Origin of the sequence: Geomicrobium sediminis (genome assembly GCF_016908595.1) — a bacterium.
Taxonomy (GTDB): Bacteria; Bacillota; Bacilli; order Bacillales; family Marinococcaceae; genus Geomicrobium_A; species Geomicrobium_A sediminis.
Window position 1 is genome coordinate 1 of record NZ_JAFBEC010000012.1, and the last position, 57,671, is coordinate 57,671.

The following is a 57,671-nucleotide window of genomic DNA, read 5'->3' on the forward strand; positions in this document are numbered from 1 at the left end:
ATGAGGTGCAAGCACCTCGGGTCCGCTCGACTTGCATGTATTAGGCATGCCGCCAGCGTTCGTCCTGAGCCAGGATCAAACTCTCCATTGAAAGTAATTCCTTTTTCGTTAGCACGGGGGTGCCAACGAGGCTCGTACTTCTATAGTATAGAAGCGCTAGCTTTTATTGCTTTAATTCGCTTATCTTTCATTCAGTTTTCAAAGGGCAATTGTTTTGCTTAGTTTGTGTTGCTGTCGTTGTGACAGCGACTTTTCTATCTTACCACCGTTAGATCGTTGTGTCAACAACTTTTTAATTCTTTTTTCGGTGAGTTTCGCGCTAATCTCTTGAGCGCAAGAACTAATATACCATATTCTATTAACTAGAGTCAATACTTAATTTACTAGTTTTTTAGATGGTGGGCCTGAGTGGACTCGAACCACCGACCTCACGCTTATCAGGCGTGCGCTCTAACCAGCTGAGCTACAGGCCCATCTGTTAGATGGAGCGGGTGATGGGAATCGAACCCACATCATCAGCTTGGAAGGCTGAGGTTTTACCACTAAACTACACCCGCATATAAAGTTAAGGTCTTTAAATGGTCGGGAAGACAGGATTTGAACCTGCGACCCCTTGGTCCCAAACCAAGTGCTCTGCCAAGCTGAGCTACTTCCCGTAAAGATTGAACGGTTATAAGTAAGTCAATCAAAGGAAAAATGGCGCGCCCGAGAAGAGTCGAACTCCTAACCTCCTGATCCGTAGTCAGACGCTCTATCCAATTGAGCTACGGGCGCATGTTATGTTATGTCGTTTGTTGCTGTCGTGCTGTTGTCCGTTTCGACAAGAATTAATATAGCATAGGATTTGGACTAAGTGCAACCCCCTTTTCTAAATTCGATTCATTTTTTATTATAGATCGATTTTGGTTTTCTACTTTCTTCTTATTATATATAAGCTCTCTTACAATTAAAGGTTAACAAAGAGATGCCGTTCAAGGTTGAGTGTATGAACTCAACCTTGAACGGCTTCTTCTACCATGTGAACGAAAGCTTCGTGCAAACGATAATCTAAAGTTAATTCTGGGTGAAACGAGCAAGCAAGGTAATTACCTTCACGAACAGCGACAATCGTGTCGTCATATTCACTGAGCACGGTTACGTGATGTCCCACTTCTTGAACGAGTGGCGCGCGAATAAAAATGGCTTCTACATCGACAGCTACATCTTTGATTTCCACTATAGCTTCGAAACTTTCCTTCTGCCGTCCAAAGGCATTCCGTTCTACTGTCATATCTATGAAACCAAGATGGGGTTGTTCGTCATTTGATAATCGCTTTGCCATAAGAATCATTCCAGCACACGTCCCAAACACTGGTTTACCACTTTCACCAAATGCTTGAAGAGGTTGAAGAAATTCATATTGATCAATGAGCTTTCTCATTGTTGTTGATTCCCCACCAGGAATAATCAACCCATCAATGTCTTGCAATTGTTCTGGCCATTTAATTCGCACGGCATTACTTCCACTCTTTTCAAGAAAACGAACATGTTCTTCAACCGCACCTTGTAAAGCTAGAACACCTATTGTAACCATTACCAACCACGATCCTGCATACGTTCAGCTGGAGCTATGTTTGAGATTTCTATTCCTTTCATTGCTGTACCGAGATCTTTAGATAGCTCTGCAATTAATTTGTAGTCAGTATAATGTGTTGTTGCTTCAACGATTGCTCGTGCAAACTTCTCAGGGTTATCAGATTTAAAAATTCCTGATCCGACGAATACACCGTCTGCACCAAGTTGCATCATGAGTGCCGCATCCGCAGGAGTAGCCACACCACCAGCAGCAAAGTTAACGACTGGGAATTCACCCGTTTCTTTAATCGTAAGTAAAAGTTCGTACGGTGCACCGATATTTTTTGCTTCGGTCATTAGCTCATCCGTAGACATGTGCATCACTTGCTTGATTTGAGCTTGCATTTTTCGCATGTGTCGAACTGCCTCAACGATATTACCCGTTCCTGGCTCACCTTTTGTTCGGATCATTGAAGCTCCTTCTCCAATTCTTCTTGCTGCTTCGCCTAAGTCACGTGCCCCACATACAAATGGTACAGTAAACTCCCGTTTATTTAGATGATAAACTTCGTCAGCTGGTGTTAATACTTCACTTTCATCAATATAATCGACACCCATCGCTTCAAGGACGCGGGCTTCTACGATATGTCCAATCCTTGCCTTTGCCATTACTGGAATCGATACAGCATTTAAAACATCCTCGGTAATTGTTGGGTCTGCCATTCTAGCTACGCCACCTGCAGCACGAATATCTGACGGCACTCGCTCTAAAGCCATAACCGCTACAGCTCCAGCTTCTTCAGCAATTTTCGCTTGCTCCGCATTGATAACATCCATAATGACGCCACCTTTTTGCATTTGCGCCATCCCTTGCTTTACACGATCTGTCCCTAATTTCTTCTCCATTTTTCCACTCCTTTGTTGAACTGTTATGACTTTTTCATTAGTATAAGTAACATCTGATATGATTAAAAGTGTCAGTTTCTACTCTTTTGATGGTGTCAGAGTGTAGATGGAAGGAGTTTATTATGGAAATCTTATGGTGCTCGTTAGATCGTGGAAGTGAAACACCGCTATATGAACAACTGTACTCACATATAAAAAAGGAAATTGTCAGTGGCGCGCTTATGTATGGAACAAAACTGCCTTCAAAACGAAAGCTTTCTGATTACCTAAAGATAAGTCAAAATACTGTAGAAAGTACGTACGAACAGCTCGTAGCTGAAGGGTATGTTGAAGTTGTCGCAAGAAAAGGCTTCTTCGTACAAGCATACGAAAACCTCGAATATGTTGACATTGAGAAAGATGTTGGTTCCATAGAACCGCTCATTGATGAGAAGATTCGCTATGACTTTCACCCAACACGCATTGATCCTTATCATTTTCCAATTGACCGTTGGCGAAAACATATGAAGGATACGTTAGACCATGATCACCTTCATCTTTTTCTGCTCGGTCATCATCAAGGGGAACTAGCCTTTAGAGAAGAGATTGCTCACTACTTGCGTCACTCAAGAGGCGTCACTTGTGAACCTTCACAAATTGTCGTCGGTGCAGGGATTGAAGTGCTCATGCAACAACTCTTTCAATTAATCGGGCGTTCAAAAACATACGGTGTTGAAGATCCTGGCTATCAATTAATGCGTAACCTGCTAACGAATAGTGCCAATCAGTACGTACCGCTTACTGTTGATGAAGAAGGAATCGTCGTTGATTCAATACTTGACTCATCAATTGATGTTATTTGTACAACACCCTCACATCATTTTCCGTATGGAACGGTGCTGTCCATCAATCGAAGAAAGCGGCTGCTTCAATGGGCAAACGAAAAACGAGACCGCTATATTTTAGAAGACGACTACGATAGTGAATTTCGATATAGTGGGAAAACGATTCCGTCCTTACAAAGCATGGATCATTTCGGTAAAGTCATTTATCTCGGCACGTTTAGCAAATCTTTAATTCCTTCTGCTCGAATCAGTTATATGGTATTACCGAATGACCTTCTAAAGCATTACAAAGAAGTGTTTTCGTTTTATCATTCTACGGTTTCTCGCATTGACCAGGTTGTCCTCACAGAGTTCATGAAACAAGGGGACTTTGCTAAACATTTAAATCGTATGCGAAAAATTTATCGTCGTAAATTAGACATTGTCTTGCAAGAACTAAAACCTTATGAAGATAACCTAGCCATTATAGGAGAACGGTCTGGTCTACATGTCGTACTCATCATTATGAATGGAATGACAGAAACCGAACTCGTTGAAGCCGCTCTATCTCATCAACTTCTCGTCTATCCACTATCGAGATACACCGTTAGCTCTGAACCGTCTAATCCTCCACGGATTGTACTCGGATTTGCGGGTATACCAGAAGATGAGTTAAAAGAAGCCTTACAAACACTTTTACTCGCATGGAACTACGAATATAAAAAAGAAGCTGATTCGTTATAATCAGCTTCTTTTAATAAATAATCTCTTCTCTCATATGTGTCTCACTTAGAAAAGCTGGATCAGGGTCAAAATAATCAGGGTTGTATTGAAAGTGAAATTCATCTTCTTGGATAAACCCTGCTCCCCACGTTGGATCCATTTCAAGCCATTCGCCATCAACAGACACATCAACCCAAGCGTGACGTTCACCCGTTGAGGTGACTCCCGCCACATAATTGGCTTCCATATCCAATGCACGTAAAAGAGCAATCGTTAAAAACGCATAATCTTGGCAAACCCCTTGTCTCGTTTCTAATGTCTTTACTGCACTATCATCCATTTCAAATGCGTTATTCTCTAATTTATCTACGTCGTAAGCGATCGTCGTTGCAACATAATCATAAATTGCTTTTGCGCGATCACGTTCGTTTTCAATTCCGTCAGTCAATTGATTTGCTAAAGAAATAATGACCGGATCATCCGACTCAATACCAACCGAAGGCAAAAGACTTCTTAAATCTTCTGCACCTTCTACATTATGAGTAAACAACGATGCCCCATAGAACACGAAATAATTTTCCCCTTCTTCGTATGGATCGGGGACACTTACAGTTACGTCATATTCCCCTTCCCCAAACCGAAAGTAGATCATTCCTTTAAATTGATAGTCTTCTACAGGCACATAATAATGCGCTTCAACCCCAGATTCATGTTCAGTCGTCACGATCATATGGCTAATGTCTTCACTACCTGGGATTGTGGAGTCAATGGTACCTTCTATCTCGTACTCTTGTCCTTCATAGTATAAAAGATCCGTCACTGCTGGAGCTTCAAGTGTTACCCCTCGCTCATAATATTGATCAAAATGGTCGATTGAGATTAACGACTCATCTGTTGTGCGATTCACCATAAACGAGGCTGCCTCATAATAGAGATCATCATCACCTGTGTTGAGCAACACTGTAATTTTATGCTCCCCTTCTCCGAATTGCAGAGGAACTTCTTCTTCGAAGGATTGGTTGTTAATAGGTACTAGAAACTCTTCTTGATCTTGTTCGTACGTAACATGAATTAAAAGTAGCTCATCATCACGTTCATTATTCACCGTTCCTTGAACAACGACACTCCGATCTGCTTCTAGAAACCCATCCAAAGGGGCAGCAAAGCTTAAATCATTCTCCAAACCTAGTGGGGTGTATTCAATCTCGCGTTGACGTTCATCATTTACATTAAGTACAGTCATCGATGCCCCTTCATAAAATTGACCTTCCTCACCTACTTGATCACTCGGCGCGTAAATATCGATTTCATATTCATCTGCTCCATAATGGAATTTCACGTCATACTCAAAATTGCCACTCTCATCAAACGTTGCATAATAATTAAACACATCATCTTTATTCGCTAATGATGTCAATTGAATCCAAACATAGTCTTCAGCAAGCTGTTCGTGTCGTGATACGTTACCTTCAATCGTTAATGTCCCTTCTGTAGCAAAGGATGAATACTTCGGACTTTGAAATGTAAGACCAACTTCATCTCCAAACCTTGTCATTGAAAGAGATGATACATCAATTCCATGAGCTTCACTCAATTTTTGAACATCATCGACGCCTCGTTCTTCTATTTGTTCTGAGTTTCCCTGTGATTCATCTACCGTCGAATCACAACTACTCAATAAACCGATGATTCCGACTACAGCTACTAGTCTTCGAAAGTGTTTCCACATCGCAGCCACCCGTTACGCAACACTTACAAACCTAATACGTCATTCATGACCCGCTTCCTTGTTATAGGCTTTATAAGGTAATTACATTTACGGTAACAGGTTCCCCCCTTGCTTTATGAAGTTTGTGAGATTCACTACGCTATAAGTACTATCTTTACAAAAAGTTAATAAAGAAAGTTTCGCGATTTCATTGTTCTATTCCTTCTATTCCTGTATGCTACGTAACGTTAATAAAATACTCACGTAAAGTAGGTGAACCCTCTGAACCAACTCAAGAATCTACTACAAATTTTTCTTATTTCTACACGACTTGGACTTACTTCATTCGGAGGTCCAATCGCACACCTCGGTTACTTTCATGAAGAATATGTAAAACGGAAGAAATGGTTAGATGAGAAAAGCTATGCTGATCTCGTTGCGCTCTGTCAGTTCTTACCCGGACCTGCCAGCAGCCAAGTTGGTATAGGCATTGGTGTGATAAAAGGAGGCGTTATCGGCGGTTTCCTTTCATTCCTCGGATTTACAATGCCTTCTGTCTTGTTGCTCATTCTCTTCGCTCAGTTTGCAAGTACGTTCGGATTAACCGATGCTGGCTTTATTGATGGTCTAAAGCTTGTTGCTGTTGCTGTTGTCGCACACGCCATCCTCGGCATGGCGAAAAATTTAACGCCTGATTTATCTAGACAAACGATTGCACTTGTTGCCCTCATGATTACGGTTTTAATTCCCCATGCACTCGCACAAGTAGTCGTCATTGCCCTTGCTGCAATCGTTGGGTTTGTCATGTTTCGTGATCCAGCAGAACAGACGAAAACGACAAGCTTTCCGTTAAGCAAACGATTTGGTGTTGCTTGCTTAACGTTGTTCGCTGTATTGCTTGTCAGTCTCCCACTTCTTGCACAAGCAAGTAGCTCAATGTGGTTAGATCTATTTGATCGCTTTTACCGGGCAGGCGCACTCGTCTTCGGCGGTGGTCACGTCGTCTTACCATTGCTCGAGCGCGAATTTGTACCGACTGGATTAATTTCTGCTGATGAATTTCTAGCAGGATACGGTGCTGCTCAAGCCGTTCCTGGGCCGTTGTTCACGTTTGCTGCATACATCGGCACCGTTATCGCCGGAAGTCTTGGTGGTTTATTTGCCACGGTCGCCATCTTTTTACCAGCGTTTTTACTGATCTTCGGCGTGTTACCATTTTGGCAAAGCGTCCGTCATCATGAGAAATTACGTGGTGCTTTTCTAGGTGTTAACGCAGCGGTCGTCGGTATTTTAATTTCGGCATTCTTCCATCCGATCTGGGTAACAAGTGTGCAAAATGGATTTGATTTTGCCATTGCTGCACTTCTTTTCTTTATGCTCATGTATTGGAAACGCCCACCTTGGGTAATCGTTCTTACAGGAATCGTTTTAGGAACACTCTTTTATTCATAATCAATCGATTCGTCATTTCGTACTCCGGAGTGGCGTTTTTTTCGTTTCGTAACATGAATCGCAACAAGTCCTACAGTGAAAAATAAAACAGAACCCACAAGCCCTACAAGTCGAATACCAATGGCATGCGCCATAACCCCGAAGATAACGGTGAACAAGATAATGGCTAGCGCTTCTAAAAAGCCAAATAAACTCATAAACCTTCCCATCAATGATGTAGGAACTGCATTTTGATAAAACGTTAAATAGCCAGTATTGAGGAAGGTCACAAAGAAACCGATAAGTGTAACACCAATGATTGCTACTACTTGATCTGTAGCGACATACAACGTCACGTAAGCCACCGCTGTCATGACGGTGCCATAACCAATTAACGTCTCTACCTTCAAGGATTTCGCAAAGCGAACATTGATTAGCGACCCGACAATGATTCCGATCCCAAAGAAGCTAAGTAGAAATCCATATTCAGCATCGCTGAGCATTAATTCTAGTTTAGCGAATGACGCTTCAAGAGAATCAATGGCAGTCATGAACACCGTTACAAAAACAAATAACCCATAGACGTAGAAAACATAAACGGAACGTTTGCAATAAGAGACAACCGTTTTGATGTCTGCTTGAATTTGTTCAAACCGGCGCGTTGATTTTGCACGTTCGATGGGTGCATCCACAACGGGTAGCAACAATAGAAACGCTGCCGAAAGCAACAACGCAACTCCATTCAAATAAATGGCCATATACGGGGAACCGACATAGAAAAGAATACCTGCAATCGCTGGGCCTAACATCGTCCCAGAAGAGTGAATAAATCCTCGTAGCGCATTAAACCGTTGGCGATTTTCTTTTGGAATTAACTTCGTAATGTATACAGCTGAAGCTGGTGCTGAAATCGCGTTTGCCAAGTTAATCAGTAGAACAAAGAAGTAAATATATACAACCGAAGGCAACAGTGGGATGATGATAATAAGCACAGCCCGAATCACATCAAGGACAATCATCAACCTTCGAGTATTCGCGCGATCAATGAGACTGCCCGACCAAGTATTTGTAAGAAGGGCAGCGATTGGCGCAATGATATACAGCAAGCCGACAGCGAGCGGCGATCCGGTTTCTTGCAGCACAATTAAATTCAGTGCAATTAAATATACCCAGCCACCAATATTTGAAACCCCTAAACTTAGTAATAACAACATCGCATATTTCCACATGTAAACCGGCACCTTTCTTCATGATGTCATGAAACGAAAAAACTCACCCCCAAGATTGTCATCTTGGGGGCGAGTCGAATCGCGGTGCCACCCCAGTTTGTCGATGTATTGCTACAAAGACCTCTTCAAGTACGGCTACATAAATTAACGTAGCGATACCCTATCTCTATAACGGGAGATCCCGTTGCATTATCATCCGAAGAATCCAATGCCCAGCTCCGAGACTTGCTTCAACATGTTCACGATGCCTCCTTCTCAGCTCCCAGAGGTCTCTGTCCATCAATTCCATGCTTACTCTTCTCTTCAACGCCTTTACTAAAATTTCTTATTAGTGTAACGCTAACCCCTTATAGAGTAAAGGTATTTTTCTAAAAATTTAAAATGAATAGGGCATGAATCGCAGCTTTAATGAAAAACTACTTCAATAGGAAATGTTCCTCTCGAAAAGATAGTATATGAGGTTTTTATTAATTTCACCTTCGATCAAGGACAGTATCTCTTCATACATTATTTCGATACTACACATGGAAGTAGTAATCCCATCTTTTAAACACATCTGCTCATAAACATCCACCACCAAGACCAGATCCTAAAGAAAAGAAAACCTTGGTTACAGAACCAAGGCTTCTTCACTACTTTATAATTACACTTTATCGCTTTTTAACTTGCTTCATTCATTCGATCTCGTAATGTGCTTGCTGTACCTGACAATAATACTGCTGAAGAAGCGACTTGTTGCATCGTTGCACTTAACTGCTCAATGATTGCAGCTACGCTTTGGACACCGTCATTTGATTGCTCTGCAATTGATGACAGGTTCCGCATATGATTCGTGACTTCATTCATATTCGTTGTCACTTCGCTGATTGCTGCATTGACATCTTGAACGATATCATCCACTTCCACAACGTTATCTTGAACACTTTGGAACACCGTCGTCAATTGCTGGTTCATGTTCATTCCTTTATCAACAGACTGGATGCCGCTTTCAATCACTTCTACAACGTGACGACTTTCTGCACCGATCTCTTCGATAAGCGTTGCAATCTGCTCAGTTGCGCCATTCGTTTGATCAGCTAACTTTCTGACCTCATCTGCAACAATTGAAAACCCTTTGCCGTGCTCACCAGCTCTTGCCGCTTCAATTGCCGCATTCAATGAAAGTAAATTCGTCTGTTCCGAGATTCCACGAATGAGATTTAGAATTTCTGTGATCTGATCCGTTTTTACACCAAGCTTTTGAACGACTTCACTTGAACGTCGTACCCCATCACCAATAACACTCATTTGCTCCGTAATATCTTCTACAGCTTGTCTGCCATCATCTGTTTTAGAAATGGCATGCTTAGAAGCATCGACGACAAATTTTGTGCTTTCAGTGACTTCTTGCAAGCTAAATAACATCCCGTCGGTATAGCCATTGACTTCTCGAATCGAACCTAATTGTTCTTCATTGCCAGCAGAGATTTGTTGCATCGTTGCTGAAATCTCTTCGATCCCTTGGCTTGTCTCACTCGTCGAGATTTCTAATTGTGCTGCAACCTCTGACGTTTGCACCGCTTGATCTTTCGATTCGTTTGCATGTGCTTGATTCTTTTCATAAAGCTGTGATAGCAGCTTATCGATCGGATGGTCGCTGTCTTTTCTAAAGCTAGACATCAACGCTGAACCTTTTAGCACCTCTTCCATTTGATGAAAGGGCATAAAGAAACGTTTAGCTAGTAGATGCGCAACACCCGTTACGACCACGATACTCACTACAATACCGATCCAAAACCACGGGCTTGCGATTTGAATTCTCGGACTTGCGATTGCTGTAATTGATATAATTAACACAGGAACCATTACGGCTACAACAGAAACGAGCGTAACAGTCTTCACAAGCATCTGGTATGTTGTCTTCGTGTTAGACATTCCGTCCACCCCTACTCGTTACTTTAATTTGCGGAACCGATAAACGCTAACGCTTGTTCCTTGTTTGTAAACGCACGAACGTGCTCGTACGTTCCTGCCGTTCTTGATAATCGATTTAATTGCATTTTTAACGTTGCTCCTGGAGCAATCGTTGCTGTCTTTTCGATATTTTGAGCGACCCAAGCCATGAGCTCTCCCCATACTTCATTTACTTCTGGCTTTGCCACTTGATTAATTTCACTATTGTCGTTAAGGAAGAAACGGACCGTTGGCTTCATGAGTTCACTTTTAACATAGTCTGCTTGTTCTTTTGCTTCTTCAACCGTAGTTGCCATTTCTAAGTATTTAAAATGCAAAACGTTACCTTCAATTTTCAATTCTATGTTTTTCATTATTTGTTCTCCTCTTCGTAAGTTTCATAGGCTTCTTTAAAAATAAACAACGCATTAATACATTTTGGAAACCCTGCATAAGCCGTACAATGGTTAATCAGTTCAAGAATCTCTTCTTTCGTCACACCAATTCGAAGTGCCGCCCGAAAATGATACGATAAACCCGTTCCAGGATCACCTTGTGTAATCAAGGAAGACAACGTAATTAACGAACGTTGCTTTAACGTTAATGCATCACTTGCATACACATCACCGTAGCCAAACTCTACTGCAAGGCGCGCAAGGCGTGGAGAGAATTCTTCCGCTGCTTTCATAGATTGAATGCCACGTTCTCCTGCTAGTTCCTCAATTTGCTTCCATCCTGCTTCGTTTTTATCCATGTTGATTCAACCCTTTCATTTGATCACGTAGTTGAGTTGGAGGTACTTCATCTTGACGTACCATTAATTCAATAACCGTTGGGGTTGATGCTTCTGTTAGCGCCGCTTTCGTCGCTTGTGCAACATCATCCTCCGTGTAACAACGATGCCCATGACAACCTAACGAGATTGCAAAATCTGCAATGTTCATGTCCTTTTTAAACGTTGATCCGACAGAACGCCCAATTAAATTTTTCATTCCTTTATCAACCATGTCGTGCATTCCATTATTAAAAACAAAGAAGAGAATTGGTAAATCCTCACTCGCGGCCGTAGATAGCTCGGTGCCATGCATCATTAGGCAACCATCTCCAGTGAACACTGCCATCGGTTTATTCCGGTTTGCCGCTTTTGCGCCAATCGCAAGTCCGATAGCATGACCCATCGCACCAAATACGTCATCAAAGTAAAACGTCCCAGGTTGTTTAATCTCAAAGTGCTTAATTGCATAAAACGTATGGCTGCCATCATCTCCATAAATGACCGTTTCGTAAGGGAGCACTTTTCGAATGGCCTCAATCGCTCTACCTGCCGCAAGACGTTCGGTATGCTCAGGAAGCTCTGGAACATCTAGTTCATAGGATGGGAGGTCTCGATCAATCTCAGCTGAAGGTTGACGTTTGAGTAATTCCTTTAGATTTCTCTTTGCATCACCTTGTACGAATAACGTTTTTGCAGATAATGACTTTCCGACAAAGGTAGGCTCAAGATCAAATTGAATGACGGTCTTTGGTTCATTATCAGCTCGAAATCCTGCTGTGGACATGTCACTAAGTTTAGAACCGATTACGACAAGCACATCGATTCCTTCGTTAACGTATTGCAATGACACTTCAGAACCACCGAGGCCAAAGCTTCCAAGTGAATACGGATGATTGCTCTTAAATGTCCCTTTTCCACCTGGCGTCGTCATGACCGGAATTTTACATAAAGTAGCGAACGCTTCGAGTTCCTCGTAAGCCCGGGAGATGTGAACACCTTTCCCTGCTAAGATAGCTGGACGTTTTGCGTTTTCTAATTTGGACATCACTTCTGTTAAATTACTAGAGATCAAAGTGTCCTGTACGACAGCATCTGACACATCTAAATACTCACTTTCTTCTAGCAATATATCCATTGGTATCGATAAGTGAACAGGCCCCTTTGCGCCCGTTAACGCTTGTTCAATCGCATGATGCAAGTACCGTTTTAACGTCTGTTTATTTTCTACTTTTGCGCTAAACTTCGTCACTGGACGAAATAGATTTACAAGGTCAGCGCCGAAGCTGCTAGAGTCTTGGCATAAAGCTCTACCTGATTCTTCTAGCGGTGGGTGCCCTGTTAGAAATAATACTGGCGCATTAAACGCTTGAGCTTGGCCAGCAGCGGTAATGAGGTTAGTCCCTCCAGGACCAGACGTCCCAATTGCCACTCCTATCGTTTCATTTTCTAGCGCATAGCCTGTAGCCATATATCCTGCACCAGTCTCGTGTTTCGCTAGAATGAATTCTACTTGATGATCATCCATCGCAAAGATGAGTGGTGAGATTGGTTTACCTGGAACACCAAATGCTTGATGACATCCTAAATCTTTTACAAATTTCGCTATAACTTCTGATACTTTAGGCATGGTTGCCCTCCATTTTATTTATACTAAATGCTATTGTCTGTCTCTTATACTGCTTATACTACTTCTATATCGGTCAAATTACGACAAGTTAAAGTACCTAAGTTTTAGATTTTCGAATTATTCGTGACGAATCCATATGGAATGTTGCATAGCTTGTACAGAATGTAAGAACGACTCAATTCGTTTAATTTTTATGAACATTTTTCGCTATAAATTACAAATACACGCATCGTCTACAACAAAAAGTAGACTTCCTCCTCTCTGAAAGTCTACTTTTTTATGCACGTTTTAATCGCTGAACCGTCCCTAAGAGAACCATCGCAAAAATTACAATTGAGATGACCCAATAATACGCCATCATTGTATTCCCAGTTTCTACAGCGAGATAAATGCTCACAGGTAAAGTTTGCGTAACCCCGACAATGCTGCCTGCAAACATCATCGTAGCACCGAACTCCCCTAGTGCACGTGCGAACCCTAACATGTAGCCTGTCACAACGGATCGCCACGCAATCGGTAGCGTTACGTGCCAGAATACTTGCCACTCTGACGCACCCATTTGCCGAGCTGCCGACTCAAGTTCATCATCAACACTTTCAAACCCATTCACGAGCATCTGGAAGATGAGCGGGAACGAAACAACGGCTGCTGCAATCACTGCCGCACTATATGTAAATACAATCGGTTGATTAAATAATGCTTCATACCATTCACCGACCCAACTATTTCTGCCAAAGACGACGAGTAAACCAAACCCAATAACGGTCGGAGGCAACACGAGCGGCAACATTAGTACCGTTTCTACGAAGAGCTTCCCTTTAAATTGCCTCTTTTTTAAAAACCAAGCAAAAAACAACGCGAGTAAAAATGCAAGAATACTTGCGACAATTACGACACGAAGAGAGACAGTGATCGGTGTCCAAAACGTTTCAAACATTACTTCACACCTTGAAATCCATAGTCCTCAAAAACCGCAATTGCTTCATCAGATTGTAACCACTCAAAAAAATCTTGTGTCGCCTCTTCATCAGTAAGTTGTGCGACTGGATAGACAATTGGTGAGTGTGATCCCTCTGGTGCATGATCAATAATAATAACATCTTCAGAAGTTAGTGCATCGGTATGATACACAAATCCTGCATCAGCGTTGCCTGTTTCAACGTACGTGAGTACCTGTCTAACGTCGGAACCATATACTGCGTTTGGCTCAACTGCTGGCCATAACGCTTCATTCTCTAACGCTTCCATCGTATATTGACCTGCTGGAACTGTATTCGGCTGTCCGATTGCGATATTTTGAAGCTCCACATCAGCTAAGCTACTCCAGTCATCCAACTGAGCTTCAACACCCGGTGTCGAAATGAGTGTTAACTGGTTCTCTACTAACCGAACCGATGCATGTATTTCAACCTCATCTGCTAGTAGCTCAACATCGCCCAAGGATGCCGATAGAAATACGTCTGCAGGTGCCCCTTGAACGATCTGTTGCCGAAGTTGACCAGAAGAACCATAATTAACGACAAATTCAACATCGTGGTTTTCTTTATATAAATCTTGTAAATCATTAACCGCATCTGTCATGCTCGCTGCTACCATCATAAAGATCTCAGGGGTTTCCTCGTCTACGTCAGATGCCTCTTCGCAGCCAGCAAGCAAAAGTATTGCGCTCACGAAACCTAATTTCCATCTCATAGCTGCCCTCCAACATCTTGATGTCTTTCTTTATCTAAATAAAGGGGGACAGTCCCCCGTTCAGGTAATGTATTAACGTGCCGGGGGACTGTCCCCCGGCAGAGTAACACTTTAATGTCCTGGGGAACTGTCCCTCGATTGCTTCTCCATTTCTTGAGTAATCTGCTCTAAATAGTCCGCTTCTTCTTGTGTAAACGTATTTGGAAAACGAAACTCCATTTCTAGAGGATTGTTATCGAAATGCTTTTGCATATCCTCTAATTGCTTGCTAAAAGCTTCAAGATCTTCAACATTTTCCGTAAAAAGATGCGTAAGCTTCGTAACCACTGCAAATGCCTCTGAGGAGTTCGGTGGTATGTTATTTTTGATTAATCGCTTCACCTCTGTTGAAATGTCTAACATCTCTTTGTCCCAACGCTCCCAATCTGACGACGGAACATCAATGAAACTTTCTGCAATCTCCTCAGAGAGGTTTTCTTTTGCCCATTGCAATTGATCATCCATATGCTCTTCTTGAAATAGAATGGAAGACAGTAACGTCCATGTAATTGGATGTCCACTCTCAGTAATTGTTTGCGTTCGCTTAACTGCTGAAATGGCTTGATCGACTTCCTTACGCTTATTTTCTAGCAATTGCAGCTGTAACGTTAATGAGTCTTTGAAATCATCCAACGTATCTTTTTCACTCGTTAATAAACCTTTAATGTCTTGAAGCGAATACCCGATAAACTTTAACGATTGAATCTGTTGCAATTTTGAGAGCTCTTCTAATCCATAAAGACGGTGGCCCGCTTCATTGTAATTACTTGGCGTCAGAATTCCAACTTCATCGTAGAACCTCAATGTACGAACTGAAACATTCGCTCGTCTTCCAAACTCACTAATTGTTAACTTCATGCAACGATCACCCTTTCTATTCGTTACATTCAGCATAGCCGTTCACGTAACGTGAGGCGCAAGTAAAATTTCCAAAACGTCACTGTTGGGGTCTGTCCCCAACACCAGTAACGCATTAACGCACCGGGGGTCTGTCCCCGGTGAGGGCCCGTTTGCAGTCGGATTGTATCGTTTCGATGAGTTCCTTGACTGTTGGAATGTCTTGAATAAGTCCAACGCCTTGTCCTGCCCAACCAAATCCGTGTTCATGGTCGCCTTGTTCGATTAACTTCAAATTCGATGCACCACTTATGTACGGTTGGAGTGCATTAAAATCAACACCTTCATCTTCAAGTTCTTTGATTCGGTCCGTCGCTTTCGTCCACAATGCCCTCGCTGGTCTTTCAATCGTTCGTTTAATCACAATAGTATCCGCTTCGGTCGCTTTAAGAATTGCTTCCTTATAAGCTGAATGGGCGATACATTCTTGTGTCGCAATAAAACGTGTGCCCATCTCAATTCCATCTGCCCCTAGCGCAAGAGCCGCAGCATACCCTCTCCCATCAACAATTCCTCCACTTGCGAGTACTGGAATCGATACTGAATCAACGACGCGGGGAACAAGCACAAACGTACCAACATCATCTCGCCCTAAATGCCCTCCCCCTTCTTGCCCGACGACTATAATTGCATCTGCTCCAAGCTGTTCTGCTTTTTGTGCTTGTCTGACCGCTGCGACGAGAACGAGTTTTTTGATGTTCGTATCCTTCACACGTTCAAATACGGGAGCAGGATTACCGGCAGTTACTGAAATTGCGGGTACCTCTTCTTCAATAACAACGTCAAGTAGCTCGTCAACAGATCCTCTTCCTAAAGAAAAATTAATCGCAAACGGCTTCTTCGTAAGTTGTTTAATTTTCTTAATTTCTGCCCTTAATGATTCAGGGTCTCCAAGTGACGTAGCTGTAATTTGACCAAGACCACCAGCATTCGACACTGAAGCTGCTAGTTCTGCATACGCCAAATACGCAAGCCCACCTTGTACAATCGGTACTTCTACACCAAAACGTTCACAGAAACGATTCATAGAAACAACCCCCAGCACAGAATAATCAGATTATATCATTGATTATACGCCTTCCGACACTCATAAAAAAGAAAAGAACGACACAAGTAAGGTTTACCTCTACTCGCATCGTTCTTTCAGTTATACTCTTGCCGCTTCAACAAACTTAGCCGCATGATCGCGAAGACCTTGCCAATCTTGCTGCTCAATCAAAGATTTCTTTAAAAGAGAGCCGCCAGCTCCTGCGGCAACAGCTCCAGCTTTAATGAACGACGCAATGTTCGTTTCATCAATGCCGCCTGTAGGCATCATCGGGATATGGCTAAGTGGTCCTTGAAGACCTTTAATGAATGCAGGTCCTAATGAATCTGCTGGGAATACTTTGACGATATCCGCACCGTACAGATACGCTTGTTGGGCTTCAGTTGGTGTAAATACACCAGGGATTACAATCACTTGATGCTTATTTGCAACCTTAATCGTTTCTTCATCAAGAATTGGTGCAAAAATAAATTCTGCCCCTGCTTCAATGGCCTCTTCAGCATGCTCCCCATTAAGAACCGTACCAGCACCTACAATCGCACGATCACCGACAACTGCTTTGCATTTTTGAATGGCTTCATAAGCGCGATCAGAATCAACGGTGACTTCAAGTCCTGTAACTCCGCCTTCAACGAGCGCTAAAGCAATGTCTTCAATGTTTTCAAATGGGAGTTTACGCATCACGGCTACTACGCCAGACTCAAGTAATTTATCAATATTCTTCATGTTCTCTCCTCCTAGCGTAATACGTCACTGTTTGTATTATTTAAAAATGCCTCAACTTCTAAACGTGTAGGAAGACCTTCAATATCTCCAGGTGAACTGACAACAAGCGCACCTACGGCAGCCCCTAAATCTACTGCATCACGCAAAGACTTGCCTTCTAATAATCCTACAATTACGCCTGACGCAAACCCATCGCCGGCTCCAATTGGATCTACGATTTGATTGACTGTATGGCTTTTTACGTAACCGGAACTTCCGCCTTGTTCGGCATAGTACGAATGTGATGCGCCGCTTTTAATGACGATTCGTTTTGCACCGTCTATAAATGCGAGCTTTGCAATTTCATCATCCTGGTCAGTGCCATACATCCACTCTGCCTCATCCGCTCCAGGCAAAAATAAGTCGCTTAAACCAGCGAGTTCTCGCATTCTGATTCTTGCTCGCTCTTCTCCATATTGCTCCATAATTTTAAAACGCAAATTCGGATCAAAAGAAACGTACAATCCTAATTTTTTTGCATAGGAAATTGCCGTTGTAAGAACGTCATCGCACTCAGGACTAATAAGCGGTGTGATGCCAGTAATGTGCAATACTTTCGCATCACTAAACAGTTGTTCTTCTACCTGTTCGCTGTTCATGAGACTGGCGGCAGAACCTGCTCTGTAATAATGAACGGAACTTTCATTTGGTCGTCGGAACTCTTTAATGAATAGTCCAGTCGGTGCATCGGCGGTCGTTTGTACATAACTTGTATCTACGCCTTCACCACGAATCGCTTGGAGTAAATACTGACCAAGTTCATCATCACCGACTTGACTCATCCAACGAGACGAGTAACCTAATCTCTGAATTCCAATCGCAACATTGGATTCAGCACCTCCATGGCGTTTCGTAAACGTATGTGTATATCGAAGAGGGCCTTGTGATGACGCTTCAAAAACGACCATCGTCTCTCCAATGGTTATAACATCCATTGTAGCCTCCTAGCCTTTTCTATTCTTTCTATCTTTAAAGAACTTCACAAGTAATGGTGTAAATAAGGACAAAATTGCTAAAGCAATTAATGTCGCAGCAATTGGTCTGGTAGCAAAGATCATTAAGCTACCTTCTGACATCGTTAATGCACGACGAAATTCACTTTCCGCCATCGGTCCTAAGATTAATGCTAACACAATTGGTGATGCCGGGAAGCCGTGCTTTTTCATGAAATAGCCGATAATTCCAGCACCGAGAATGACGTAAACGTCAAACATATTGTTATTAATCGCAAACGCACCAATCGTTGATAAGACTAGAATAATCGTAATCATTAACGTTTTTGGTACAAGCAATACTTTCGTAAATAAGCGAATGCCTAGTAAGCCGATAATGACCATAACGATTGCAGCGACAAGCATCCCTGCAAACAGAGTGTACATTAATTCTCCACTCGTTTGGAAAATTTGTGGACCAGGTTGAATTCCTTGTACGACAAATGCGCCGAGCATGACTGCCGCAACAGCGTCACCAGGAATACCCAATGTGAGCAATGGAACCATTGCGCCACCTGTTACCCCTTGATTTCCAGCTTCTGCAGCAGCGATTCCCTTCGGATTCCCTTTGCCAAAGAGTGCCTTATCTTCTTTCTTAGCAAAACGTTGGGCTTCATTATACGAAACAAACGCAGCAACATCAGCACCAGCACCAGGGATAATTCCGATAATGGAACCTAAAAATGATGATTTCGTCATTGTCGGGAACAATTTAGGCATAAGACGCCAATTCGTTTTGAGCAGTTTCGCGGCAACCTTCATCGGACCGCCTTTATCCTTAAAATAATCCTCTGCCATAATAAAAGCCTCTGACACTGCAAAAAGACCAATCATAATCGGGATAAAATTAAACCCTTCAAGTAATACGGGTTGATCGAAAGTATACCTAGGATAACTAGTCATAGGATCCATGCCGATTGTTGCAATTAATAATCCGACGACCCCAGCAATTAATCCTTTAACGAGCGATGCCCCGGCAATACTTGAAATAATACTCAAACCAAACAATGCGAGACCGAACATTTCTGGTGCACTAAAATTAAGCGCGATGTTTGCTAGTTGAGGCGAGAGAAAAATAAGCATCAGAACACTAATAATCGAGCCAAATCCTGAAGCTATGACAGCAATATTCAATGCCGTTCTCGCTTCCCCTTGCTTTGTCATTGCATAACCGTCCATTGCTGTGGCAGCAGCGGCTGGAGTTCCTGGTGTATTCAATAGAATCGCTGCAATGGAACCACCATAGATCGAACCGAAATAAATTCCAATGAGTAATAACAATCCTGGTATAGCTTCCATTCCAAACGTAACAGGTAAAAACAGTGCTACCCCCATCGTAGCAGTTAATCCAGGTAATGAACCGATAATGACCCCGAGTAAAACGCCTGTTACGAGTAAAATTAAAATCATAGGATCTGCTAAACCGAGAAAGCCTTCCCATAGATTCATACAAAGCCCTCCTTAATAAAGCAACCCATGAGGAATAGGAACATGTAGTAGATGTTCAAATGAATACGAAACAATTAACGGCAAAAGAATAGCTGCCGGTATGATAAAGTACCAACGACGTTCTCCTAGAAGTAGCAAATAACCTGCTGTAAAAATTACCGTCGAAACGACAAATCCAATAGGTTCAACAAGATAGACGTAAACGCCAAATGCAATCATAATAAAAACAACATTTAGATTAAGTTTCTTATCTGTATCCGTTGGTGTTTGAAAAGCTAGAATAATCGCAAGTATAAACAACAAAACGCTTAGTACTTGGGGAAAAAAGGCAGGGCCTGGTGCAGCCCCGCTTGATGGAGTAAAGCTTTGCGCCATAATAAAAGCTGTAGCCGCAAAAACCAATAATAGCAAACTAATGATGTGGTTAGCATGAAGTCTTTTCATACGGTTAGTCCCCTTCAACTAGTTTAAATCTAAGGAAGGAATTAGTTCTCCAAACAATGCATCTTGATCGTCCATTAATTCCGTAAAGCCTGCTGGATCTGCATAACGATAGCCAAGTTGCAAGGTTTCAATACGCTCAATAAAGTCATCACTTTGTGCGGTTGCTGCTGCAGCATCAGCTAATACATCGACCACCTCATCTGGTGTGTCTGCTGGAACAGTAATTCCTCTCCACGTACCAATGGACAACTCAATGCCTGTTTCCGACAATGTCGGAACGTCTGGCAACGCATCAACACGCTCATCAGCCATCACTGCTAATACACGTAAGTCCCCATTTTCTACTTGATTAATGACCTCTGCTGGACTTACACTCACTGCATCAATGTGTCCACCGAGTAAATTGTTAACCGCAGGAGCTGCTCCGTCAAAAGGAACGTGATTGAATGAACCTTCAATTTCTTGCTCAAGTGCAGAAGCGGCTAAATGCCAGATTGCACCTGTTCCTGAGTTACCAATTTGTAAGCTTTCACCTGATTCTGCAGCATCAATAAAGTCTTCGATTGTTTCGTACTCTGAATCTGCATGTACCGTAATGGCAGCAGAGTCTTCATTTAAAAGTGCAACCGGTTTAAAGTCTTCTTCATAGTTTAATTCTGCTAGTCCACTATGCGGAAGCGTTAGCAATTCAACAGTTACAAGTGTCATTGAATGACCATCTGCACTACTGTTTGCACCTGCTTGCATCCCTACAGCACCGCCACCACCTTCACGGTTTGACACGCTAACCGACTCACCAAGTTCTTCTTGTAAGTTATCTGCAAATGCACGAGCGACTAAATCTGTTCCCCCGCCTTCAGCATAAGGAACGATCACTTCCAATGATTTATCAGGGAAATTCTCTGCAGCCTCTTCGCCATTTGCTTCCGTTGAACTGTCATCTCCACATGCTGCTAATGCCATTAGTGGAACAATCATACCCATACCCAATAAGTACTTTTTCATTAATGATACTCCCCTTTTAATGCTCATTTTTTTAACTTTCAAAAACTGAACGTACTTCTAAATCCGCCTTACATCGTTCCTAATTGTGGAACAACGTTCTTTATATTAGTTATACATCTTAATGATGACCTAATTCCTTAGAAATCTGACGGCATGAATTTGTTAATAATTCAACAACGTGTTTCACTTTGTTATCGTCCATACGATCGAGTGGACCCGTGACACTAACCCCATAATTCACTTCACCTACGTGATTGTAAACTGGTGCCGCGACACAACGAATGCCTCGTTCATGTTCCTCATTATCAATGCTATATCCTGCACCTTTGATACGTGTAATTGCATGTTTTATCTCTTTTTCTGTTGTCACTGTGTAATCTGTATATTTCTGTCGATTGGGTACTTGTTGAAAATATTGCTCTAACTTTGCCTCGCTAAAGTGTGATAACAATACTTTCCCAACGCCTGTACAATGCATTGGAGCACGTCTACCTACGCGAGAGTATATACGAATGGTATTTGAGTGTTGTTCAACTTTATCTAGATAAACAACTTCATAGTCTTGTTGTTCAACGAGATGCACAATTTCATTCGCTTCTCTACTCAATTCATCTAAAAACGGTCTAGCAATTGAAGTAATTTCCATTTGCTTTAGAACATATTGTTGCATTTCTAAAAATTTCAACCCTAATCGATAATTTCCATTTCCCGGTTCTTGCTTGACATATCCGTGTGCTTCTAGACTACTTACAATTCGATGCACAGTGCTCTTCGCTACCCCTAAACGATGGGATAATTCTGTAACACCAAGACCGAAATGATGTTCTTTAAGTAAGTCTAATACACGCATAGCACGATCGATTGACTGTAACATATCTCCCCCTCCTGTTCTTCATTATGGAACGGCGTTTCACTTTTGCTAAGAGCATTATATTCTTATATGTAAGCGGTGTCAACGTATTTTTCATTTATTTTCTAAGATGCGAAAATACACCCTCTAGAACGCAAAATAAAAGCTGCAACAAGACATGATGTGCCTTGTTGCAGCTTTGTTCTTATGCGACGTCGTAACCTAGTTCTTCAATCATTTCTTTTAATTCTATTTCTTGGACTTTACTTGAATCAAACTTAATCTCTACTGTTCCGTTACTTAGATCAACGTCTACCTCTACTACACCAGCTTGTGTCCCTACCCCGCCTTTAATGGATGAAACACAGTGACCACATGACATTCCTGTTACGTTTAATTGAATGGTTTTCAATTTAATTTTCCTCCTGCATTTGTAAGATCAAGTCGTCAGCTTCCTTTTGATTACGCTCGTAGCCTGTATACACAATTGGCTTTTTTAATGAGCCAACGAGCCCGCGACGTTTAAATACGAGGCCTGGAACGACTCTTGATCCTGTTAATTTTTTTAGTTCACTTTCTTTTTCTTCATTCTCACTTAAATTATGCTCAACATATTGAACACCAGCATCTTGAAGCTTTTCTTTTGTTTTTGCACAATCAGAACACATCGGACGTGTGTAAATTGTTAAGTGATACATGCGACTTCCCTCCATTACTTAATTTCGATTACAAATGGAAAAGCAATCACGCCTGCATCTTGATACTTAAATTCTGCCCAAAGCTTGTACGTACCTGGTTTTTCAAAATGAGCTTCAAATGTCGTGGCATCGTTAGAAGTCGGATGCACATGAATAAATTGTTCAACATCCTCATCAATGACTACGACATGGCCTAGAGCCCCGAGGTATGGTTCAAGATTGTCGTAATCGGTATTAAACGTAAGGGTTGTCGTTTGTTCGGTCGTTTGTCCATTGATGTCCAAACGTACTTTCTTTCCTTGAATTTCTTTCTCAAGCTCGCGATCCGTTTCTAGACTTGCCTCGTCTGTCACTTCCTCACCGACTTGAAGTGAAATTGCTTCTGGGGCATAAGCAAAATCTTTCGGAGCAATGTCTACAAAGAGATTGTACGTTCCTGGTTGAAGGGAGTGTTCTACTTCGTACACCCCTTCTGAACGACGTTCGGGATGAAGATGGTGATACGCTTTTAGATCATTCGAAACTGCGATGAGGTGCATTTCTTTCTCATGATTCACAGCAAGTTCAGGCGGCTCTCCATTTGGATCTTCCAACGTAAATGTGAGGCTATCTTCATTTTGATCCACGTTCACTTCTACTTCTGAATGCGTTGAATGATGATGATGATCGTGATTGTTCATGAGTTCTTCCTCCTCTTGAGTGGTGGCATGAGCATGATGTTCTTCATAATCGCCACCCTCTAAAATTGAATTACCCGTAATGACTGCGTAACCTACAATCACAACTGTCAAATAAACAAGTCCGCTAATCACCCACGTGCGTATTTTCATGATGACCGTTTCACTCCTTTAAAAGACATTCGCTGCAATCGCAAGGCGTTCCCAACGACCGATACTGAACTGAATGCCATTGCGGCACCTGCCACCCATGGAGCTAATAATCCTGCTGCTGCAATTGGGATACCGACTGAGTTATAGAAGAACGCGAAGAATAAGTTTTGCTTAATGTTTCGCATCGTCTTCTTACTAATGACAAAGCTGTCAGCGACACTATGAAGATCGCCACGCATTAACGTTACATCTGACGCTTCAATGGCAATGTCTGTTCCAGTTCCAATGGCCATTCCAATATCTGCAACGGCAAGCGCTGGCGCATCGTTAATGCCGTCCCCTACCATTGCGACGAATTTCTCGTTTTGCTGTAACTTCTTAATTTCTTCTGCTTTTTGTTCAGGCACCACTTCCGCAATCACGTCATTGATCCCAACTTGCTTCCCAATTGCTTCTGCGGTTTTTTGGTTGTCGCCTGTTAACATGAGTACTTCTAAACCTAAATCTTGCATCCGTTTAACAGCTTCAACGGACGTTTCTTTAATCGTATCTGCAACCGCTACAATCCCGACAACTTGCTTATCAACCGCAATTAACATTGCTGTTTTACCAGCAGATTCAAGGTTCTCCATTTCTTTGTTGAATGCATCAAAGTTAAGGTTAGATTGACGCATTAACTTCCTTGTCCCGACAAAAATTTGTTCGCCATGTACCATCGCTTTAATTCCGGCACCTGGTAAAGCTTCAAAGTCTGTCGGATTCTCAAATTTAATCTGACGATCTTCAATACCCGTTACAATGGCTGCTGCTAGTGGGTGTTCTGAGTTCTTCTCTGCTGAAGCTACTTTGCTAAGAATTTCTTCTTCGTCTAATCCGTCAGCGAGAATGACATCTGTAAGTTCTGGCTCGCCTTTCGTAATGGTTCCAGTCTTATCAAGCACTACCGTCGTCACTGATCTCGTATTCTCAAGGTGTTCGCCACCTTTAAACAGAACGCCCATCTCTGCTGCACGTCCTGAACCAGCCATAATTGAGGTTGGTGTAGCTAGGCCTAATGCACATGGACAAGCAATGACTAAGATCGTAATTAATGGAACGAGAGCTGAACGTACATCGCCGGGTTCGATAATAAAGTACCACGCAAGAAATGACCCAATTGCAATCAGTACGACAATCGGTACGAATACCCCAGACACTCTGTCGGCTACTCGTTGAATGTCTGCTTTACTTCCTTGTGCGTCTTCTACAACTTTAATGATTTGTGCGAGTGCTGTATCTTTTCCAACACGCGTCGCTTCAAACGTTAAACTACCGTTTTTATTTACCGTCGAACCGATAACGTTGTCGTCTTTTTTCTTATCAACTGGAATACTTTCACCTGTAATCATGGACTCGTCAATGGCAGAAGATCCTGAAATGATTACACCATCAACTGGGATTTTTTCTCCAGGGCGGACGATGACTTGTTCGCCGACTTGTACGTCTTCAACAGCAATTTCTACTTCCAAGCCATCACGTACAACTCTCGCCGTTTTTGCCTGCATGTTAAGCAGTTTCTCAATAGCTTTCCCAGTACGCCCTTTTGCCCGTACTTCAAAGAGTTTCCCTAAGATTACGAGTGTAATAATGACAGCCGCCGCTTCAAAATACAATTCTGGCATGCCTTGCCCGCCACCAACTTGCCACTCGTACCCGAGAAAAATACTATAAAAATACGCTGTTGTTGTACCGAGGGCGATGAGCACATCCATGTTCGCACTTTTCCCTTTTAACGCTTTGTATGCTCCTACATAAAACTGAGCACCTGCGATAAATTGTACGGGTGTTGCTAACGCTAACTGTACCCAAGGGTTCATAAACATCTCTGGCATATAAAGAAAGGATGTAAATTCAAAATGGGTAACCATCGTCCACAATAACGGGAATGTTAAGATCGCTGCGAATATGAATTTACCTGTCTGATGACGAATCTCTTTTTCTTTCGCATCCACCGTGTCTTCCTTCGACTGTTGCTCTTGCAACGTATAACCAATCTTTTGAACTGAATCAACCAGCCCTTGTTTGTCAATTGTGCCTTCGTTGTACTCAACTGTAACGTTTTCTAATGCAAAGTTTACATTTGCTTTTGAAACACCGTCTGTCTTGGAAAGCTTCTTTTCAATCCGGTTCGCACAAGCGGCACATGTCATTCCTGATATATCAAACGTAATGCTCTCATGTTGCACATGATATCCGAGCTTTTCTATTTTATCTTCGAAAGCTTGGACGTCTAATCGTTCAGGGTCATACGTTACATTTGCCTTTTCAACTGCAAAATTCACATTAACCTCATCAACGCCGTCCATGCGTTGTAGACCTTTTTCTATTCGGTTGGCACAAGCGGCACACGTCATTCCTTGGATCGGAATTTGTACTTCTTGCTTCGCCATTGCTGTCCCTCCTACGTACAACAGTTAACTTATTTTATAGTCTTTCCTGCTGTTGTTACCTTTATAATACAATACCCCAGTAGGGTATGTCAACGATTAATAATTGTTCACACAACCACTCACTTGAGCTTGCTTTGTTTGCGGGTCACAGTGACACCTTAACTCCTCTTTGTGACTACGTTTCTTCTCTGGTTTAATCCAACGATTCGTCTCAACACGGTACCATAGTACAGCCGCTCGAATAACAATATCAATTCCGATTGCTAACCACACGCCAGCAATGCCTAACTCCAATTGAATGGCCAAAATGTAAACGAACACCGTACGAATTAACCACATTCCAACCGTTGTCAAATACATCGGGAATTTAGTATTTCGTGCCCCTTGGAATGCTCCCGTTAAAATCAATAAGATTGCCAAAAACGGTTGGAAGAACGCTGCGATCTTTAACGCTGTGCCAATTTCTGCTTGAACGACTAGGTCATCTGTAAAAAAACTTCCCATCCATTCGCCGAAGATAAATAACAAGATTCCCATGAAGACCATAAAGCCCGCAGATATCAAGGCAATGAGCTTAGCGTAGCTTTTCGCCTGTTCATATTGCTTCGCCCCGACGAGCCTTCCAACGATAATTGTCGCAGCTGCCGCAAACCCGTAAGCGATCATATAAGAGAATGTTTCAATGTTCCCTGCAATTTGATGTGCAGAGAATGTACTCGTCCCTAGAGCAACGATAAATCCGAAATAAACAACTTGTCCAATTCGCATCGCTAGACGTTCACCAGCTGCTGGTGCTCCTAGACCGAGTAAGTTCTTTTGATCTTGGAGATTAAATCGAAACTGTTTCTTCTTAAGATCAATGGAATCATTCTTTCTTACATAATAGAGTAGCATTCCGACCCCTACAACTCTCGCAAGAACCCCTGCAATTGCTGCACCTACAATACCAAGTGGGGGTATAAATAAAAATCCGAAGATCAACAAGTAATCAAAAACCATGTTTACAACGTTTGCGATAATGACTGCCTTCATCGGCGATTTCGTATCTCCTGTACCCCGTAGAATACTGCTTAAAACAAACATTAACGCCATTACAATTGAAGGAATCGCTAAGATTTGAAAATATACTGTCGCTAATTGCAGCACTTCTGGTTCTACACCTAATAAGCGAATCAGATTCTCTGCAAAAAATAACGTAATGAAACCAAGGAATAGTCCTACAATGACCGCTTGAATCATTCCTTGTTGAGCAATCTTAGATGCTCTTCGGTCGTTGCCTTCACCTTTAGCGTTTACCATGAGTACGTTAACTCCGACACCAATTGCCATAAATACTGCAAAGTAAATCGCAAGTATGGCATTCGTAACGCCAACCGCAGTCACTTCCTCTAATCCAACTTGGGCAATAAACAACGTATCAACAAAACCGAGCAATGTCTGAAAGAAATTCTCAATGACTGCCGGCATTGCGAGAACGAGGACAATCTTGATTTTTTCAGATGTTCGTAAGCCTTCTTGCAACGTACGATCTGCAATACTCATGTTCGCTTCCTCCTCTGTGTGATTACATACTACTATACCCCCCTATAGTATTTCAAAAGAAAAGATTTCCTTTTTATGAAGTTCACTACTCGTTAGCGTTTGATTACATGACGCAATTATTCATCCTTTATGAAACACAAAAAAGCTACCCCAACAAAGAAACTGACTTTGTGAGATAGCTTTTTTCTCAACACGTTACGACCTCGAATCCCATTCGCCAAACCTTCTCGGATCGGCTCCACCTTTTATGGTATTTTCGTTATAGTCAACGATCAGACTTTGAACCGCTCCGAAATGAACCGCATTTCGGGAATTATCGATCGTGTAACCGTCCTCTTCAAGCGATTCTGAGACGTTCGTAGAGAGCCTTCCTTCGATTTGAATCGTTGGATTATGAAGATCATAATACGATCGGTTCTCTTCAATGGCTTCTTCAATCGGCTGTTCAAACATTAAGTGACGCACGAGAACTTGTGTAAGTGTTGATGTTATTCTCCTGCCCCCAGAGCTTCCGATTCCAATAATCGGGTAGTCATCTTTAGCAAGAATGGTTGGTGAAATATAGCTAATCGGTCGCTTATTCGGCTCGTAACGGTTCGGTGACGTTGCACTCACTGAAAAATTGTCGAGTTGATTGTTTAAGAAAAAACCATCTACATATTTTCCAGAACCGAAAAAGCTACTTAGCGTGTTTGTTGCTGACACCATCGTACCGTCTTGGTCGACAATAACAAAGTGTGTCGTATTGCCATCTTTCTCTCCACCTTCAAGATCTGTTGGAAATTCCTCGTCTTCAGCTTTTAATGAGATGTCATTGGCTAGGTCCTCCGCATATTCTTCTTCTAAAATTTCGTTAAGAGGTATATCGACAAACCGGGGATCGCCAATCATTTGAACACGATCTTGATATGCTTTTCGTGTAATTGCCCCCGTCCATTTCATGAACTCTGCAGACTGGTCACTCCATCGATCAATTGATAACTCTTCGGCCATTTGTAGAGAGTGTAGCAACATCGTTCCACCTGCGGGTGGCGGAGCAGCGTACACATCAAAATCTGAAAACGTTGCTTGCACAGGTTCCACAACATCAACATTATAATTTGCAAGGTCGTGCCGATCAATGGAGTTCGTGTGCAATGCAATGTTGTCTCCAATTTTGCCTTTATAAAAAGCAGATGGTCCTTCTTCTTGAATTAGCTTAAGCGTCTCTTGTAAATCCTCTTGTTTCAACGTGTCTCCGACATCAATAGCACGTTCATTCGGATAGAATTGCTCAGCCGCTTCAGGTTCTATATAGTTGTAAGCATTCTGAAGATGCGAATGAAGTGAGTAAGAGACTTCAACACCGTCACCTGCGAGTTGAATTGCAGGATCGAGTAAGCGATTCATCGACCATGAACCATATTCTTCATGAACTGTGTCCATGCCAAGAACAAAGCCTGGGACCCCAATTCTTGAATCTGGTATTTCTTCTTGGTCTGGAGCCACTTCTCTATAGTCATAAGCAACGGGCGACTCTCCTGCTGGATGTACAAGCATAACCCCGCCGCCGCCAATACCTGACGCTTGTGGCTCTAAAACACCTAGAGAATAAGAAACAGCGATCGCAGCATCGATCGCGTTTCCTCCTTGATTTAATATATCCATCCCAATCGCTGTTGCTTCTGGATTATCAGTCGCAACACCAAATCCGGGACTTTTCTTCTGATTCTCGACTTCAAGGGCATCATAGTCCGTCGCTTGACGCTCCTGATCTGTGTCTAGTGAGTTAATGAAGAGGAGCAGAACAGCAATCAATAGTAGACACACGACGAATAAGCTCTGATTACGGCTCGAAGACATACGATCACGCCCTTTTTTCCCTTACATGAATACGAGTAATACCATCAAAGTAAGAATAAACCCGATGATTGAGTGCGTAGAAGCACTGCCTTTTTGATATTTAACCGTTTTGATACATTTTTCTTTAAATGTTAGTTGTGACATTCTGTTCTCTCCTTACATGAAGAATAGTTGGTATACGAGTAAAATGCCGAACGTCGTCAAGCTTAAAAGTGCTGTACTGGCCATCGTTGCCACGAATCCTTGACGTTGAATCGTATTGGCAATTAAACCTGGCACAATCAAACCAATCGCTTGAAGATGCGCTACTTCTTGTGGAGTAAATCCAAAAAACGTATCAAACCCTAGTTTTAATATGATTCCGGTTAAAAGCATGGCCGCAAATTTCCTGCGACCGTATAAAATTGTAAATCGATTAATCACGTGCATAACGACGAGGTACGTCGCGAAGCTGATAAATAAAATAGAGATTGCATACACTGGTGTCGCTACGACAAGTGCGATATATCCTGGTACGACTAAGCCCGCGGGAACGATGCCTGTTTTCTCAGCGAAGAATAAACTGAGTGTTACTCCGGCAACGAGTGCTACGGTTATTTCTGCGATATCCATGATCAAACTCCTTAATTACGATTGTTTTTAATTGATTGCTGCAACTTTTTCTTCAATTGGCATTTGCATTTTCTTTAATTCATGAGTGAGCGGTTCAGCTGCACCATGAATGTTGCCAACGCCGTAAATGACGGTTTCTTGAATGTATGGTTTGATTTCTTCGAGGATCTCCTCTGTTGAATATCCTTCTAAATTCAGGAGGTGTTCTGTTGGGATGTTGCCATTATTGTAGTTATCAACGATTGGAGCAGTCGTTTCCCCGATAATAACGAGCGTTCGACATGGAAGATAAGGAAGTACATCGTGTGCAAACTGTTCCGTTCGTTCATAACGATCACTACGGCAATTCATGACGACAACCGCATCATTCGTTGGATAACCGAGCGTTTGCACTCTTTCCCAAATGTTGATTGTAGACGTTGCGTCATTCGCTGCGAACCCGTTCACAAGAAACGATGGTTGTTTTTGATTTAAATCGAGTGGTGTAATCTGAAGAGAACCTGGATCTGGCCAAGCGTTTAACATACCTTTAAACGCAGTTTCTTGATCAATTCCTAATGCATCGGCAACTGCTAACGCTAACGCTGCATTTTCTGGAAAGACCATATAATCAAACTGAAGTAAGAAAGCTTCTGGAATTCTAGATGTATCACAAACGATCACTTTCGTATTGCGCTCTTCTGCAATTTCTTTGTACATCGGTACGTAAGGACTTTCATTCACGATCAAGTGACCGTTATGAGGAATGGTAGCTGTAAATGCATAAGCGACTTCATCTAATGTCGGACCGAGTAGATCCATATGGTCTTCAAGTACATTTACGATCACGCCGATATTCGCTTTTAGCATCTTCTCTTGAAAAACGGTTTGGTAGTCCGGTGTAACAGCCATACACTCACTGACGAGCGCATCGGCGTCTTCTTCCGCCACTTTTTTCATAACTCCTTTTTGTTCACCAATGTTTGGACCTTCTGGGCGGCGGACAATTGGATCTTCTTGATCCTTATACCAATAAAGCATTCGTGCTTGTGTGCCTGTTGTTTTCCCAACGGTTTGGTAATTCGCTTCCGTTAATACGCCTGTGACTAATCGAGTAACGGTAGATTTCCCACGAACACCATTAATGTTGATACGAACCGGAATGGCCTCAACATTTCGGTTATGTTTTCGATGTTCAAGAAAACCGAATACGAGTAAAGAAAGTAGACAAATGGTGATGATGAATAGCATAATTCGACTCCTTTGTTAGCGTTTATGAATGCATAGATTAATTAGAATTGCTAACACCATCCGTTAGTATAAAGGTGAAAAATAATGATACCATCACAGCAAAGTTAAAAACTGTTACGAAACCATTAAACGCAATTTTTATTATTTTATGTAAAACGATGTCGAGAAAGCGAACATAGGGACGAGGAACTATGCGATAAGGTGTGATTTGATCTAGATAGCGAAGTCTTTCTTAGATTAAAGTAGTGAATAAACAAAGCATAGTCACAGTTTTTATAGGAAAAAAACGGCTTTAATCAAGTTGTTACGTAACTGTAACTTTGGATGAAACTTATGTACTAAAAACTAGATTTAAAGTATTTATAAGGTAAAATAATACGAACTTTAGTAAACCAACGTGTTTCTTTTCTAAAAAAAACCTGCACACTAGTGCAGGCCTGGAGGATGTCTCATTGTTTCGTTGCAGCAACGATCAGCATCATCGGACGACGAAGCTCATGTTGCATTTGCACATCTACTAACATTGAAGCCGGTGGTGAAGGTTCAATCACACGATTTAACACCCACCCATTCATTAACAAACCATTAAGATAACTTGTTAACGTCTTATGATACTTCATAACTGTTTCACCTAGGAAATTTGTTTCTCTTCGACCTTCTTCAAAATAACGATCAATAGGAAAATGTTGAACCGTTCCTTGACTCGTGTATACCCAATCTTGGCTACCTTCAGCGGTAAACGTTGGATGCTCTACAGAAAATATAAATTGCCCCTTACATGTTAATGCGTTGTGTATCTTTTGTGCTACATCATTGAAAGAAGGAACGTAATGTAGAGCCAATGAGCTAAGAACAACATCAAATGACTCTCGTTCTAGCTGGATGTCTTCTATAGAAGAGTGAACGTATTGTATTGATGTATATTTAGTTGACTTAGATTTAGCGACTTCGAGCATCTTACGCGACTGATCTACACCGATTACCTTGCTTGCTCCATTCTCAGCCGCGTACATGCAGTGCCATCCGTAACCGCAGCCTAAGTCAAGCACCGATTTCCCTTTAAAGTCAGGCAAAACTTGCTGCAAGGCATTCCATTCACCTGCTCCTGCAAGACCTTTTTGTGAACGTTCCATCTCACTATACTTCTGGAAAAGAGACTGCTGATCATATGGATTATTGTCCAACTTTCTTCACCTCGATTGCATGACTTTGCTTCTAATCTATTCTCACACTTAACGAAATGCTAGTTTGATACTTCTATCGTCTGTTTAGGTAGACGTTTCTTATTCTCAAGATGATTACGTACATTCAATGAAGCAACACTCGCAAGGAATAGAATTACACCAGCAGCTGCAAACGAAATGAAGTGCGTTCCGTACTGATCGTATCCCCAACCCCCGAGCCAAGAACTGAACATTGCACCCACTTGATGACCAAAGTATGCCCAACCATAGAGCAACCCTACGAGCTTTACACCATATACATCGGACAACATTGCCGATGAAAGAGCGATACTTCCTGCCCAGACAAATCCCGCAACAATGACAACTGCATACAGCTGCCAGACCGATGCAACCATCACCAATGCGATTAGACCCATTCCTCTCACTAAATAAATGAGTGCGAGTAAATATTTACGAGGCATCTTATCAGAAAGCGCCCCTAAGATTAACGTACTTGGAATCGCAACGAGACCAATCAGACCGATTGCAAAGGAAGCGGTCATTGCATCGAACCCGTGATCTTGTAACATCGGTACGCCATGTGTTCCGAGCAAATTCATGCTAAACCCGCAAGCAAACAACCCAAATGTAATGTACCAAAACGGCGACGTTCTCATCGCCTCTTTCCACGTTAAACAAAGCGCTGGTTTCCGACTTGTTGCGTTTTGTTTTTCTGAATCCAATTCATCAGTATCTTCAGGCGCTTCATCACGGACGATAAAGATCGTCATTGGAATTATAATAAGAAGAAATGCGGCCGCAAACAACAGAATGGTCGCTTGCCAACCAAATCGATCAATTGCGATCGTTAGAACTGGCGTCATAATCGCAATTCCAGCCATGGAACCAGTAGATAAGTAAAATAAAGCCCGCCCCCGCTGCCTCGTGAACCACTTTGCAATGACTGGCGTTAAAGCGACTGGACTCGTAAACGCAAGTCCTAATGACAAAAACACACCAAATGCCATGAAGAAATTAAACGGATGTGTCGCTAAAACGGTCCAAATGCAGGACACTGTTACGATTAATATTCCTAATCGTAAGACAAAATTGGTACTATAACGTTCGACTAAGTAACCTGCAAGTGGCATCCCCATTCCGTAGACAATCATACCGACAGCAATCATTGTTGATAACTCTGTACGATCAAAATTCAAGTCTTCCATAATTGGAAGAACGAACGGTCCCATCCCCATTCTCATTCCGACCGTTAATAACGTAATGATTGTCGCTGCCGCTACGATATTCCAACCAAAATACCATTTCCTAAATCCCATTATTTCACTTCCCAGTATTCAATTTGATCTGGGCATGAAAAAAAGCCCATCTACTCCGGTAAAGTAAACTGGCTTTTCGTCATAGAGGATCACCATGGCTAGGTCACATATGACTGATCAGTTCATCATTTAATACGATTAGTATAAGGTTGAAAGCGCTTAACGTCAAATTCATCTGACTAATTTTGTGTTTACTTGACTACTTTTATAAGTATTATCATTTGAATGAATTTCCTTAACTTACGAAACGACTCGTTGTTATATAAGATGACAATATATTTGACAATTCATACTATTTTATCTAACAATAGAATTACCCTATACCCTTTCTGAAGGAGTGAAGCGAAATGCCTGAAACACGCTTTAAAGTTGACCTTACGAAGAAGATGGACAAGCAAGCTGTACCCGGACATAACCGCTGGCATCCTGACATCCCAGCTGCCTTTAGCGTAAACCCAGGTGAATCCTTTCGAATGGAATGTTTAGACTGGACCGATGGACAAATCGCAAACAACGATGATCCTAGTGACATTGAGCACGTTGACCTAGATCGCGTACACGTCTTAAGTGGGCCTGCTCATGTAAACGGTGTCCAACCAGGAGATTTGCTCGTCGTTGACATTCTCGATGTAGGTGCCTTCCAAGATCACGAATGGGGCTTTAACGGCATCTTTGCAAAAGAAAATGGCGGTGGCTTTCTTGTTGATCATTTCCCAAATGCTCAGAAATCGATTTGGGACTTTAACGGCATCTACGCCACGAGTCGTCACATTCCTGACGTAAAGTTCGCAGGTATCATTCACCCAGGTCTAATCGGAGTGGCTCCTTCACATGAATTGCTCGCTGAATGGAATCGACGTGAAACCGCACTCGTTGATGAAGACCCTAAGCGTGTTCCTCCTCTTGCAGAACTCCCTAATCCTGAAAGCGTTGTTCTCGGTACGCTTCAAGGAGAAGAATTCAATCGCGTAGCGAAAGAAGGCGCTAGAACTGTTCCCCCTAGAGAGAACGGAGGCAATTGTGACATCAAAAACCTCTCTCGTGGTTCACGCATCTATTTCCCTGTGTTTGTTGAAGGCGCCAAGCTCTCAGTTGGGGACCTTCACTTTTCTCAAGGAGACGGTGAAATTACATTTTGTGGTGGAATTGAAATGCCAGGATGGATTGACTTGCATGTTGATGTCATTAAAGGCGGAATGGACAAATATAACATTCTTCAAAACCCAGTGTTCCAACCTGGTCCAATGGATCCGAACTACACAGAGTTTCTCACATTCGAAGGCGTAAGCGTTGATAACACGTCTGGCAAACAGAGCTATCTTGATGCAAATATTGCCTATCGCAACGCATGCCTCAATGCGATTGATTACTTAAAGACAGTCGGCTACACAGCTGAACAAGCGTATATGATTTTAGGAACAGCGCCGATTGAAGGTCGAGTCGCAGGAATTGTTGACATTCCGAATGCGTGTTGTACAGTATCCATTCCAACAGCGATTTTCAACAAAGATATCCTCCCGAAAAAGGAATGATAAAACCAACATGATCTATTCATTTTCTTGTCCGTCGTGCGGACCATTTGAAGAAAGACACACATCATCACATGGAGACAAGACAAAGTCCGTATGTCCCGTTTGCAAAGAACCTGCAAAACGAATCTTCAAAGTTCCAAACACGTTTTCAATGAATGCGACTGTTAAACGGAAGGTCGACCAAGGTGCAACCCCGACTCTCACACAAAAAGACCAACTGCAAGGCACGAAACGCAAACAAAACAAGCCCACATCACGCCCGTGGCAAATTGGGTAGATCTGCGCACGTCGCAGATCTTTTTTCTTATTCTACTAAACATCTTTGTATGATGGTGGTAAAGCGTTAGGATTTAAGAATCTAGAACTACACGATAACTCTGCAACTGGTATTTCACTTCAAAACCGACCGACTGATAGAGTGCAATTGCCGCTTGGTGGTTTGCTTCTACACAAATGGTTATCTCATCAATTGATTCATAAGAAAATAGCTCGTTGAGCGCACAATTGATTAACCTTTTTCCAACCCCTTTTTTCCTAAATGTTTCTGCTACACCAACATACTCAATCGTTCCCTCACTATGCTTCGGACTTGCTTCGAAGTATACATACCCTTGAATGGTTGATTCATTCTCTGTAACGACAATTAATTGGTTATCGTCATCCAAGCGATTTTGGATCGTTTGCGCATCGAAATACGTGTTCGGGAATAGCTGATTATGAAGATCTGAAAAGGAATCACAATAGGGGTTCGTATACGGTTCTACTTGAACTTCCTGCTTACTGAAGCTCTCTCTCGTTCTTTGCAAAACGAGATCTGAACCACGTTCAATTCCTTCACGGTCGATCGCAAATTGCTTTACAAACGTATTTTCCTTATTCATGAAGAAAGAGAATTTGCTTACTTCTTTAGGTACGTTTCGAATTAATTGATTCCACAACTCAACAGCAAGTCCCATCTCTTCTTCATGTATAAATGGTCCCCATACATCGGCAACTCCCCTCGGTAAATCAACATCTAGCCCAACTGCGCCAACGATCGCATCCTCTTTGTAAGCAACCACAAACGAGTCTTCGAATGGTAAATCTGAGAAATCGTTCACGAGCGTATCATAAATTTCACTACTGTTCTCCCCGCAAAATCCGATGTGATGTTTCGGTTGGTTGTTCATCGTTTCCAAGAAGTTAGAAAGCTCTCCTGCAGATGGAGACTTTGTTATATGTAAACTCACTTGAATCACCTTCCTCGATATAATGATGTCTAAACTAATGATCATCTCATCTTTTCTTCCTTATTATATCCGAACTAAGTGATTAGTGAGAATAGTGAAACGACCATTAAATACCGGATGATTCAATGGTCGCTTTTCTTTAATGGGCAATCATCTCATGGACAATTTCCTCTTCATTCATCGTTGATGGATAATACGTTGGCCAATTCGTTACTTCATTTAATAGTTCCTCACGGTCATCCCCCCAATAGAGATGAAAATGGTGCGAGTCTGTTGGAGAAATCTCATGATCGCTGAACTGAATGAATTGCGGCATCTCTTCGTCTCCATCGTATTTTTCAAAAATAAATCGTACCCCTCGATTACCTGCCTCGTACGTTAAAATCTCAAAACCATCGTTTCCATACTCAGCTGTATACTCTTCATCTTCTTCAAAAAAGGTAAAACGTTCTTCATCAATAACGATGCGACCAACATTCGTTTCATAACCAACTTCATAGTATTCTTTATACTCTTCAGCAGTCATATTGCTTTCTGCTTCATTCGCTTTATGTTCAAAAACTTCATCTAACGCACCCTCTTGCAAATAAGGGTATACAGATTGCCAATCCCCACTCCAATCTGATAATGAACGTTCTTCTACATCGTCGTTATAAAAGAAACCATCATAAATTCTTTGACTTTCTTCAACATGGGCATGACTATGATCGTGTCCGTGGTCATGATCATCTATAACAACTTCTAGTACAGAGGATTGAACATACGCTTCATGATCGTCATCAAAAAGTACTGCTTTAATTTCTTGACCGTTCACCGTAGCCTCGCCCGTATACTGGTCCGTACCATGGTCGGGTACCGTTTCCCACTCAGCATGATCATCGTCTCTCGTATACCAATGCCAATGATCGTAATTTGTATCGTCATCAAAATGCGCAATAAGTTCAACGTTGTCTCCCGTGTGATAATGATCCGCCAATCCTTCAATGTCTACTTCCTCTGGTGCATGTTGACCTGGATCTTGATGTTCATTGTGATCATGCTCATGCTCGTCGGCATCATGACTTACTTCTAGTTGTTCACTTCCATCCGATGACGTTGGCTCATGACCATTTTCTGTGGCATCACATGCGACAAATAGTGTTGACGCAGCTACCAGTGTAACGATCCTCTGTAGGTTTTTTCTCACGTTATGTTCTCCTTCGTTGTATGTTTTTGACTCATATGACTTTTGCAAACAGCAATAAGTATCGGAATTAAATTATTACCAACTTGCTTTTTTAACTCCTGGTAATTGACCTTTATGGGCTAATTCTCGAAAAGCTATGCGAGACATCTTATACTTTCTCATGTATCCCCTAGGGCGACCGGTTATTTCACATCGGTTCTTTAACCTCGTCGGAGAAGAATCCCTTGGCAAATTTCTCAATGCTTCATAATCTCCTTTTTCTTTGAGTTCTCTTCGACGTTCTGCATAGGCTGCAACCAGTTCTTGACGTTTACGTTCTTTTACGACTTTAGATTTTTTTGCCAATCTGTTTAGCACCTCTTTCTTTAATCGTAATGATTACGATTTATACATTAAATAACTTTCCCTCTCGTGTCAATTACTTTTTTTGATCAGCGAATTAAACGATAGCTAGAAATCCTTATCCAACAATCATTTGCTTACATTTTAAAAAGTGCTATGAATGATGTATAGAGAGGAAATTGAAGATATAAAAAAAGCCCTCATTTCAAATTTGAAATGAGGGCTTTTTGTTAGTAAATGATCACTCGTATTTGTTGTTTAAGGGCATTTAAGCAAACCTAAGTTACAGAGTATTCCCCCCTTCAGTCTCAAATTCCCCCCTTTCATGACAAAACAGCTGAATCCTGTTGTACTTTCCACGATACTTAAAACAAGTCATTCGCCAAAAGTTTACTATTTAAAGGAAGTGATGCAAGGATGTCTGGACCTAAAGATTCTGGATCAACTGTAAAGCAACCGACCCATCCTGAGCACTCGTTACAAGGAAATACAGATGGACGATTGTTAGCCCCTGACCTAGCCCGAGGATTTATGCTGCTTATTATTGCGATCGCACATGCAACGTTGTGGGTAGTCGCAACAGAAACAACACAAATCGGTCGTCCTCTTGGAGGAACACTTGTAGATGATATAACCAATTTCTTCAGTACTCTATTCGTCGTCAACCGTGGTTTGCCTTTATTTGCACTTCTGTTTGGTTATGGACTCGCAATGATGGTAAGGCGACAAACAGAAAGCGGGATGTTAGAAAGAAAATCAAAACAGTTAATAAGACGAAGAGCGTTATTTCTTATACTCTTTGGTATCATACATGCTGTATTTATTGGCGGAATTGATATTCTCTTCGTCTACGGGATTTCAACCTTCCTTATTGGGTGGATCTTGTTTAAGAAAGATAAAGTTCTTACCTATGCATTGGTCTATATGAGTTTGTTTTTTGTGATCGTTTTGCCTATTATATGGGTGATATTCTCTGTGATTACAGATATCGCTAATGTAGAAACACCAAGTCGTGGAAGCTTAACGCCAGGGAATTATGTGGAAGCATTATTCTATAACGTAATTAATTTACCGATCGGTATGCTCGGACAGCTTGTTATGTACCCCATGCTATTAACTCTTTTGATTGGCGTCTGGGCAGGGCGTAGAAACTTACTGGATGCGAAACTGCATCGCAATTGGTTGAAGGGTATGGCTATAATCGGAACAACCGTGTTGATTGTTGGTGCCTTGCCTTTAGCATTGATTAGTGTTGGTATGTGGATCACAACCCCTCAAATGGAAGGATTCATGACCTTCTTGCAAATCATATCAGGAATCGCAGGCGGATTAGGTTATATGGGAATATTTGGGCTGATCGGATCGTCTGTAAAGCAAGCAGGTCTAATCACACGATCCCTCCAAGCGTTAGGACGCCGCTCATTGACCTTTTATGTTTTCAATGAAACATTGTTAGTCATCTTATTATCTCCAGTTGTTCTTGGCCTAGGAGCATCAACACACAGTACTGGTGCTTTACTAATCGCACTGTTCGTCTGGCTATTAAGTTTAGTCATAGCGGCGATAATGGCAGAAAAAAGAATACCTGGTCCATTAGATTCTCTTATGCGCAAGCTTGTATATAAATAGTGTGCAAAAGCGTGTTTCTTCATTTTCCGAAGAGCCACGCTTTTGAAGATCGATGCTTATCTCACCTAAGTCAGCGACTTCAATTCCCTATTTCACTACTTCTAAAATATGCTCTTAAGTAAGTTGGTGAATTAAAAAAATCTTCATTTCCACTTGGAAATGAAGACACAAAAAAATACCACCCGCTCAATTGCGTTGGTATTACTGAGGTTTTATATGGTGCGGTTGAGTGGACTTGAACCACCACGGGATTTAACTCCCACTAGGCCCTCAATATTGAGAATACACATTCTCTGATGCAAAACCTTAATATAGAAGCATTTCAGTTTGCTGATTCCATATTTTTTGATGAGTTACTACGCTTTTTGGTGAATTAATGGTTAATAATACGGGCGAACATTAATGATTCTATAAACATTAATGTTCGCTTTTTCATTATAACTGCGTAGTGTCCAGCTTCCCCAGCATATGGATTACTTTCTTTATATAGAATCTTTTCACCATTGCTGATAACTTTTTCAGTAATTTTATCCACCTGTTCAGCGGGATGCTGCATGAAATGCTAGATGATTTAATCCTGATCGCTTCTTATGATATGAAACATCGAGATACTTTTCTTCCGTTTTTACAAAACCAATTATACGTATCTTCAAGCTTCCAACTTTGACCTTGATCCCACTTTTGAAAAGGTATATAGCCAATCTATTCCAAAAACCATCCCCAAAATAGAATCGATTTACTTAATTCAGATACATATATATCAATGTGATGAATCAGTCCTTGTTTCAATAGAAGTACCCCTGTGTACTGTTTTTTTACCTTTATGCTCAATGATGGCTTCCAATTGTGGTTACGACATACTAATCGTTTGGATCCTATCATCAAAGGATTGTAAAAAGGCGATTGCAGATTTGTCGTTTGGAACGACCAAGCAGCAGGAACTACAAATTTGGAAAGCTTATAAATGAACTAAATAACAAGTCACCTTAGAACGATCGTGTAACTTAGGGATTTTACTTGATTTTCAATTGTTTTACGAATAATGAATAAGTGTCCACCTTATGACTAAACGATTCTATGCCACCTTCTAAACAGTTAATAATGGACTTCGCCACTATAGGATCAGATGGATACCCTTTCGTCTCTATCCAGCCATTGCTATTATCTGATTCCATAACAATAACTTGCTCAGTATCAGCATTAGTAACAATAGTAGAATTATGTGTAACAACAATAACTTGTCGCGCATTTTTTATTTCTTTTAGGCTTTCAACTAAGTTTTTGTAAATATATTGGTTATCTAGATTGTCCTCGGGCTGATCTATAATAAGTGGAGTACTATCATTTACATGATACCCATACTTAAATACAAATGACAAAATTGAGACTACCTTTTGTCCAAGTGACATATTTGTAATATATTTCATGTCTGCGCCTACCGTTTGATTTAATTCTTTGGAGTTAATATTAAATTTTATTGTAAATTCATCGATAATTTCAAACCAGTTGATTAAGGTCTTTTCTATAATCTCTCTTTTAGAAGTCAGTACATTATACATTTGCTCATAGACATCTTTATAGTTATTCTTATCAATTACTTTTAATCCCTTATGTACATCTTTATAGCTTGTAGGTTGGTTTATTATCATATCTTCAATTTTCAAAAGGCCGTTTATTGTCGTGTACTTCTTATTAAATAGCAGCTTTAGAAATCGTGAAATACCAAAACGACTTTCAAATAACTTAATGTATCTGGCAATATCATTCCACGTAAGTAATGTATTAATAACTGAATCGTCACCACTCACATAGTCTAGCAATTCTCGTAAGTAATATTCATTGTGCTCTAATTTAGGAGAATAAACTATTTCTATCTGTTTATCATATTTTCTATTAAAGTCACTTATTAACTCACCAATTTCATTTTTGCGCTCACTAACCGCATCTTCCATTTTATTTATATTCTCACGGATAAACTTATTAAAACTTCTTTTAGGTACAGATTGTAACCTTCTAATATAATATGAGAATTGGTCACCTTCTAGCCCTTGCAAAATGACATCTTTGATAAAATTATCTACCTGATCATTATTAATCTTATTAATGATGTTGTTTATGTTGTACGTTCTACTATAAACTTTAGATAAAATATTACTTTTAACCTCATTTGTGCATTTTTTGTATGCTCCATCTTCATGTTTATATAGGTTATTCCAGTGACTCGATAACAATATTTTATTCTCTGAAACCTGCGTATAAGAGCCGTCAATGAATACATCATCAATAAAATATTCATCACTTAAATTCTTAGTTTGCGGAATAAATTCTAGAATATATTGATCGCTTTCACAGCAAAATAATATAAAAACCTTTTCATGTTCAGCAAGGAACTCCAAGTTTTGTAACCTGTCAATTTCATTAGTCAATGCGACCTGAATTATCTTTAGTATTGTACTTTTACCTGTTCCACGCCCACCGATAATACAATTTAAATCTCTTGAAAAATCTACAACCAAGTCGCCTTGCTTATCCTGAGTGTCTTTTAAAAACCCTTTATCTCCTGGCCGTACACACATTCCCTTTATAAATACTTCAGATTTATTTGGTCTATTCTTATAGATATTAATTGAGTGATTACGAAATGCTTTTTTTAAAGATGCAAAGTTAACTTTACTAAATTTTACCCAGGCGTTTTGAGTCCCTAATTTTGATATACAGTGGGCATCGCTCTCATAAATAATACCCAACTTCCGCGCAATATCTTTGTTAAAAGAACTAATTCGATCTCGAACCTTTTGTTCACTTTCTAAATTTGTTAAACCTATTACATTCATAAGCCCAGAACTGAACAAAGTTTTATTATATACTCCGCTGCCTAAAAAATTACTTGTATTTAAATGCGCCAAATAAGCAAGACCATCAATCCTATTAATCTCTTCAATTAGTACTTGACTCGTTAAATACGTGCCCTCCTTCTCGTTGATTATAATCTCATCTAAAAAGCGTTGTACCAATTCATATTTATTATCTTCAAAGATTCCAATCAGATGATTTTGTTCAGAACATGAGATTTCTACCCCTAAAAAAAGATGTACATAGTTTTTACCTCTACTCTTACCTTTTTCACGAAAATATTGCTCTAATGAACACCTAAGTTTTCGAAATCCACCTACTGTATTATGGTCAGTAATTATAGCGACTTCTACACCACTTTCGTACAGTTTATGAGCAATTAACATGAAAGAAAGGTACTCTTTAAAAGAGATAAAAGGCTTTCCTTCCTTCTTAAGATCTTTGAAATATTCCTCGCTTTCATAGAATGATAAATTCTCTTTTAGAACATCAGCTGCTTCTTCACTTATATAATTAATCTCAAGTGCATAATCAATGATATCAATCGTACTTAACTCCGTATAAAGCTTTCCAGGTATTAGACTATAATCATGAGAGGCTGGAGTATGAAAATGAAACTCACATTTCTTTAAGGTTCCATAACTACGCCTTTTACCATCTATTTTTCTTGCGACATTATCTAAGTAACGAAGATCGGTACTGGCAATTTTCAACTACAATCCCCCACTTTTTACTGATATTTAGTATATAAGTATTGAGAACTATATTATGTTTCCATCTTAGCATTTACTTCCGTATAGGTAATGCAAAACTTATCATACATTAGTCAGATTTAGATTACTTTCTATACTATTTTAGCTAGCTAATTCCGATATCGCACTATTCAAGAACTCTTTCGTTTCCTGTTATATAAGAGCACCCCTTACCTTTTAAAGAATATTTTTATATTAGGAGTACTTATAATTTAATAAATAATAACTCAAATACTATATAACCAGTTTGTATAATTAAACATCAGGTATAAGTTATTAATGTCAATGACGTACCCTTGCTAAAGATAAAAGCACTATTGTTGAAAAAGTGGAGGAACTACAATGAGTCAAGAAATGGAAACCATATACAATAAACATATTGCAGATGAAAAATTACAGCAAGGTACTAAATATGAAAGACTTGCAACAACTGTAGTGTTTAAGATTTTAAACACTTGTTGTAATTCATGATTTAACACTACGGGGTGACGGAACCAGCCAGTTTTTTTAGGAGTTAACCCCCTCACTTTTAACTAACCTACCCCTTTAGTTTAATAAGATTTATATTCAATTAAATGACAGACCCAATAAAGGCGCAATCCCCTGTTATTAAAGGATCACGCCCGATCGTTGAAGACCGTTTCTAAAATACTTGTGCCACGTATGAAATTTATAATATTATTATAAGCCAATTTGTTCTAAGTCTGATATGACCTCATCAATCGGTGTGTTCAAACCATCATAAAGTCTGATAATCTCCTGTTCATCATTAATAAGAAAAAAATTCACACCATGAATAATATCATTCCCTTTGGGATCGTCACGCATCTCTTGTCTAAAACTTCCTTCCGATAATTGACGAATATCTTCATCATTGTATCCTGTAAGGAATGTCCAGTTTTCCTCGCTCGCTCCGTAACGCTCAGCGTAGTCTCTAAGAACCTCTGGACTATCGTTTGTGGGGTCGACCGTAAAAGACACAAATTCTACATCTAAACTTTCGTTATTCACAGCGTCTTGAAGGGCAGCCATATTGGGTGTCATTGTATTACAAACAGTGGGACATTGCGTAAATATAAAATTTGCAAGCCAATAATCGTCTTTAACATCATTTAACCCAAAACCTTCTTCATATTGATTCGTAAATTCAAATTCCTCGACTTCCCATCCAGCTTCGCTTACATCAGTAATGCCCTCAACATCTTCTATATTCGCTTCATTTTGACATGATGCTAGGAATAGAAAAAGAGTTAATACAATAAATCGCTTCATAGATGTCTCTCCTTAAAAACATACATTACGGGTGTACTTTAATTGTTTCAACGGGCATGATGTGCATCCCTCGCGCAGTTACATGCGACTGAACTTCATAAATACCATCTTCTTCAAAAGAATGTGATATGGAATAAATGCCATCACCTTGATGTTCGGCCTCTATAAAAATTCCTTCCTCTGTATCGGCTACTCTAATCTCAAATTCCACTTCATGTGCATCATCAACCGGTTCTCCACCTTGAGTAACTTCTGTTTCAACTTCTACACTTTCATCGACTTGAGCTTCAGGCTCTAGAAAGATAGCAACTTCAAGAGGTTCAGAAGATAGTTCTCCAAGCTCATCTTGTTCTTCTTCAGCCGAACATCCAAAAAGTAGAATAATACTTAACGTCGGTATAACGATTTTTTTCAAGTAAACTCCCCCAAAAAGTAAATTAGAATGGTTAAACAATGTTTTTAGCAATCCTATTAGCATCATCACTCACACCATAAATTAATGCAGAACTTCTTTTACTCTGCCAACTCAAACCTATAAAATAAAGTCCTTTTATGTTGGTGATCCCATAACGATGAATGGGTTTTCCATATTTATTGATTACCCCATCAATGTTAATCCATGAGTAATCATTGCGATAACCAGTTGCCCAAATGATTGATGATATTTTCTTTGGAGACGATTGACCCTCAAAGTGTACTTGACCATCATTTACGCCTTTTACTCGCCCATAAATTCCTACATACTTCTTAACAATCTTATAATCATCCCCTATAATCGGATCTCTCTTTTGAAGGAACTTCCCCAGTATTGAGTCAGGCTTTGCATTAGAAAGACTCAAAAATTCAAACCACCAAAATAAACTTTTACCTGCAATGCTTTGAGGTAATCTTTTTATCTGTTTACTTTTCGCAAGCAACACAGAGTGAGTTCGACTTAGTTCTGCAGCAATTTGAATCCCTGTGTTTCCAGCACCAACAATTAAAACCTCTCCTTCTGGAATTTGTAAGGAGTTTTTATAGTCAGAAGCATGAATCATATAGGGGATCGAATTATCATGTATGTTTTGAATGAAGGGATGATGAAAAGCCCCAGTAGCAACCACAATATGTTTTGCTGTATACCTTTGATTTTGAGTGATCACCAGGAACTTTTGGTCATTCTCTTGTGAGAGTTCCTTGACTTTTTGATTGTAAATCACAGGTAAATCATTTTCTTCTTTAAAGCGCTTCAAATAATCTACAACCTCATTCTTGTGCGGAAATCCAGCAGGATCCCCATTAAATAAGAATCCATGTAGTTGACTATAATTTCTTGGGGTAAACAACTGCAAAGAATCATAACGCCGCCGCCAAGATTCACCTGTCGTTTCGTTTTCATCAAGAATTATAAAGCATTTATTTTTCCTTTTTAATGAGTAACCCATTGCTAACCCTGCTTGGCCTCCGCCAACTATAATGACATCGTATAGCATATAAAACCTCCAATTCATAAAGGATTATATAATTTATAAAAGGGAAATTAGAGCGTTGATCGTACCATTCTCATACATAATATATAACCCTAACCCTATGAACACGATCGGTACAATCCATCGTTCATACTCCTCGATTTTTTCCGAGATATAATTCACTGAAGCCAGTCGGTAACTGACATAGCATAATACCCCTACCATAATAAAAAAGACTAGCATTACAATGGGTATTTCAATCGCATTTAACGTTGTAAAATATGGTACATAAATGGAAAAATCATCTGCACTAGAAGCCAATACAATAAAGGTAACCGTTAAGTATAGTTGATTAAAACGATCGGAAGATAAAAGAGATAGGATATTACTTTCATCTTCCTCTTCCTCCCCCTTAATCCATACTTTAACGCCTAAATAAATGGGTAACAGTCCAAGTAAGCCTACAATCCATTGTTGAGGAATGAAATTGACACCATACGCTGCTAACAGACTCACCGATACAATGATTACAGTGCCTAAATATTGCCCAATCCAGATATGTTTCATTTGGCCTTTTTTTATTTGCGAAAATAGGAGGATTAATATAATCAGGTAATCAATACCTGTAGCTATATAAACCGCAATAGCCGTTAGTATTGTTGCAGCCAACTTCTTCAACTCCAATCACATGCAAGAATTTCTTGTTACTTTATTTCAGAAAAGGGTTTTCCAATCAAAACGGAAAACCCTTTAAACTCTATTCATCTTCCCCGACTCGCATTAATCGTAAACTATTTAAAGCTACTAAAAGTGTGGCTCCCATATCCGAAAGAATCGCTATCCAAAGTGTGAGCCAACCCGGAATAACCAACAACAATGCGATAATTTTAATTCCAATTGCAAAGGCAATATTAGCTTTAATTATATTTAGTGTTTTACGGCTGAGTTTTACAGTAAACGGGAGTTTTTTCAAATCATCACCCATTAAAGCAACATCTGCCGTTTCAAGTGCTGTATCAGTTCCAGCCCCACCCATTGCTATTCCAACTGTAGAGGCTGCTAGAGCTGGGGCATCATTCACACCATCCCCTACCATAGCGACGTTATCGTACTCGGACCTTAATTGTTTAATCACATCTAGTTTGTCTTGTGGCAATAACTCTGATTGAACGTCTGTTACGCCGACATGCCCACCAATCGCATTTGCAGTGCTTTTGTTATCCCCTGTAAGCATAACGGTCTTTTTAATTCCAGCTTTGTGTAACTTTTGAATAACGTCCTTACTCGACTCTCTTACTTCATCTGCAACGGCAATAATAGCAAGTATTTTTGCATCGGTTCCTATCAACATCGCTGTTTTTCCCTGCTCTTGAAGTGTTGTCACATCTTGCTCTAATCCCTTATTGAAAGTAGACGCCGACAATAACTCTTTAAATAAATTCGGGCTTCCGACATAGTACGTAATGCCATTGACCTTACCTTTTATCCCTTTACCCGTAATCGAAGAGAAGTCCTCGACTAAAACATCAGTATATGAAACCCCTTCATCATCAGCCTTTTTCATGATGGCAGACGCCAGAGGGTGCTGAGAACGATACTCTAAGGCGGTGATAATTGATAGCATTTCTCGTTCATTAATTTGATCATTCAATACACGATAGTTAGTTACAACAGGTATTCCTTTTGTCAAAGTTCCCGTTTTATCAAATGCAATAGCTTTTAATCCACCAATTTCCTCAAGGTAAACTCCTCCTTTGATAAGAACACCTTTCTTCGCTGAATTTCCAATCGCTGAGACGATCGAAATTGGGGTAGAAATAACCAACGCACAAGGACAACCAACAACAAGAACAGCTAGACCTTGATATACCCATGTTTCCCAGCTACCATTAAAGAATAAAGGTGGCCCTATAGCAACGAGTGCAGCAATAACCATGATGATGGGTGTATAATATCTCGCAAACTTATCAACGAAGGCTTGGGATGGCGCTCGCTCTCCTTGCGCTTCCTCTACGAGATGAATAATTTTAGAAATCGTTGTATCTTCAACGAGTTTGGTTATTTCCACCTCGAGAAAACCTTCTTCGTTTAGTGTACCTGCAAATACTTCATCATCTACAGTTTTCTCAACCGGAACCGACTCACCTGTAATTGCTGCTTGGTTAATCGCAGAGTATCCATTGACAATGACCCCATCCATCGCAATCTTTTGACCAGGTTTTACAACCATGACATCTCCGATTGCAATATCATTAACGTGGACCGTCATTTCTTGTCCATTACGTCTAACCAGAGCTTCTTTTGGTGCAATATCCATTAATGAACTAATCGACTGTCTTGCCCTGTCCATAGAGAAGCGCTCAAGAGCTTCACTAATGGCAAATAGGATGACGACAATCGCGACTTCCGCCCATTCCCCTATAATGACACCACCGATGACAGCAACGGTCATGAGGGTTCTCATGTCAAACTGGAATCGAACTAAGTTTTGCAAACCCACTCTAAACAGCGATAACCCGCCCACTAACATAGATGTTATAAATAATAATGCTGTAACGATGTTCTCATTTCCGTTTACAAACATAGAAAGGAAACCGAGAGCCATAAATAAGGTCGAATACAGTAATGTACTATGTTTTTTATAAAATGGAATTTTTTCCTCCTTATCAGGCTCTTCACTTTTTGGATCTTTCCTTCCATGTTCAGCAGAAACTTTAAGATTTTCAAAAGACCCTGCTTTTTCTAGCTCCTCCGTACTTACTTCACCGTAAACGGAAATTTTTGAGGCACCAAAATTCACTTTAGCGTCTTGAACTCCTGGAAGATTCTTTACATTATCTTCAAACTTCCCGGCACAATTTGCGCATGTAAATCCTTGCACACGATATACACTTTTATTCTCTTTTTTCTCCCCTTCATGTGGTTGATTAGCCATCGTTTACTCCTCCTGCCCATGAGCCATTGCCATAGCAATAAGCGCGGTTACATGAGGGTCGTCTAAAGAATAAAAAACGAGTTTCCCTTCTTTTCGACTTTTAGCTAATCGCATGTTCCGCAAATGTCTTAGATGATGAGAGGCCGTTGCTGTTGTTGTACCAATGATATTGGCAACATCACAAACACATAACTCATTTTCCTGAGTTAATGTAAAAGCTACTTTCAAACGTGTTTCATCTGCAAGTGCTTTAAAAACATCAGCAACGCCAATAAATTCCTGTTTATCAATTATTGCTGTTATTCGATCAACCTTCTCTTCGTCATAACAAAATACATCACAGGTATCTTTGTTCTTCTTAGTTTCCTCCATTATTCCTCTCCCCTTATTAATCAAATAAGTGTTTGATTATTATATTATGATTAATAATCATATGTGTCAATAAATAAAAAAACCTCTAATTTAATGTTTTTTTGTACCACTTATTAAGTTTGTCATAATTTATTAATATATTCATTTGAATGTTGTGTTGTATGCACTTATTTTTGAATATACACTAAGGAGGAATTACGCTCCCATAATATTCATTAAAAGATGTAGGAGGATTAAACATGGATTCTCAAGAGAGAATGAAACGAAAAAAGCGAAGGCTTATAATGCGCACTACTGTACTATTTTCAATAGTTGCGGCAGTTGGTTATGTATTTTACTCGAATTTCTTCCAAGAAGAAGCCGGAGTATTAAACGAAGGCAATGTGGCACCTAACTTCGTATTACAAAACATGGAAGGAGAACAAGTCGAACTTCATGACTTTAGGGGCGAGGGGGTTTTCTTAAACTTTTGGGGAACATACTGCCCACCATGTGAAGAAGAAATGCCGTACATGGAGGCAGAACATCAAAAATATCTTAATGAAGATGTAGAAATTTTAGCTGTAAATGTAGGAGAATCCAAATTAACGGTTGATCGTTTCATGAATCGTCTTCAACTATCATTTCCTATCTTATTGGATCAAAATCGCGATGTCCTTAATCAATATGGTGTGAGTTATCTTCCGGCTACATACCTAATCGATCAAAATGGTGAAGTCGTTCATATTCACGTAGGTGGAATGAGTGAAGAAAATGTACAAGATTTCATGACGATAATTGATCCAAATTCACCTTAACTTTAAATTGACTTCTGGAGGATTTGAATAACATATGAATGATTTAACAATATGGATTGCTTTTGGTGCGGGCTTGTTATCTTTTTTATCACCCTGTATATTTCCCCTTGTTCCTGCTTACTTAGCCCAAGTTACAGGAACTTCCATATCCAATAATGAGATTAATTCTAATCAACGAATGATAATGATTCGAAGTCTAGGATTCATTGCTGGTTTTACATTTGTGTTTATGCTCTTAGGAGCATCTTCAACTTATATAGGACAGCTTTTTAATCAATACAACAATATGGTTTCTCAGATCGGCGGAATTATTATTGTCTTATTTGGCTTACAAATGGCTGGTATTATATCAATACGAACGCTAATGACAGGGAAAAGCGTACGTACTCGTCCAAAACAAGTGAACAGCTTTGGCGGTTCCATTATGTTTGGTTTATTTTTCGCGGCAGGATGGACTCCTTGTGTAGGAATTGTCCTTGGCTCTATTCTAGCTTTAGCAAGTCAAAACGAAACGCTTTCATCAGGCATGCTTATGTTATTGATGTACTCATTAGGCCTAGGGTTGCCTTTTTTACTGGTAGGTTTCTTTTACTCTAAATCCCTACACAAACTTAGTCGCTTTAATCGACTAATGCCCCGTATACAAAAAGCTGGTGGGATAATTATGATTGTAATGGGTATTATGCTTTTTACTGGTTATTTCCAATTAATCTCCAGTTACCTAGCTCAATTTGTCCCTTTTAATATATAAGACCTAATAAAACAATAAGCGCCCTTTCATAGGCGCTTATTTGTAACAAATTTATTTTACAGCTCTTCACCCATTTGCTCTTGATACTCTGGCTCTTTTGACATCACAGCATTCTCTCCGTAACCATCCTTTCGTTCTATATTATCTGCAACAATTTCATAATAAGTTTCATACATTAAGCTTCCATCATCTTCATTAAAAAAACCAATTCGTACATAACGACCATTTTCCCAAACCGTTAAATCAGCATTTTCTCGAGCATTGCCTTCAAAGTTTGCTCCAGAATACCGATCATAATGATATTCAGCTACTGCATCAAGAAGCTCATCATACTCACTTCCGCTTGCATTTTCACCACAACCAACAACAATCAAAAAAAAGGGCACTATAAAAGTTAGTCTCAGAAACCCTTTCATCCTCTCATCCCCTTCCTCTATTTAAATAAACTTTCCTCACAGTGTTCACATGGAAGTTTTCCGTATTTTCTCAATCCTATCACGATATTAATATTGATGGAACGTGAAGTCATCAACTTTCCACACTCCCTCGTTTCGTACCATGTCCATTTGCATAATTGTCATGGCTGAACTACTAATCCCATTCACTTCGATCTCATTTTCAAACATGGCAACAACTTCTTGCCGATCATCTATAGATTGACCATAATAAATACGAAGGTTTGTAACATCCGATTCCACAGATTCAATGTCATCATCATACTCTTCTTGAATTCCTTCCGCTTCTTCAAATTGTAATTGATCTAATGCATGACTGGTGGCATATGGTTCAACTTCCTCTCGATTCGGTTTCTGTTGATAAGTGAAATAGTGATTGATGAATTGTTTCGCATAGTCTCCCGATTCAATATGCAAGTTCTCATTTGAATCCATTAAATCTGTTAGTTGCTCTTCAAACGACTGAGATTCATTTTTTAAATGTGAGTTCTGTATAAATAAAAAGATAATCACAGCAACGGCTACACCTAACACGACAAACATTTTCTTCATAAAATCCTCTCCTATAAGCCTAACGTTTCTCTTGGATCAGTCTTTGCTTCTGGCGGTTGCCCTAAATCAGTAATATGTTCCAAATGAAGATGATTTCCTGTACTGGAACCTGTTGTTCCACATTTACCTAAAGATTCACCTTGAGACACAGTATCACCTTGCGAAACACCAATGGATGATAAATGAGCATAACGACTATATTCATCATTTCCGTGCTGTACCGTTACATAGTTTCCATAGCCCACATTACTATGAACCGCTTCGATCACTTTACCGTCTGCAACACTTAAAATATCATCGGCAGGCGTACACCCAAAATCTAATCCACCATGAAATCGGTTCACTTCTCCCGTAACAGGATGTATCCTTGGCCCAAACTCACTGGTTATACGTATATTTTCAAGAGGTAAAGACCAATCCCCACTCCCTCCTGCATACTCCGTATCATCATTTTTATCCAGGTAGCGCATGACATTATCAACGTAATTTTCATCCCCATAATTGTTCCACCCCAAACGGGAAGCCATCATTTCACCAAATTCATAAGCTAATTCCTGACTATAGTTCCCGCCATTGTTTTCATGAGCGTAATCAATAAAGCCATGACCCATGTTATACGCTTGTAGTGCTAACTCCGTGTCTCCACCTGCTAATTCTAAAACGTCTGCAAAATAAGAAACTCCTTGCTTAATTGATTCTTCTGGATCAGTAATGGTATTCCGTGGTAAGCCTAAGGACTCCGAAGACTGCATAACATCCGCTAATCGCCCACCACTTTCCTGCATGGTCATCCCCATTAATATTTCTACATGGTCTTCAATACCATTTTCCTTCGCATACCTTTCAAAATACGGACGATAACGTTCAACCTCTTCATTCATAGCGTTAAAACGATATTCCCCATCAACATCTGTAAAGTCACTGTCGGAATCACTCCCCATTGTATCGTTATCGCCTGTCGCCACCATGATTACGCCCACCATTAACATAGAGAGAATTAATATTGGAATCGCCAGGATCAACATTAAACAACCAAGCTTTTTCATTGCTTCCTCCTCTTTAAACAACAAAAAGGAATGCCTAAATCAAAGGCACTCCTTTACGCATGACGATTTTTATCTTTATCTATTGACTGAATTTCTTTTTCTGTCTTCCTTTCTACGTCGTTTAACTTCTGATGAGAACGTGTCTCCACACTTTTAACCTTTTCTGAGCTCTGATCATTTGACGAATGGTTTTTCAATTGGCTTCTTTCGACCCGAGAACCACGATTGTCATCACCATACCCTTGTTTATACTCAGACCTGACAGATGGCTCCAAATCTGAACCTTTCCCGCCGTCACCCTGGCGTGTACGTTCAACTCCTCGGTTTCTTTTCTCCCCTTCATGTATAGATGAAGAAGCTTCTTCTTTTTCTACCAACTGCAAATGACTATTCTGTTCTTTTGCTTCGTTCCCACTCACGCTTTCACTATGTCTAACTGGATGAATATTCGTTTCATCCTTGGAAGGTGAGTGCTCTTCTTTCCTTTTACTAACCGGTTTAAAATCATCATCATCCCCTCTAGAAATTTTTCGTTCTTTCTCTTTACCTTCTTTTCCATTCTCATGCTCACGTTTAGCCTGTGGCGTCCTTTCAATCGTCTTCTTGTTCGAAGTATCTGCACCTTTTGGAGCTTCATGGTTTCCTGTTTGTGATGTCCGCTGCTCCTTCTCATGGTCATTTTCACTATTTCTTCCTTGAGGAGCATTTTGTCCTTCTGCCGACGCTGATTCTCGTAACCCTCCCACTTTATTCATCGCCGCATACAAAGCAGGATTCACCATTCCAATTCCACTTTTAGCCGCATTCATTGCAGGATTCACCATTGAATTTTTGACATTATTCATCATGTTCCCATCTAAAGATTGAACCCTTCCTGCTGTCATTAATTTAACAATTGAATCTCTTTTCCAAATCATAAAAATCAAAACACCAATGAGCACCACGAGGTTTAATAAATACATCCCCAATGAGTCGGGAGGTAACATTGCATCCACAATAAACGTGAGTACATAAACAAATAGGATCAATATGCCAAGCATTGCCTTTATTACAAAAACACTTAGTAGTTTGCCTAATGCCACAAAACCACTTTGCGCAAATTGTGGAATATAGGAAAGGATAAACGCAAACGGGATAAAAAAGGCAAGAGCAAGTGCCACTAATTGTAGTAGAAAGTTAAAGAGGGATAATAGAAGAAATGGGATACCTAGAAATAATGAGCCGACAAATGAAATTAATGCTTGCCCAAACTGGCTAAATACATTACCGCCACCCATATTCTCATTATTATAGTCTTCAACCTCATCCCTCACTGCTCTTAAACGATGTTCCTGTCCGTCATTCGTGAGATCAAAAGCAAGAAGGCGATCAACCCGATTATAATCGTCTCCCCCTGGCACTCCTTCACCTGGGTCATGATCATTCACAGCCTCGTCATTTGTTTCTCCATAATTCACAAGCAAATAAGGTCTTTTTAGGGCTAAGTCAAAGTACACATTCCTCATTACCGCAATTGTACCTTCAAGTTTATTATCATCATCTATTAATTCTGTATCTGCATATATGCCTTCTCCATCTGCCATATTGACTAATCCATTGCCTGCATCTAACAAATATCCTTGCGCTTCCACGGATAACGCATTTAGTGACTGCATAAAGAAGCCTGCATTCAACATCCAATAGCCACCAAATATCAGCACCATGAGAAATAAGAATGAACGTCTCATCGCTTCTTTTATTGTTCCTTGAACCATTGTAAGGTATAGAATATACCCACACGCAAAGATAAACAACATCTGTCCAAAATGTTCTTTCAACGTGTCATAGATCGTTGTTGAAATACTGGTCAATGTATCGGAGAATTCGTCTATGGGTTGTAATGAATAGAGCACATCCATGGCCGTATCAACAACAAGAACAATGTATCCAGAAACCGAAAAGATGACATTGTTCATCCCAACAAATGCCCCTTTGATCATTCCATCCGCATCCTCATTATTTGCCATATATCGTGAAACAGGGTACCGTTTAACTTGTAACTCCACCCCTCCTTGTTCTTCAATATTTGGCTCCGTCATATGATCTTCAGGGTCAGAATCATTGCTTCCAAAAAAGGCTAATGCTGTACCCGCTGTTGAGAATAAAAGGAATACAACTGCTAAAATACAGACCGTTATTTTCTTCCATCCCACATTCCCACCCCTCTCTAATCCATGCGGGTTAATAAATAAAAATCATACCTTACTTTCTGGAGTTCATTCTCCGTCAAGGTTCGATATTCTTGGTAACGATCATAGAGCTTAAAACAAATGGCTCGTTGAAATTTTTCTTGCCTAAACCGTATTCGATTTACAGGGACTGGGAAGCCAAGTAAACCTCTAATACTCTTGCTGATGATTCATGACCGACAAAACTTTCATAGTTCGCTTCATTCTCAAACATTAACTTTCTCGCTTCTAATACTGTGATACGTTCCGCTTTGTAGAAGCCTGGATTCGTAATGACTAATGAATTTAATATGGCAATCGTCATCAAATACTCCTTTCTCATCGAAAAGAGCCATCTATAAAAGACGGCTCTTTACAAATATTTTTCTTCTGCATCGGCAACTTCTGTTCTTTCAATGGTTTCTAATGCTCCGTACCATTCATCAAAAAGGCATTCAATACTGATTTTCGCTGTTCTGCCATAATAGTCCTTAAACAAACATTGACCTTGGAACATGCCTTCCAACATCTCTTCGTTTTCACTCGGTTCCATATTTACCCATTTTAGAACATCTTTTCTTTCTGTCGGTTCATCGAAAGCAAATGCAACGCCAAAGTTCCCGGACTCTTCCTCTCTGATCGCATCCTTCGTACTTTGGGAAATAAAGAACAAAGCATTATTGTAGCTACGCCCGACTCTGCGCATTTGCTTTTCCACTTTTGATCCTTGTTGACTGGATGTAATCACCCAAGCCTCATCAATAAATTCTGCCGTTCGCTCTTCTTTATCTCTGCTGCCAAAGAGCTCACAAAACTTCCCTAATGCGAACATGACAGCACTTGATTTCAATTGAGAGTTTGTATAGCTTTCAATCGGATCTGTTGCTTCTGGCAAATCCAAATTTTCAATTTCAATGATATTAATTCGCTTATCCAATGATAAGGATTCATTCGAACCGTCATGAATACACAACTTTAAAATGCTGTCTGCAACGACTTCACACAAAAAATCACCCGCCTTTTTGACGGATGGTTCTTCATCATCCTGCATTAATTCGATAATGTTCATAGAGCCGATCTGTTTTCCCTTTTCTCGTTGTTCCAAGACGGTTGTTATGGCTCGTAGAAACGCGGTATGCACATCATCCTTTCCACGAAAATCATAAACTTGAGAGAACACCACTTGCACCATTTCTTTGGCTTGCATGGGTGGTAAGAAAACGATCGGGTCAAGTGACCCCCAATTCTTCTTATCCTCTGAATCCAACGTGATAAAATGGAACTTCTCTAAATGCTGGACATACAGGGGGAAATCTTTCTTTACCCACGGATCACGCATGACTTTATTGATCCATTTTCTGAGTTCTTTTTTCGGGTCAATATATAAACATTTTACATCTAACATGCTGATATAGATGAACAAAAGTTTTGCTAAATATGATTTTCCATTTCCAGTATCGCCTGTAATTAATACGTGCGGTGATCTTGTTTTTGATCCTTTCACCTGTTGATTTGCCAAAAAGGGATGAAACAAAACAGGATCACGACTTGAGGCAATGGCTGATTCTAAATCTTGATGTTTATTGAAGCGATCAATCCACCCGATAAAGAAACCGACCTTAGAACCGACATCCGCATTCACACCAAATAATCCTTCCGCTAAACCATCTTGTGTCGTTTTCTGCAGCCAATTGCGATTGGTTACATCTAACCTTTCACCTGGCAAGAACTTATAAAAAAGCTGCAATTGATCAGCCAATGGGATTCTGCACGTAATTCCCGCCTGTTTCATATGTCGGGTGACTAACTTCGCTCGGTGCATACACTGCTTTTTATCCTTTCCGTGCACAATAATGACGGAAAGCCAGTTCATCATACTGACATCATCTTTCTTGATTTCATCTTGCAAATGTCGAACGAGATATTGACTGGCACTGACCGATGAATCGGTGCGATCTCCCGTTTTATTTTGTTCATTTGACGACTCTTTTAATTGCTGATGTTTCAAGTTTAAATCCATTTTCGTTTTTGATTTCCCCTCGGCCTGCACCTTCATTTCTACCTCTACGGGAAAAGGCAAAGATTGCGCTTCATAGAACAATTCACTTTCTGCCATGTTGTGCTGAAATTCATCAATCACAACAAAGGATAGATAGCCGTGGTCTTGATCACTATTCACTTTTAAAACCGACGGTGAAGTCGGATCAATTAATGTGTTTGTAATAGCATTGACGGACGCATTCTCAATTTCCTCACCGACTTGATGATCTAATCCTCGAAGGAAATTGTATCGATTCACATAGATCAATTCTTCTTCCGTTAGTCTCATTCCGTTAACGCTTGCAGCCACACTTGCCGCCTGATCCTCTGCTTCTTGATATTGTTGAAAAAAAGAGGCGGAAACATCTTGTTCCCACCCTAATAAATTGATGATCGTATCGGTTGCTGTTGAAAACATGGAAAATACATTCTCTTTTAGTTCTGCATCGACTTTCACACTTTCTGTTTTCAACCTCACACCTAAAATGAAATCATTTTTCGTCACTTTACCCAAACGACTGTTTAGAATTTGTACCGTCTCTTCTAAATAATAATCCGCCATTTGTTCACTATCTGCAGCGACATCGTATCCTAAATCTTCAAATCGTTCTCCTAACCGATATTCTTGCGGATACATCATCAAATGAAAATCTTTATACTTGGTCAGTTCTTCAAAAAAACTTTTCCAATTTCGTTTATATCCTTCCACAACTTTTCGATT

The 57,671-nt window shown here is 40.4% G+C and carries 53 protein-coding genes, 4 tRNA genes, 1 rRNA gene, 2 pseudogenes and 1 other annotated feature (2 of these 61 only partly in view); of the genes and pseudogenes, 8 read left to right on the forward strand and 52 right to left on the reverse strand.

Translation table 11 applies throughout. From position 1 onward, the window contains the following. The 7 genes from JOD17_RS16835 to pdxS all read right to left on the reverse strand — a co-directional run. Positions 1 to 91, reverse strand: a 16S ribosomal RNA gene (locus JOD17_RS16835); the annotation flags it as partial. Between the two features lie 305 nt (positions 92 to 396). Continuing rightward, positions 397 to 473 (reverse strand) — tRNA-Ile (locus JOD17_RS16840). 10 nt (positions 474 to 483) lie between these two features. Then, positions 484 to 557, reverse strand: a tRNA-Gly gene (locus tag JOD17_RS16845). 22 nt (positions 558 to 579) lie between these two features. Then, a tRNA-Pro gene (locus JOD17_RS16850) sits at positions 580 to 656 on the reverse strand. Between the two features lie 41 nt (positions 657 to 697). Next, positions 698 to 774: transfer RNA gene (locus tag JOD17_RS16855), tRNA-Arg, on the reverse strand. 217 nt (positions 775 to 991) lie between these two features. Further along, the gene (gene pdxT, locus JOD17_RS16860) at positions 992 to 1,573 is read right to left on the reverse strand and encodes a pyridoxal 5'-phosphate synthase glutaminase subunit PdxT (RefSeq protein ID WP_204699137.1); all 582 of its coding nucleotides are present in this window, start codon (positions 1,571 to 1,573) and stop codon (positions 992 to 994) included. Continuing rightward, on the reverse strand, positions 1,573 to 2,460 hold the full coding sequence (gene pdxS / locus JOD17_RS16865) for a pyridoxal 5'-phosphate synthase lyase subunit PdxS (RefSeq protein ID WP_042420437.1): 888 nt from the start codon (positions 2,458 to 2,460) through the stop codon (positions 1,573 to 1,575). Before pdxS ends, pdxT begins: the two co-directional genes overlap by 1 nt. Before the next feature lie 122 nt (positions 2,461 to 2,582). On the opposite strand from pdxS, the gene pdxR reads away from it, so the two are divergent. Then, complete coding sequence (pdxR, locus tag JOD17_RS16870) at positions 2,583 to 4,007, forward strand: MocR-like pyridoxine biosynthesis transcription factor PdxR (protein ID WP_204699139.1); 1,425 nt, start codon at positions 2,583 to 2,585, stop codon at positions 4,005 to 4,007. 10 nt (positions 4,008 to 4,017) lie between these two features. On the opposite strand, the gene JOD17_RS16875 is transcribed toward pdxR, so the two are convergent. Beyond that, complete coding sequence (locus tag JOD17_RS16875; RefSeq protein WP_204699141.1) at positions 4,018 to 5,715, reverse strand: transglutaminase domain-containing protein; 1,698 nt, start codon at positions 5,713 to 5,715, stop codon at positions 4,018 to 4,020. Positions 5,716 to 5,967: 252 nt separating this feature from the next. On the opposite strand from JOD17_RS16875, the gene chrA reads away from it, so the two are divergent. After that, positions 5,968 to 7,146: a chromate efflux transporter gene (gene chrA / locus JOD17_RS16880; protein ID WP_204699143.1), complete on the forward strand. Its 1,179-nt coding sequence runs from the start codon at positions 5,968 to 5,970 to the stop codon at positions 7,144 to 7,146. Here the strand turns inward: chrA and JOD17_RS16885 are convergent. The 26 genes from JOD17_RS16885 to JOD17_RS17005 all read right to left on the reverse strand — a co-directional run bounded on the left by JOD17_RS16885 (position 7,137) and on the right by JOD17_RS17005 (position 33,552). Further along, on the reverse strand, positions 7,137 to 8,354 hold the full coding sequence (locus tag JOD17_RS16885; RefSeq protein WP_204699145.1) for an MFS transporter: 1,218 nt from the start codon (positions 8,352 to 8,354) through the stop codon (positions 7,137 to 7,139). The two genes, chrA and JOD17_RS16885, sit on opposite strands and share 10 nt — an antisense overlap. A 62-nt stretch (positions 8,355 to 8,416) precedes the next feature. Continuing rightward, positions 8,417 to 8,670, reverse strand: a binding site (T-box leader). Between the two features lie 344 nt (positions 8,671 to 9,014). After that, on the reverse strand, positions 9,015 to 10,268 hold the full coding sequence (locus tag JOD17_RS16890) for a methyl-accepting chemotaxis protein (RefSeq protein ID WP_204699147.1): 1,254 nt from the start codon (positions 10,266 to 10,268) through the stop codon (positions 9,015 to 9,017). Between the two features lie 23 nt (positions 10,269 to 10,291). Beyond that, on the reverse strand, positions 10,292 to 10,660 hold the full coding sequence (locus JOD17_RS16895) for an SMI1/KNR4 family protein (RefSeq protein ID WP_204699149.1): 369 nt from the start codon (positions 10,658 to 10,660) through the stop codon (positions 10,292 to 10,294). Next, entirely contained in the window at positions 10,660 to 11,040 is a 381-nt protein-coding gene (locus JOD17_RS16900; protein ID WP_042359794.1) for a carboxymuconolactone decarboxylase family protein, read from the reverse strand. Before JOD17_RS16900 ends, JOD17_RS16895 begins: the two co-directional genes overlap by 1 nt. After that, entirely contained in the window at positions 11,033 to 12,688 is a 1,656-nt protein-coding gene (locus JOD17_RS16905; RefSeq protein WP_204699151.1) for a thiamine pyrophosphate-binding protein, read from the reverse strand. Before JOD17_RS16905 ends, JOD17_RS16900 begins: the two co-directional genes overlap by 8 nt. Positions 12,689 to 12,965: 277 nt before the next feature. Next, positions 12,966 to 13,625 carry a molybdate ABC transporter permease subunit gene (modB, locus tag JOD17_RS16910; RefSeq protein ID WP_204699158.1) on the reverse strand — a complete coding sequence of 220 codons (660 nt, stop codon included), beginning with the start codon at positions 13,623 to 13,625 and terminating at the stop codon, positions 12,966 to 12,968. Next, positions 13,625 to 14,380, reverse strand: coding sequence for a molybdate ABC transporter substrate-binding protein (modA, locus tag JOD17_RS16915; protein WP_204699159.1), 756 nt, complete (start codon positions 14,378 to 14,380; stop codon positions 13,625 to 13,627). The genes modB and modA overlap by 1 nt, the downstream gene beginning before the upstream one ends. 111 nt (positions 14,381 to 14,491) lie before the next feature. Then, a complete protein-coding gene (locus tag JOD17_RS16920; RefSeq protein WP_204699160.1) occupies positions 14,492 to 15,277 on the reverse strand; it encodes a MerR family transcriptional regulator in 786 nt (261 codons plus the stop codon). Positions 15,278 to 15,392: 115 nt separating this feature from the next. Further along, positions 15,393 to 16,343: an NAD(P)H-dependent flavin oxidoreductase gene (locus JOD17_RS16925; protein ID WP_204699161.1), complete on the reverse strand. Its 951-nt coding sequence runs from the start codon at positions 16,341 to 16,343 to the stop codon at positions 15,393 to 15,395. A gap of 120 nt (positions 16,344 to 16,463) precedes the next feature. Continuing rightward, positions 16,464 to 17,090: a bifunctional 4-hydroxy-2-oxoglutarate aldolase/2-dehydro-3-deoxy-phosphogluconate aldolase gene (locus tag JOD17_RS16930; RefSeq protein WP_204699162.1), complete on the reverse strand. Its 627-nt coding sequence runs from the start codon at positions 17,088 to 17,090 to the stop codon at positions 16,464 to 16,466. 11 nt (positions 17,091 to 17,101) lie between these two features. Next, positions 17,102 to 18,064 carry a sugar kinase gene (locus JOD17_RS16935; RefSeq protein WP_204699163.1) on the reverse strand — a complete coding sequence of 321 codons (963 nt, stop codon included), beginning with the start codon at positions 18,062 to 18,064 and terminating at the stop codon, positions 17,102 to 17,104. Between the two features lie 9 nt (positions 18,065 to 18,073). Next, positions 18,074 to 19,570, reverse strand: coding sequence for a tripartite tricarboxylate transporter permease (locus tag JOD17_RS16940; RefSeq protein ID WP_204699165.1), 1,497 nt, complete (start codon positions 19,568 to 19,570; stop codon positions 18,074 to 18,076). 12 nt (positions 19,571 to 19,582) lie between these two features. Beyond that, positions 19,583 to 20,014 carry a tripartite tricarboxylate transporter TctB family protein gene (locus JOD17_RS16945; protein WP_204699167.1) on the reverse strand — a complete coding sequence of 144 codons (432 nt, stop codon included), beginning with the start codon at positions 20,012 to 20,014 and terminating at the stop codon, positions 19,583 to 19,585. Positions 20,015 to 20,032: 18 nt separating this feature from the next. Beyond that, positions 20,033 to 21,019, reverse strand: a complete 987-nt coding sequence (locus JOD17_RS16950) for a tripartite tricarboxylate transporter substrate binding protein (protein WP_239575670.1) — start codon at positions 21,017 to 21,019, stop codon at positions 20,033 to 20,035. Positions 21,020 to 21,137: 118 nt separating this feature from the next. After that, positions 21,138 to 21,893, reverse strand: a complete 756-nt coding sequence (locus JOD17_RS16955; RefSeq protein WP_204699169.1) for an IclR family transcriptional regulator — start codon at positions 21,891 to 21,893, stop codon at positions 21,138 to 21,140. A 181-nt stretch (positions 21,894 to 22,074) separates the two neighbouring features. Beyond that, positions 22,075 to 22,281, reverse strand: coding sequence for a copper ion binding protein (locus JOD17_RS16960; RefSeq protein WP_204699170.1), 207 nt, complete (start codon positions 22,279 to 22,281; stop codon positions 22,075 to 22,077). A 1-nt stretch (position 22,282) separates the two neighbouring features. Next, positions 22,283 to 22,567, reverse strand: coding sequence for a glutaredoxin family protein (locus JOD17_RS16965; RefSeq protein WP_204699172.1), 285 nt, complete (start codon positions 22,565 to 22,567; stop codon positions 22,283 to 22,285). 14 nt (positions 22,568 to 22,581) lie between these two features. Beyond that, positions 22,582 to 23,397, reverse strand: a complete 816-nt coding sequence (locus JOD17_RS16970; protein WP_204699173.1) for a hypothetical protein — start codon at positions 23,395 to 23,397, stop codon at positions 22,582 to 22,584. Beyond that, positions 23,394 to 25,826 carry a heavy metal translocating P-type ATPase gene (locus JOD17_RS16975; RefSeq protein WP_204699175.1) on the reverse strand — a complete coding sequence of 811 codons (2,433 nt, stop codon included), beginning with the start codon at positions 25,824 to 25,826 and terminating at the stop codon, positions 23,394 to 23,396. The genes JOD17_RS16970 and JOD17_RS16975 overlap by 4 nt, the downstream gene beginning before the upstream one ends. A 96-nt stretch (positions 25,827 to 25,922) precedes the next feature. Further along, positions 25,923 to 27,368: an MATE family efflux transporter gene (locus JOD17_RS16980; RefSeq protein WP_204699176.1), complete on the reverse strand. Its 1,446-nt coding sequence runs from the start codon at positions 27,366 to 27,368 to the stop codon at positions 25,923 to 25,925. A 195-nt stretch (positions 27,369 to 27,563) separates the two neighbouring features. Continuing rightward, positions 27,564 to 29,210 (reverse strand): gamma-glutamyltransferase, encoded by a 1,647-nt coding sequence (gene ggt / locus JOD17_RS16985; RefSeq protein WP_204699177.1) that lies wholly within the window; start codon positions 29,208 to 29,210, stop codon positions 27,564 to 27,566. A 21-nt stretch (positions 29,211 to 29,231) separates the two neighbouring features. Next, positions 29,232 to 29,354, reverse strand: a complete 123-nt coding sequence (locus JOD17_RS21610) for a hypothetical protein (protein ID WP_255343394.1) — start codon at positions 29,352 to 29,354, stop codon at positions 29,232 to 29,234. A 12-nt stretch (positions 29,355 to 29,366) separates the two neighbouring features. Further along, positions 29,367 to 29,822 carry a poly-gamma-glutamate biosynthesis protein PgsC gene (gene pgsC, locus JOD17_RS16990; RefSeq protein ID WP_204699178.1) on the reverse strand — a complete coding sequence of 152 codons (456 nt, stop codon included), beginning with the start codon at positions 29,820 to 29,822 and terminating at the stop codon, positions 29,367 to 29,369. 27 nt (positions 29,823 to 29,849) lie between these two features. After that, on the reverse strand, positions 29,850 to 31,052 hold the full coding sequence (gene pgsB, locus JOD17_RS16995) for a poly-gamma-glutamate synthase PgsB (RefSeq protein WP_042420406.1): 1,203 nt from the start codon (positions 31,050 to 31,052) through the stop codon (positions 29,850 to 29,852). Positions 31,053 to 31,501: 449 nt separating this feature from the next. Then, positions 31,502 to 32,236, reverse strand: a complete 735-nt coding sequence (locus JOD17_RS17000) for a class I SAM-dependent methyltransferase (RefSeq protein ID WP_420827949.1) — start codon at positions 32,234 to 32,236, stop codon at positions 31,502 to 31,504. Positions 32,237 to 32,295: 59 nt separating this feature from the next. Then, on the reverse strand, positions 32,296 to 33,552 hold the full coding sequence (locus JOD17_RS17005) for an MFS transporter (protein WP_239575672.1): 1,257 nt from the start codon (positions 33,550 to 33,552) through the stop codon (positions 32,296 to 32,298). 347 nt (positions 33,553 to 33,899) lie between these two features. Between JOD17_RS17005 and fmdA the strand changes: the two genes are divergently transcribed. Both fmdA and JOD17_RS21860 read left to right on the forward strand, forming a co-directional pair. Continuing rightward, positions 33,900 to 35,084: a formamidase gene (fmdA, locus tag JOD17_RS17010; protein WP_204699179.1), complete on the forward strand. Its 1,185-nt coding sequence runs from the start codon at positions 33,900 to 33,902 to the stop codon at positions 35,082 to 35,084. A 10-nt stretch (positions 35,085 to 35,094) separates the two neighbouring features. Continuing rightward, a complete protein-coding gene (locus tag JOD17_RS21860) occupies positions 35,095 to 35,361 on the forward strand; it encodes a zinc ribbon domain-containing protein (protein WP_204699180.1) in 267 nt (88 codons plus the stop codon). 73 nt (positions 35,362 to 35,434) lie between these two features. On the opposite strand, the gene JOD17_RS21760 is transcribed toward JOD17_RS21860, so the two are convergent. The 3 genes from JOD17_RS21760 to rpsN all read right to left on the reverse strand — a co-directional run bounded on the left by JOD17_RS21760 (position 35,435) and on the right by rpsN (position 37,844). Continuing rightward, complete coding sequence (locus tag JOD17_RS21760) at positions 35,435 to 36,313, reverse strand: GNAT family N-acetyltransferase (protein ID WP_204699181.1); 879 nt, start codon at positions 36,311 to 36,313, stop codon at positions 35,435 to 35,437. Positions 36,314 to 36,452: 139 nt separating this feature from the next. Then, positions 36,453 to 37,499: a ZinT/AdcA family metal-binding protein gene (locus tag JOD17_RS17025; protein WP_204699183.1), complete on the reverse strand. Its 1,047-nt coding sequence runs from the start codon at positions 37,497 to 37,499 to the stop codon at positions 36,453 to 36,455. A gap of 75 nt (positions 37,500 to 37,574) precedes the next feature. After that, positions 37,575 to 37,844 (reverse strand): 30S ribosomal protein S14, encoded by a 270-nt coding sequence (rpsN, locus tag JOD17_RS17030; RefSeq protein WP_204699184.1) that lies wholly within the window; start codon positions 37,842 to 37,844, stop codon positions 37,575 to 37,577. A gap of 414 nt (positions 37,845 to 38,258) precedes the next feature. On the opposite strand from rpsN, the gene JOD17_RS17035 reads away from it, so the two are divergent. Further along, the gene (locus JOD17_RS17035) at positions 38,259 to 39,470 is read left to right on the forward strand and encodes a DUF418 domain-containing protein (protein ID WP_204699185.1); all 1,212 of its coding nucleotides are present in this window, start codon (positions 38,259 to 38,261) and stop codon (positions 39,468 to 39,470) included. 373 nt (positions 39,471 to 39,843) lie between these two features. On the opposite strand, the pseudogene JOD17_RS21395 reads toward JOD17_RS17035, so the two are convergent. Both JOD17_RS21395 and JOD17_RS17040 read right to left on the reverse strand, forming a co-directional pair. Next, positions 39,844 to 40,172: pseudogene (locus JOD17_RS21395) on the reverse strand (VOC family protein). A 311-nt stretch (positions 40,173 to 40,483) separates the two neighbouring features. Further along, positions 40,484 to 43,036: a Spaf_1101 family AAA-like ATPase gene (locus JOD17_RS17040; protein WP_204699186.1), complete on the reverse strand. Its 2,553-nt coding sequence runs from the start codon at positions 43,034 to 43,036 to the stop codon at positions 40,484 to 40,486. A gap of 381 nt (positions 43,037 to 43,417) precedes the next feature. On the opposite strand from JOD17_RS17040, the gene JOD17_RS21615 reads away from it, so the two are divergent. After that, positions 43,418 to 43,546, forward strand: coding sequence for a hypothetical protein (locus tag JOD17_RS21615; protein WP_275581897.1), 129 nt, complete (start codon positions 43,418 to 43,420; stop codon positions 43,544 to 43,546). A gap of 210 nt (positions 43,547 to 43,756) precedes the next feature. On the opposite strand, the gene JOD17_RS17045 is transcribed toward JOD17_RS21615, so the two are convergent. From JOD17_RS17045 to JOD17_RS17070, 6 genes are all read right to left on the reverse strand, one after another. Then, positions 43,757 to 44,347: an SCO family protein gene (locus JOD17_RS17045; RefSeq protein WP_204699187.1), complete on the reverse strand. Its 591-nt coding sequence runs from the start codon at positions 44,345 to 44,347 to the stop codon at positions 43,757 to 43,759. 25 nt (positions 44,348 to 44,372) lie between these two features. Continuing rightward, the gene (locus JOD17_RS17050; protein WP_204699188.1) at positions 44,373 to 44,762 is read right to left on the reverse strand and encodes a FixH family protein; all 390 of its coding nucleotides are present in this window, start codon (positions 44,760 to 44,762) and stop codon (positions 44,373 to 44,375) included. Between the two features lie 31 nt (positions 44,763 to 44,793). Next, positions 44,794 to 45,819 carry a flavin-containing monooxygenase gene (locus tag JOD17_RS17055; RefSeq protein ID WP_204699189.1) on the reverse strand — a complete coding sequence of 342 codons (1,026 nt, stop codon included), beginning with the start codon at positions 45,817 to 45,819 and terminating at the stop codon, positions 44,794 to 44,796. Positions 45,820 to 45,852: 33 nt separating this feature from the next. Next, the gene (locus JOD17_RS17060; RefSeq protein WP_204699191.1) at positions 45,853 to 46,464 is read right to left on the reverse strand and encodes a CadD family cadmium resistance transporter; all 612 of its coding nucleotides are present in this window, start codon (positions 46,462 to 46,464) and stop codon (positions 45,853 to 45,855) included. 88 nt (positions 46,465 to 46,552) lie between these two features. Next, positions 46,553 to 48,730 carry a heavy metal translocating P-type ATPase gene (locus JOD17_RS17065; RefSeq protein ID WP_204699193.1) on the reverse strand — a complete coding sequence of 726 codons (2,178 nt, stop codon included), beginning with the start codon at positions 48,728 to 48,730 and terminating at the stop codon, positions 46,553 to 46,555. Between the two features lie 3 nt (positions 48,731 to 48,733). Next, complete coding sequence (locus JOD17_RS17070; RefSeq protein ID WP_204699195.1) at positions 48,734 to 49,102, reverse strand: ArsR/SmtB family transcription factor; 369 nt, start codon at positions 49,100 to 49,102, stop codon at positions 48,734 to 48,736. A 239-nt stretch (positions 49,103 to 49,341) separates the two neighbouring features. On the opposite strand from JOD17_RS17070, the gene resA reads away from it, so the two are divergent. Both resA and JOD17_RS17080 read left to right on the forward strand, forming a co-directional pair. Further along, complete coding sequence (gene resA / locus JOD17_RS17075; RefSeq protein ID WP_239575676.1) at positions 49,342 to 49,899, forward strand: thiol-disulfide oxidoreductase ResA; 558 nt, start codon at positions 49,342 to 49,344, stop codon at positions 49,897 to 49,899. A 34-nt stretch (positions 49,900 to 49,933) separates the two neighbouring features. Beyond that, positions 49,934 to 50,650 carry a cytochrome c biogenesis CcdA family protein gene (locus JOD17_RS17080; RefSeq protein WP_204699196.1) on the forward strand — a complete coding sequence of 239 codons (717 nt, stop codon included), beginning with the start codon at positions 49,934 to 49,936 and terminating at the stop codon, positions 50,648 to 50,650. Between the two features lie 56 nt (positions 50,651 to 50,706). Here JOD17_RS17080 and JOD17_RS17085 read toward each other — a convergent pair whose 3' ends face one another. Further along, positions 50,707 to 51,066 (reverse strand): cystatin-like fold lipoprotein, encoded by a 360-nt coding sequence (locus JOD17_RS17085; RefSeq protein ID WP_204699198.1) that lies wholly within the window; start codon positions 51,064 to 51,066, stop codon positions 50,707 to 50,709. Between the two features lie 87 nt (positions 51,067 to 51,153). Continuing rightward, positions 51,154 to 51,657 (reverse strand): hypothetical protein, encoded by a 504-nt coding sequence (locus JOD17_RS17090; RefSeq protein WP_204699200.1) that lies wholly within the window; start codon positions 51,655 to 51,657, stop codon positions 51,154 to 51,156. An 11-nt stretch (positions 51,658 to 51,668) separates the two neighbouring features. Then, a complete protein-coding gene (locus JOD17_RS17095; protein WP_204699202.1) occupies positions 51,669 to 52,703 on the reverse strand; it encodes a lysozyme family protein in 1,035 nt (344 codons plus the stop codon). A gap of 53 nt (positions 52,704 to 52,756) precedes the next feature. After that, positions 52,757 to 54,895: a CD3337/EF1877 family mobilome membrane protein gene (locus tag JOD17_RS17100; protein ID WP_204699204.1), complete on the reverse strand. Its 2,139-nt coding sequence runs from the start codon at positions 54,893 to 54,895 to the stop codon at positions 52,757 to 52,759. 14 nt (positions 54,896 to 54,909) lie between these two features. Beyond that, positions 54,910 to 55,253, reverse strand: a pseudogene (locus JOD17_RS21865) (STIV orfB116 family protein). A 30-nt stretch (positions 55,254 to 55,283) separates the two neighbouring features. Then, positions 55,284 to 57,671: the 3' portion of an ATP-binding protein gene (locus JOD17_RS17110; protein WP_476702230.1), read on the reverse strand. It continues 90 nt past the right edge of the window; 2,388 of the gene's 2,478 nt are visible here — the last part of the coding sequence; its start codon lies off the right edge, out of view; its stop codon occupies positions 55,284 to 55,286. Beyond that, positions 57,646 to 57,671, reverse strand: the 3' end of a protein-coding gene (locus JOD17_RS17115; protein WP_338028819.1) for a conjugal transfer protein. It continues 520 nt past the right edge of the window; the window shows 26 of its 546 coding nt (coding positions 521-546); its start codon lies off the right edge, out of view — the gene reads right to left on this strand; the stop codon is at positions 57,646 to 57,648. The genes JOD17_RS17110 and JOD17_RS17115 overlap by 116 nt, the downstream gene beginning before the upstream one ends.

Excerpts from the sequence above, each read along its gene's own strand:
- JOD17_RS16920 (WP_204699160.1), bottom strand. The coding sequence starts at position 15,277 with ATGAAGTTAACAATTAGTGAGTTTGGAAGACGAGCGAATGTTTCAGTT.
- JOD17_RS17095 (WP_204699202.1), bottom strand. The coding sequence starts at position 52,703 with ATGAAAAAGCTTGGTTGTTTAATGTTGATCCTGGCGATTCCAATATTA.
- JOD17_RS17085 (WP_204699198.1), bottom strand. The coding sequence starts at position 51,066 with ATGAAAGGGTTTCTGAGACTAACTTTTATAGTGCCCTTTTTTTTGATT.
- JOD17_RS16980 (WP_204699176.1), bottom strand. The coding sequence starts at position 27,368 with ATGAGTATTGCAGATCGTACGTTGCAAGAAGGCTTACGAACATCTGAA.
- JOD17_RS17005 (WP_239575672.1), bottom strand. The coding sequence starts at position 33,552 with ATGGGATTTAGGAAATGGTATTTTGGTTGGAATATCGTAGCGGCAGCG.
- JOD17_RS16950 (WP_239575670.1), bottom strand. The coding sequence starts at position 21,019 with ATGAAAAAGTACTTATTGGGTATGGGTATGATTGTTCCACTAATGGCA.
- JOD17_RS21615 (WP_275581897.1), top strand. The coding sequence starts at position 43,418 with ATGAGTCAAGAAATGGAAACCATATACAATAAACATATTGCAGATGAA.
- pdxT (WP_204699137.1), bottom strand. The coding sequence starts at position 1,573 with ATGGTTACAATAGGTGTTCTAGCTTTACAAGGTGCGGTTGAAGAACAT.
- pdxS (WP_042420437.1), bottom strand. The coding sequence starts at position 2,460 with ATGGAGAAGAAATTAGGGACAGATCGTGTAAAGCAAGGGATGGCGCAA.
- JOD17_RS17055 (WP_204699189.1), bottom strand. The coding sequence starts at position 45,819 with ATGCTATACGATGTCATTATAGTTGGCGGAGGCCAAGCAGGGTTAGCA.
- JOD17_RS16905 (WP_204699151.1), bottom strand. The coding sequence starts at position 12,688 with ATGCCTAAAGTATCAGAAGTTATAGCGAAATTTGTAAAAGATTTAGGA.
- pdxR (WP_204699139.1), top strand. The coding sequence starts at position 2,583 with ATGGAAATCTTATGGTGCTCGTTAGATCGTGGAAGTGAAACACCGCTA.
- JOD17_RS16925 (WP_204699161.1), bottom strand. The coding sequence starts at position 16,343 with ATGAATCGTTTCTGTGAACGTTTTGGTGTAGAAGTACCGATTGTACAA.
- fmdA (WP_204699179.1), top strand. The coding sequence starts at position 33,900 with ATGCCTGAAACACGCTTTAAAGTTGACCTTACGAAGAAGATGGACAAG.
- JOD17_RS17090 (WP_204699200.1), bottom strand. The coding sequence starts at position 51,657 with ATGAAGAAAATGTTTGTCGTGTTAGGTGTAGCCGTTGCTGTGATTATC.
- JOD17_RS16930 (WP_204699162.1), bottom strand. The coding sequence starts at position 17,090 with ATGAAGAATATTGATAAATTACTTGAGTCTGGCGTAGTAGCCGTGATG.
- JOD17_RS17080 (WP_204699196.1), top strand. The coding sequence starts at position 49,934 with ATGAATGATTTAACAATATGGATTGCTTTTGGTGCGGGCTTGTTATCT.
- JOD17_RS16965 (WP_204699172.1), bottom strand. The coding sequence starts at position 22,567 with ATGTATCACTTAACAATTTACACACGTCCGATGTGTTCTGATTGTGCA.
- JOD17_RS16900 (WP_042359794.1), bottom strand. The coding sequence starts at position 11,040 with ATGGATAAAAACGAAGCAGGATGGAAGCAAATTGAGGAACTAGCAGGA.
- pgsC (WP_204699178.1), bottom strand. The coding sequence starts at position 29,822 with ATGGATATCGCAGAAATAACCGTAGCACTCGTTGCCGGAGTAACACTC.
- JOD17_RS16975 (WP_204699175.1), bottom strand. The coding sequence starts at position 25,826 with ATGGCGAAGCAAGAAGTACAAATTCCGATCCAAGGAATGACGTGTGCC.
- pgsB (WP_042420406.1), bottom strand. The coding sequence starts at position 31,052 with ATGCTATTCATCATCACCATTTGTCTACTTTCTTTACTCGTATTCGGT.
- modA (WP_204699159.1), bottom strand. The coding sequence starts at position 14,380 with ATGAGATGGAAATTAGGTTTCGTGAGCGCAATACTTTTGCTTGCTGGC.
- JOD17_RS21860 (WP_204699180.1), top strand. The coding sequence starts at position 35,095 with ATGATCTATTCATTTTCTTGTCCGTCGTGCGGACCATTTGAAGAAAGA.
- resA (WP_239575676.1), top strand. The coding sequence starts at position 49,342 with ATGGATTCTCAAGAGAGAATGAAACGAAAAAAGCGAAGGCTTATAATG.
- JOD17_RS16885 (WP_204699145.1), bottom strand. The coding sequence starts at position 8,354 with ATGTGGAAATATGCGATGTTGTTATTACTAAGTTTAGGGGTTTCAAAT.
- JOD17_RS16890 (WP_204699147.1), bottom strand. The coding sequence starts at position 10,268 with ATGTCTAACACGAAGACAACATACCAGATGCTTGTGAAGACTGTTACG.
- JOD17_RS16955 (WP_204699169.1), bottom strand. The coding sequence starts at position 21,893 with ATGTTACAGTCAATCGATCGTGCTATGCGTGTATTAGACTTACTTAAA.
- modB (WP_204699158.1), bottom strand. The coding sequence starts at position 13,625 with ATGTTTGAAACGTTTTGGACACCGATCACTGTCTCTCTTCGTGTCGTA.
- JOD17_RS17035 (WP_204699185.1), top strand. The coding sequence starts at position 38,259 with ATGTCTGGACCTAAAGATTCTGGATCAACTGTAAAGCAACCGACCCAT.
- JOD17_RS17070 (WP_204699195.1), bottom strand. The coding sequence starts at position 49,102 with ATGGAGGAAACTAAGAAGAACAAAGATACCTGTGATGTATTTTGTTAT.
- JOD17_RS17045 (WP_204699187.1), bottom strand. The coding sequence starts at position 44,347 with ATGAAGCGATTTATTGTATTAACTCTTTTTCTATTCCTAGCATCATGT.
- JOD17_RS17065 (WP_204699193.1), bottom strand. The coding sequence starts at position 48,730 with ATGGCTAATCAACCACATGAAGGGGAGAAAAAAGAGAATAAAAGTGTA.
- JOD17_RS16895 (WP_204699149.1), bottom strand. The coding sequence starts at position 10,660 with ATGAAAAACATAGAATTGAAAATTGAAGGTAACGTTTTGCATTTTAAA.
- JOD17_RS16945 (WP_204699167.1), bottom strand. The coding sequence starts at position 20,014 with ATGAAAAGACTTCATGCTAACCACATCATTAGTTTGCTATTATTGGTT.
- JOD17_RS16940 (WP_204699165.1), bottom strand. The coding sequence starts at position 19,570 with ATGAATCTATGGGAAGGCTTTCTCGGTTTAGCAGATCCTATGATTTTA.
- JOD17_RS21610 (WP_255343394.1), bottom strand. The coding sequence starts at position 29,354 with ATGTCACAACTAACATTTAAAGAAAAATGTATCAAAACGGTTAAATAT.
- ggt (WP_204699177.1), bottom strand. The coding sequence starts at position 29,210 with ATGTCTTCGAGCCGTAATCAGAGCTTATTCGTCGTGTGTCTACTATTG.
- JOD17_RS16875 (WP_204699141.1), bottom strand. The coding sequence starts at position 5,715 with ATGTGGAAACACTTTCGAAGACTAGTAGCTGTAGTCGGAATCATCGGT.
- JOD17_RS16935 (WP_204699163.1), bottom strand. The coding sequence starts at position 18,064 with ATGGATGTTATAACCATTGGAGAGACGATGGTCGTTTTTGAAGCGTCA.
- JOD17_RS16970 (WP_204699173.1), bottom strand. The coding sequence starts at position 23,397 with ATGAAAATACGCACGTGGGTGATTAGCGGACTTGTTTATTTGACAGTT.